The following is a 57671-nucleotide window of genomic DNA, read 5'->3' as shown; positions in this document are numbered from 1 at the left end:
GGCCGAGTAAACCTTCTCCCAAAAACGGGGAACACTGCACATAATAGTCGGCCGTATCTCTCGAATCGTATTCTGTATATCTTTCGGATCGACATTGATAGCGATACGCATGCCCACGGTCAAACAATAATAAGACCACGCCCGCTCGAACACATGAGTCAACGGAAGGAAACAAAGCGAAACGTCTTTATCCGAACATGTTACTAAACGTTGAAGATGTATACGCATAGCCTCGTCGTAATTGGAATGCGCCAACATAACTCCTTTGGGCTCTCCGGTCGTTCCAGAGGTATAAATCAACGTAGCCAAATCGTCGGGCGAACCGGCATTTCTACGCCGCTCCACTTCTTCGCAGACTTTCTCGTCGGCCGATTTTCCCATTGCTATCAGGTCTTCGAAATAGACAGACGAGCTATCGCTCTCTGCTCGTTTTATATCGGGATCGAAAAGTATCAGCTTTTCCAACGTCGGGCACTCCCGCAAGGCGATAATCGCATTGTCGTACTGCACTTGACCGCCAACGAATAGGAATCGTATCTCTGCCTCATCGATAATATACTTTATCTGATCCAAAGAACTGGTCGGATAAAGGGGCACTGTCACCGCACGGTTATCGAATGCAGCGAAATCCACGATAAGACCTTCCGGCTTATTCTGTGTATATGTAGAAATATTTTCTTCTTCGCGAATACCCAATATTACCATAGCTTTCGCCATGTCCGATACTTGCTCTGCGAAACGGTTCCAAGAAGTAGAAACCCATCGATTGGTTGAATAGTCCTTGTGGCTGAACACCTCACGGTTGCCATATTTTGCAGCCTGCCTGCGGACCAACGAGGTCAATTGATTTACCATAAATATAACTATAAATCTGCGACAAAGTTACAGATTATATCGGTACGATTCCCGTTTTAATAAGTTTTAAGTAGAATATATATTTCATTTTGTTAAGTCGACATTGCAAAATTCGGCTTTATATCATTTGTACATCAACCTTTCCCCACAAATAAGCATTCAAATCCGAATAGTTAATATCAGTTAATATTCAAACCCATATCGCCCCCAATAAATCCGGTCAGAAATTATCGAAACCGATAAAAATAAACTACTTTTGTGAAAATCGAAATCGGAAATGAACTCAAAAGACGAACTATATTATTCTGCCATAGATTTGCTACATCGGTTAATCAGGACACCTTCCATCAGTCGGGAGGAAGATGCGGCAGCGCAAATAATCTGTGAGACCTTGCAAAAAAACAGATTCACACCATATCGAGCCGGCAATAACGTATGGACTTTCGCCCGCGAATTCGATTCAGAAAAACCTACCGTTCTCCTCAACTCGCACATAGATACGGTAAAGCCCACAGACAGTTGGAGTCGCCCGCCCTTTGTTCCGATCGAAGAAGATAACCGGCTATATGGCTTAGGAAGCAACGATGCCGGAGCAAGTGTCGTCTCTTTGTTAAGCGCATTCATTCACCTTTCCGAAACCGAACAGCCCTACAACCTTGTCTTTTTGGCATCCGCCGAGGAAGAAGTCTCCGGGCAAAACGGTATTGTCAAGACTCTGGAACAACTACCGACTATCGATTTCGCTGTGGTAGGCGAACCCACGGGTATGCAGCCCGCCGTCTGCGAAAAAGGGTTGCTTGTACTCGATTGTTCCACACATGGAAAGTCGGGACACGCCGCCCGCAACGAAGGGATCAACGCCTTGTACAAAGCCACCGAAACGATCGAAGCCCTACGAACATTCGAGTTTCCGCTCGCTTCCGATTTATTGGGAAAAGTAAAACTGACTGTTACCCAAATTCAGGCAGGAACGCAACACAACGTTATCCCCGACCGTTGCGATTTTGTAGTCGATGTACGCACCAACGACCGCTACACCAATGCCGAAGCCGTCGAGATTCTCAAATCCCGTTTTCCCGAAGTGGAAATCACGCCTCGCTCCCTACGGCTCAATTCATCGGCAATTTCCATGCAGCACCCGTTTGTCCGCAGAGCACTCCTTGCCGGATATAAACCATTCGGTTCTCCCACCCTCTCCGATCAAGCCCTCATGCCATTCCCCTCGGTAAAAATGGGTCCGGGCGATTCGTCACGCTCGCACACCGCCGACGAATACATTATATTAGAAGAAATACGAGAAGCCATTGAAGTATACATTTGCTTACTCGATCGGCTTCAAATCGAGAAATCAGCGCAATAATCGGTTGGCAAGGATAGCCGATCCTCGACCTCCCCAAGAGACATATCGATAAACTATCGGTAAGAACCAGCGCATCGTCCTGTCTTTACCCGCTGTCTCCATCGTCGAGCGATAAATCTCAGTACCCAACGGACTTTTTTCCTTTCGACAAAGTCCGGCCACAACCATTTGTTTATAAAGCAACAATTTATGCAAACGGGCTTTCTGCGCAGAATCGCTTCGCTCCACATCTTCGTGAGCTTGCGCAATCGCTCTTAAAATATCGGGGACATTAGGAACATAACGATAACCAGTAATACTGTCGGCATGAAGATATACATTCACCAACGGAGGTGTTTGAACCCATACGATTCGGTCTGTAAGCAGTAACAATTTGATTCCTAAACCCCAATCCTCCCAACGCATATAGTCCTCAGGCCAGCCGCCCACTGCACGCACCACTGCCGTCCGCACCGCATAACGTACCGTACCCAAAGTACTATGGAACAAATGAGGTTCCACCCGGTTGGAGAAAACCGCCTTTGCCGAATAAGGTTTGCCCTGTTCCGGTATAAGCCGTATGGTACACCCCGCAATATCCGCCGATGAATTACTCTCGAAAGCCTGCATATACAGCGAAACTGCCTCGGGAATATACTCGTCGTCGCTATCGAGAAAAGCCACAAACTCCTCCGTCACACAAGTAAGACCTCGGTTCCGGGCTGCCGATGGCCCTCGTTTAGCCTCTTCGACAACCGTTATCCGAAAATCATCGGTCTCATACGCCCCCTTTAACTCCCGGCATAAAGCCAACGACCCATCGGTGGAACCGTTATCGACCAATACCACATGGATAGGGCGGTAAGTCTGTGCAACGACAGAATCGAATGTCCGCCGCAACTCCCGTTCCCGATTATACACGGGAATAACTATCCCTATTCCTGCTTGTTTCATCTATGCAAATATAAACAGATTCTGTATGAAAAACATACGCATGTATATTTTTCATACAGAATCCACCTATCTACAACAAAAATCTAAAACGAGGAACCTTTGAAAACAGTTGAATACTCTTTGGGAACAAGTCGTCCCCTCAAAGTAATCCGATTCGAATTATAATTGGGACTAATAACCACGGACGCATAGTTACTCCCTTTGAATAAAAAGATATTGACCGTAGCAGAAATACCGGTTCCCATAACGTTCATGGAAAGAGTCGTATTTCCTTTCTTATCCGTCTGTACCTTCACATTCGAAGCACTACCTTCCACAGTTATACCACCCACCCCGTTCGGGCCTCCACCGTTAAACGGAGCCACCTGTACGATCGCCCTATTATCCGACAAAGAAACAAAATTCGTATTGGACGATACGAAAGCAGTCCCGCCCCTTTTAAACAGCAACTGATCTGCTTCCAATACAAAATTCGATTTTTCCAAAGCACTCACCGCATTCTTATAATTAATCGAATCTTGGATAGCAGCCAACTGTTTTTTCAGTTCACGACTGTTTACATTCTCTTGTTTCTCTTTCGTATCTATACGTTTTTCCGACTGAGCATATACCGGTACACCCAGCACCAATATTGTCATAAAAAGAAATAATCTGTTCATATTCCAAATTTTAAATTAACGATAACATAATTGCAAAAAACATGCCACATATAAAATTGAATCGAAGTATATCTTCCGCAAAATCAAATCATTCACACCCTCCACCAATGCATTACTAATCATAGACCGGCAAACGTAGAGCTATCGAATACCGCATTCAGCCGAACCAATAACGGCGGTCGAGTAATCTGTAATTCCAGATAAATAATGTTACCTATTTATACAATGCTTCGAAGGTTCATATTGTTCGCTTCGGCATCTTTATTCTCAACCTCGAAAACACTCGAAACCAAGACAATTTTCCTCGGTTGAAGATAAATTTCTGTACAATACTCATTTCAATCTTTCCGTCGGGACATTTCTACAAAATTTTATTACTTTTGTCGATATACGAAACATCGTCCAAACATAGCCATGAACATACTTTTCGTCTACTTCGACAAAACCATTCAGAACGACAACTTGTACGTCAAGTCCCTATGCGAGGAGATACGACGACAAAATGGCTCCATAGAATGCAGTATCGATGCCTTTTGGAATTCCACCCGAAAATACGACATCGTCCACATTCAGTTTCCCGAAGTCATTTTCAAATGGCGGCAACCCTCCGATAACGGGTTAAAAGCTCTACGGCAACGAATCGATCGCCTGAAAAGCATGGGAACCAAAATCGTATATACCCGCCATGACGCTATCCCGCATTATTGCACGGACAAAAACAAATTGGAACTATATCGTATCGTCGAAACTCAAAGCAATGCGATTATTCATTTGGGAGAATATAGCCGACAAGAGTTCGCCCGCATATATCCCGAAACCACGGCTCGGCATTTCGTCATACCTCATCACATATACGATTCATGTGGATATGCATTCCCATCGAAATTGACCTCCCGCAATAAGCTGGGACTACCGACCGATAAATTCATCATTCTCACTTTTGGAAGTTACCGCAACGAAGAAGAACAGCGCCTTGTCGTCGATGCTTTCGAACATCTACCCATGTCGGATAAGTTCCTATTGGCTCCCGGTTTCTACAACAGTTGTTTTACCAACCGTAAAACACCCATACAAAATCTGCTGCGATACCGAACTCAAAAAAAGAAATTCCGGCTCGACACGAATAGAGCTTTACAACTACACGAGAAAATATCGAATACCGAGCTTCCTTACTACTTCTCGGCCGCAGATATCGTCCTGATTCAACGTAAAGAAATTCTCAACTCGGGCAATGTTCCTATGGCTCTTTTCTTTCATAAAGTCGTCGCAGGACCCAAATTCGGGAATATCGGCGAACTTCTCGATTTGACGGGAAATCCTACTTTCGACCTCACCGACAGTCATTCGGTTATCGAAGCTGTCGCTCATGCCCGACAATTAGCAAATACAGGATATGGAGAAAAGAATGCAGAATTTGCCCGACAAAATATGAATACGGAACTTATCGCACAAAAAACAATTCTATGTTACCAACAAATCTATAACTTAACTTTGCATGAAAATCCTACTGATCGGTGAAGCCAGCAACTTACACTGGACATTGGCCGAAGGGCTTCGAGCCAATGGTCACACGGTGACAGTCGTTTCTCACGGTAGCCACTGGCTCAACAACAAACGAGATGTCAGTATCGTTCGTCGAGGATATGATCTGTTTCATTCCATACAGTACATGGCGGATATTATACGACATCTCCCTCAAATGAGAGGGTATGATGTTGTCCAAGTAACTAATCCTGTCTTTTTCGATTTACGTCCAGAAAAGAATTGGGCTATTTTTAAATACCTGAAAAAGCACAACAAAAAGATATTCCTCGATGCTCTCGCCATAGACCACTATTATGTAAAAGCATGCTTGGACGGCAAAACCTTTCGTTACTCCGACTTCTTCATTGGAGACCGACCGCTCCCGCATCCCGAACGAGAAAAAATGCTTGCGGCATGGATAGGCGGTCCCAACGAGCGACCCAACATCGAAATGGCCCAAGAAGCCAATGGTATCATTGCCTGTCTATATGAATATTATGCAGCATACCAGCCCGAATATGCCGATAAGTTAGCCTATATCCCCATACCCATCGACCTGTCGATCAACCCTTTCCACCCGATAAAAAGCACACCGGAGGTCGTTAAGTTCTTCATCGGGATACAACAACACCGCACAGCGATAAAAGGAACCGACATATTACTCGACGTACTCCGAGAAATTCATGATAAATACCCCTGCGAAAGCCATATACAAAAAGTAGTTTCCGTACCGTTCGACGAATACAACAAACTACTGGTAGATTGTCATATCCTTCTGGACCAACTCTATTCCTATACACCCGCCACCAATGCGCTGGCAGCTATGGCACGAGGCATTATAGCCGTAAGCGGAGCCGAACCCGAATTTTATAATTTTATCGGCGAGCAAAAACTACGGCCTATTATCAACGTGTTACCCGACCGAAACGATATATTCAAACAACTGGAAAATCTGATTATACATCGGGATCAATTACCGAGACTATCGACCGAAAGTAGACAATTCGTAGAAAAATATCACGACCACGTAAAAGTAGCCCGGCAATATCTCGAATTTTGGGAGAAGCACTGATTATTTCGATTTACAGAATATCTTCTTTTTCAACTGAAATCCGGTAAAAAGACAAATAAATGCGGTCAGGCTGTAAGCCCCCGCCAAACAATCGTTCGACCACAACAGCCAAACGAAATAACATAAAGAACTATAAACAAAAAGAGAAACGAACATTCGCACCGGAATATGTAACCCAAATTTCAGATGACAAACCATGTAAATCCCTGTCATCGAAAACAGATAGGCCAACAAATAGGCCACCCCGACACCCTGTAACCCCCAATGGGTATACCCGACAAGATACATTACGAACATCAAGGAATCGGCTACGATTTCCGTTATTAAAAAAATACGACCTGCTCCCTTCGCCAACAGGACGAAACTCACGCTCCACGAAAATGCCCGGAAAAGCATGCCCAATACAGCCCACGAAATATACCCGCTGATGGCTAAAAACGCGGGTGTATATAATATATGTATAATCAAGTTCTGAAAAATCAGGAATAACGAAATGACAGGAGCCAATATCAACAACGACGTTTCCACTTGCCGGGTCACATGTTCCGACAACAATACTTTATCCTCGCAGACAGCCGATAAACGGGGATAATATTCCATAGACATAGCCGTAAAAACCAAACCCACATACTGCATGACCAACGTATAACCCGCTTGGAAAAAACCTACCTCTCCGGTTCCTCCTCTATCGTTGAGCCATGCGACGAACAGATAGGAATACAAGGTCGTGACAAATCCGCTTACCGTCATATAAATACCCAACGAAGCGATATTCTTTCCCTGCCGATAAGTCTCGGTCCAACTCATTTTTACCGGCTTTACCTTCATCTTCCTACCCAACGAAACAGTCACGACCCAAATGGAAAATGTATGTGCGATAATGGCGGGAACAATACCCGAAATACCGAAAAAATAAAACAAGGGTAAAGAGAGTAATAAAGCGAAAAAAGACCCTAAGACAGAACATCTCGCCAAAACCCGCAAACGTTCAGATGCCTGAATCACCGCCCGTTCCCCCTCGGTAAGAGTCGTAAACAACAACGTACACGACAAAAAAACGTACCCCCATATATGGGTATCGTCACCAAACGTATATCGGCTTAACAACGGAGCGAAAGTCAGCATAACCACCGCCCCCAACAACCCGGTGAACCAAATCCAACGACGCACGACAGACACCAATTCGGCAAACCGACTTTCGTCCCCCGATTTAAACGCTTTGGATAAATCCCTCACGGAACTCGTTCCGATTCCCAATCTTGTCAACGAGGAAATCATCTCGACGGTATTATTATACAGCCCGATGATACCCACACCCTCGGCTCCCAACCATATAGCGACCAATTTCGTTTTGATAATCGAGCAGAGAATGGTAAATACCTGTGTACCGCCGAAAAGTCCGGTAGCCTTCACGATCGTGCGATAGATATTTTTTTTCTCCTCCCCGCCGGTCATAGCGTTATCTCGTATATATCATAAGCAACCCCTCGCCCGCCGAATCCCTCTTTTTGAGCGATAAGCCCCTCGTTCAGATAGTGCCCCATATCTTCCGTCGACTGACCGAAATCGAACCATTTCCTATCGGCGAAAACCTCTCCTATAAGCCGGGCGTACAACAAATCGAGAGCACCCGATGCTTTCCCTTCTGCCGAAGCAGAAGTATATTGCGCATGCGCCACGATTCCCGTATCATAAATGACGCTCCCCGCCAATATCTCGTCCCCCCTCATCGTCACGAAATGACGAATCCGGTCGGGGAACCGACTATGCAACAACACGATTTCGTCCAACGAGTGAACAGGTTTCACATGAAACCGCTCTTGCAAATTAGCATCTAAAACTTTCCAAAAAGGAGAGAACTCGGTGGTCTCGACTACCCGCAACCCGGCTTGCTCGGCCTTCTTCATTCGGCTGCGCCGGTCGGCACGTAATCGGAGTGAATTATCCAACTGCACGGTCGAAGATATATTGCGCCCTATCAATCGAGCCTCTAATCGAAATAAAGCATACAAATCCGACTCAGAAGGATAACGATGATAGATATGTGGAATACATTTATACACCCATTTGACAAACCGTTCTTTTTTCAAAAAATCGGCAATCGACCGCATGATTTCGAGAACCTGCGCCGTCGTATTCCGAGTAGTCACGATCAACCCGCCGTAAGTCAGTCCGGCATGCGAGTACAACACATCGCCCGAACGGTTTGCCGGTAACAAGGCCAACAATTTATTACCGTCATAAACCAAGAGAGAATAATCCGTAAAGCGATCGGCATGATACTCCATATACTCCCGCAAAAACAAAAACGTACTGTTCGACGATTCGGATACGAAATCATTCCAATCCCTATGATAAGCCGTAGTGTACCGATGTATTTCTATCATACGAATCTTGTTTTATTTTACAAATTCAGCCATAGCTCCGGATTCAGTTTCGTACGTTCTTTCCACAATTGGAAAGTAAGAATCGTACGATTGCCGTCCTGAGAGTCGGAATAAATCTTTCCTAGATTCTGCCCGGTCGAAACCTTTTCGCCGGCTCGTACATATACCTCGCTTAAATTGGCATAGATAGTCAGATAATTACCGTGACGCACGATAATCGTACTGTTGTATCCCGGTGTCACGAAAATGCGGGAAACGACTCCGTTGAATACAGCACGAGCCTTTGTTCCCGGTGTAGTCTCGATATCGATACCGCTATTTTCGGTCTGCACATAGCGCAACTCCGGGTGCTTCTGCCGCCCGAAATGCGCGACTATTTTATAACTCCCCGACAAAGGGAACGGCAGCTTTCCTTTATTTTTCTCGAAACTGCCCGACAAGGCCAATTCTTCTTTGGTCATCTTATAACCTTTGGTCGACCGCTGCTGTGCAGTAGAATTTTTTCCCTCGGTCTTGTCGGCACGGGTAGACGACTTACGCTCTTCCTCGGCAATCAGTTGTTCCAACTTGCGATCCAACGCCTCAGCCTGTTTCCGCTTCCGGTCTATCTCCCTTTTCAGTTGTTTCTCTTGCTTCTTCAATCCGGCAATCAACGTTCGTTTACTGCCTTCTTGTTTTTTCAATACCTCGGCTTCGGCATTCCGTTCCTTCAATACCGCATTCTTTTCGGCTACACTTTTGGCAAGTTGTTTTTGCAACACTTCCAATTGCTGTTTCCGTTCCGCAATCTCGGCAGCCTGCCGCTTTCTCCACGCCGAGTACTCTTTCAGATAACGAGCGCGACGATAGGACTGGCTCAATGAAGATGCAGAAAATATAAACATAAGTTCATCATACTCCGACCGCTGATGTCCCATGCGTTTCACCGCGTTGGCATAACTCCTTTTTTTAGCCGTCAAGTCCTTTTGCAATAAATAAATAGTATCTTTCACAGCCCTTTGCCTGCGATTGATTACAGCGATTTCCCTATTGATTTTCGAGATAAGATTCCGTTGCTGCCTGATTTCTGCGGTAATACTGTTTAATTCGTTCAAAGAATTTTTGGCACTCTTCAACGTTTTATTCAGTTTTTTATTGGTCTCATTCAACTCTTTCAAAGTCCGCTCCCGGTTCTTCCGTAAATCCTCCATTTCGAGAGTTTGAGAAAAAACCGCAGCCGAAAAGCCGAACAACAAACACCATATAATCAACCACCTTTTCATATCGACAATTTCTTTAACATCTGCGCAGCCGAAACACGCGTATATTTTGATAAAGCAGGTTTCTCTACACCGACTTTTCCATTCCATGAAACCGAAGAGGAATCATATCTTAAATTCAACGAAACCGGGACACTCAACCCCGTCAAAGCGATTTTCATCTTCGTAGGAAAATTCTCGCTCTGTCCCTGTTTAATAAAATCGGTATAATGGCATACAATCTCTTTATGTCCACTCGTCGAACCCATTTGGGTAGAAAGCAGTTTTATTTCGTCCAAATCGAAACGGTAACCAAATCTCTCGTCCTGCCTTTTCGGAGAAAGCGACCAACGGGAGGAACCGGATTCCATCACCTCGAAATCATCTATACCATATGCATTGTTCGCGCTATTCAATAAAAATATGCGTCCCAACAAAGCATCTTGAACGGTCTGCAACGAAACAGGACTGGACAGCCTCTCCCCTATCTCCTGCAACGATGCCGTTACATACTGTTTCTGCATCTTATTCACCAGAAACAAACTGTCGGGTGTCATATATAACCGAGCGACTTCTATGCCCAAAATGATTCTCACTGAGATTTGCAACACTTCGCCCCGGACCATACGCAGTTGAGTAGATGCACTCAAAGAACCGCTCGCCCCGAAAGATAAATCGGCGGAACCTTTGGCAGAAAACGTATTCCAATCAGGATAGGAGGCCATTAACGACTCGAAATTATTCCGCACCTCTTGTGAAACAGGACGCTCTGAAATCAATTCCTTCCCACTCTTACACCCTGCCAAAATCAGCAGAACGATCGAGCAGACCGTGATTCGTATGTGATTCATTTCTCGATATATTTCTTGTTCTTGATTTTCTTTTGCAACAGCTCGGCCGATTCGCTACCTGCTTCGAGAGCTTTCTGCCAGTAGGTCACAGCCTCGTCGACTTCGCCCAGCATAAACAAAATATCGCCGTAATGCTCGAACAACTCCGCACTCGGCTCTTTCGTCTTATCTAACGCATTTTGTAAATAAATCCGTGCCAAAGAATAATTACCCTGCTTGAAAAATATCCAAGCATACGTATCTAGATAAGTAGCATTATCCGGCTCGGCCTTAACGGTCTGTGCACTCATTCGCTCGGCTTTATCCAAATCCCGTCCCTCCATAGCGAGAAAATAGCTGTAATTATTCAACACTGGAATATTCGATGCATTGTAAGACAAGGCTTTCTCATACATTTCATACGACTTCTCCTTATCTCCCGCCGAATGGTACACATCGCCCATCTGCCCGTAAAAAAACGACTTCGTACCCGCATCGTTCTCCTCTACATAATTCAAGCCTGTTTCCAACATCGAGAGGGCCTCGTCATAACTTTTAGTCTGTGCGCTGGCTACCGCCACATACATATATATATCCTTTTGGTCGGGAACATATTGTATAGCCCTCTTTCCCACTCGTATCACCTCGGCGTATTTCTCTTGATAAAGATACAGCCCTATCAGTTGCAACCAGTTTTCCGGATTAGTAGGAGCCAAATCGGCAGCAATCACATACTGTTCCTCGGCACGGGAAAAATCTTTACGACTTGACAGATACATACCGAACAGACGATGAACAGGTTCTTCCTGAGGGTACTGTTCCAACATCTCGGCAAATAAGGAATCGACCCGGTTCAACTCTTGTTTTTTCTTCATGAGGCCGACGATATACGTACTGAAAATACTTAGTTTGGTATCGACATCGATACGTCGGTTCATCAGAGCATTGCGTATTTCGTTATTATAAGCGATCGTATCGCCTCGTTTCTCATAGTATCCGGCTCTCGACAAATAGATATATCCGTTTTCGGGTTCAAGATCCAAAGCTTTATTATAGATCGACAGAGCCGCCGAATCGTTTCCGGCCTCCAAATAAATATCGCCCAACAGTCTCATATAATCGGTATTTCGGGGAAAAGTCCGTTGCAACTTCTCCGCCTCGGCCACCATAGCCTCCTTATCGCCCATATACTCATAAAGTTTCAACTTCTCTATCGTAATCGGCTTCATCATACCCATCGATGACTCCATTCGATCATAACAGGCGACAGCCTGCTTCATATCGCCTTTGGCCGTATAAGCTTCTGCCAAAGCCGAATTTATTTCGGGCTTATCGGGATTCTGTTCCAGCAACCGCGTCCATATCCGTATGGCCTCGTCGTGATGGTTGCTCTGCTGTGAGAAATTGGCATACACTACGTTATACCAATAATTATCGGGATATTTTTCAGCGGCATATCGCAAGTCTTTCCTCGCCTGCTCGTAAAACCCCATTCTCAGATAATATGGAGCCAAGAAAAAGCGCGCGGCGGCACTAGTCGTATCCAAATCGGCCGCCCGACTCATCAAATCGAATGCGGCATCGTTTTCTCCGATAGCTTTCAATCGCTCGGCCTCCAAATAGAAATAGTCAAATTTCCGGCGATCCTCCGAAGAAAGCTCTCCCGACTTATCCGCAATACCTTTGGTCGAGGCACAGCCGCACAAAATAAAAACAAATATTAAGCACGTCAATCCTCTTGTAAACCCATATTTCCGTATTCCCATCTCCATCATCATTTCTCGGAGGTTGCTATTTCACACCTGTATGACCGAATCCGCCGGCTCCCCGCTCGGTCTCGTCCAAGCTATCCACTTCATTCCACTCTACCCGACAATACTCTTTCACCACCATTTGGCAAATACGCTCGCCGTCTTCGATGGTAAACGGCTTGTCCGAAGCGTTCAACACGATGATACCTACCTCTCCCCGATAATCGGCATCGATCGTTCCCGGAGAATTCGGTATCGTGATACCATGCTTCAACGCTAACCCGCTACGCGGACGTATCTGAGCCTCGTATCCTTCGGGCAAAGCGATAAAAAGCCCGGTAGGAATCAACCGGCACTCCATAGGAGCTAACGTAACGGGCTCCGACAGATTGGCGCGAATATCCATTCCGGCCGAGAATAAAGTACTGTAAGAAGGTAACGCATGATGCGACTTATTGACTATCTTGATGGAAACTTTCATCTGAGCATGTTTTAATAGAGAACACTTATTTTTATTCTTTTAATTTGCGAAAATAACGAAATCCTATCAAAAAAGCAGCCTATTTTTTATATTTTAATTCAATATATCTGTAAATCGGGTGAGGTTTTCACTATATTTGCATAAAATGTGAAATAGCAGAGATTCGGTATGAAAAACAAATAATTTGTTTTATCCTACTTTCACTATTTTTGCAAAGATTGACGATAAAACCCTTATGAACGCACAAGCCCAAGAAAAAGCCACGCAAATGCATTGGGAGAAACTGATCACCTCCAAACGGTTCGGCATGGAGCAATACCATGACGACAGACATCATACTCGCACCGATTTTCAACGCGATTATGACCGATTGGTTTTCTCGGCCCCGTTTCGTCGATTACAGAACAAAACACAGGTATTTCCTCTGCCGGGTAGCATCTTCGTCCATAACCGACTGACCCACAGCCTCGAAGTTTCATGCGTAGGACGCTCATTGGGAAACAACGTGTCGGCCGTGCTCAGCGAAAAATACAAAAACGAACCGTGGTGTTACAAACTCAACCACTTGGGAGCCATCACCTCGGCGGCATGTCTTGCCCACGATTTGGGAAATCCGCCTTTCGGGCATTCGGGTGAAAGAGCTATCGCAACTTATTTTTCCGAGGGAAACGGACAAATAATAAAACAAGAACTGAAAAACGAATATCATTGGCAAGATCTTACGCACTTCGAAGGTAATGCAAATGCTTTCCGGTTGCTCACCCATCAATTTCAAGGTCGGAGACCCGGAGGATTCGCCCTCACCTATTCGACATTGGCCTCGATAGTCAAATATCCCTACTCCTCCATACAATCGACAAAAAAAGGAAAATCGGGATTTTTCACCTCCGAGAAACAAGACTTCCTGCGTATCGCCCGAGACTTGGGATTACTGCCGGACGGCGACAGCGGCGAACGATACCATCGCCACCCGTTAGTCTATTTGGTCGAAGCTGCCGACGACATCTGCTACCAAATTATGGACATCGAGGATGCCCATAAACTGAAAATCCTGACAACCGAAACCGTCAAGAAACTATTCCTCGACTTTTTCGATGACGACAGAAAGAAACACATCAACGAAGTTTTGGAAATAGTGAGCGACCTCAACGAGCAAATCGTTTATCTGCGGTCATGTGTCATCGGCACGCTCATAGACGAATGCTCCACGCTGTTTTGTCGGGAAGAACAAGCGCTGTTAGAGGGAAGATTCAAAGGAGCTTTGGTGGACCACATTTCCGAAAGGCCCCGGACGGCCTACCAAAATTGCGCCGACACCGCATGGACGAAAATTTACAAATCGTCCGATGTTCTGGATATCGAGTTAGCAGGTAATCGCATCATTTCCGTTCTGCTTGACAAATTCCTGGATGCCGTACGATTCCCCGACAAAGCCTATTCGAGACTATTGCTGAACAAAGTACCCGAACAATACGAAGTACATTCCACCACGCTGTACGGTAAAGTTCAGGCCGTCATCGATTATATATCGGGTATGACCGACGTCTATGCTCTCGACCTCTATCGAAAAATCAACGGCATGAGTTTGCCGTCTCTCTAAATATGAATTATGAAAAAAATCGCTATAATTTCTCTATTGTTACTCGTCTGCCCGCTCATACGGGCGATTGAATACACGGTCGATAAAGTTCCCAATGTGCACCTCGATGACGGGAGACGTTTCGTAAGCAATCCAGACGGTATTTTATCGGCCGAGACAGTAAACACCCTCGACCAAATGCTATTCTCCCTACAAGAAGCCAACACTTCCGAAGTTGCAGTCGTCGCCTTACAGTCCATTGGGGACGACGACATAGACGACTTCGCCACGGAACTTTTTACCCGATGGGGAATAGGAAAACAAAACGACAACGGACTGCTGGTTTTGTTGATACTCGACCAACGCAGAATTACATTCCGCACAGGGTATGGTATAGAAGGAATATTACCCGATGCTATTTGTAAACGCATACAAACGCAATACGTTATACCACAATTCAAACAAGGAGACTATGATAAAGGAATCCTCGACGGAATGAATGTCATTACCCGAATTTTAACAACTCCCGAGGCCGTAAAAGAACTTGCCGCCGCACCGGTAAAAAAAGGAATCGACTGGGAGAGAATCATCGGTATATACCTCACGGTTTCCCTCGTCGTATCTCACATTTTGTTATTTGCTATGCTTTGGAACATCGCTCATTATGCAAAAAAAGACGCCTACGAGCGATACAAACGGCTGGCCGGATTTCGCCCGTATCTCTTAGCCGGCAGCTTTTTGTTCCCATTCTTCGTACTTCTCCTTTACGGAGGGCTCGGACGACGGTTGAAGCGTCTTCGCAACAAGCCTCGCAATTGTGAATCTTGCGGAAACAAAATGAGAAAGCTCGACGAAGAAGAAGACAACCGATACCTCACACCGCAAGAAAACACGGAAGAACGGCTGAACTCGGTAGATTACGACGTATGGCTCTGCGACCATTGCGGGAATACATTGGTATATCCTTATGAAAACCAATTTACTCAATACCAGAAATGCCCGTACTGCCACAGCCGGGCTTACAGTTTCGAAGGCGACCACATTCTACGCAGAGCTACGACGGTCAGTACCGGATTGGGAGAAAAAAGATATCATTGCGCTCACTGTCACAAAACAGACTGTAAACAGTATATCATACCCATTATCGTAGCCGCCGCAGTTGTCGGAAGTGGTCGTAGAGGCGGAGGTTTCGGAGGCGGATTCGGTGGAGGCTTCGGGGGCGGAGCCACAGGCGGCGGAGGTTCGACTTCCGGTTGGTAAATACAAACGACTAATGATTATTCACACTAAATAACTCACCATGAAAATGAAACATTTGAAACATTTACTTATCGCATCGACTGTCACTGCACTTTGTGCTTGCAACAACACAAAGGAAAGTCCGGTCTCCCTGCAATGGGAAATGGTAAAAAACGGAGCAGCTCCCGGATTTTACGAAAGCTCGTTTACGATTACCAACACTTCAACTAAACCATTGGAATCAGATTGGGAAATATATTACACTCAGCTCTCTCCCAGACAAGTAAAAGTAAACGAAGATTCCCCCGTAATCATAGAGATGATAAATGCCGGTTATTACAAAATAGCGCCATCAGAATCATGGACTCCATTGGCTCCCGGCGACTCGATTAAAATAAGCTATTTGAATCAAGGTATTTTTACTCAAACTTTATTCACTCCCAAATCGCCATTTTTTGTCACGAACAATGGTACACAAATCTCTATCCCGCTCTCTATCGCACCGTTCGATCGCAAAGAACAATGGACGGTTCAGGGGAGAATAGCTCCATCTTATCCCGACGGGGAAAAAGTATACGCCGACAATCAAGCCCTCGAAACCACATATAAGATACAAACCTACGACATGCTGCCTTCCCTGAAAGAAGTAACTCCGAGAGAAGGCACAAGTATAATATCCAAAGATATATCTTTGAGTGTCGAAGATGGTTTTGCCGACGAAGCGAAACTACTGATTCAAAATCTAAAAGAAATGGGATACAACGTCACAGACAAAGGTCAGACCGTTATAGCCCTGTGCCATTTCCCCCAAAACATGCAAGCCAAAAACGACGAGCACTACCGTCTCGACGTAAAAGACAATTACATAACCATCAGTGGCGGAACCCCACACGCTATTTTCAACGGGACTCAAACCCTCGTCTCATTACTCAAAAAACAGACTATTCCCGCTAAATTCGAAAATATAGCGATCAATGATTATCCCGACTTGTTATATCGGGGTATGATGCTCGACATCGCACGAAATTTCACGAAAAAAGCCGACTTGCTTAAACTGATAAACCAACTCGCCGCTTATAAAATAAACGTGCTTCATTTCCATTTTAGCGACGACGAGGCTTGGAGATTAGAAATCCCCGGATTGGAAGAACTCACTGCAATAGGGTCTCGCCGAGGATTCACCGAAGACGAAAGCCAACGCCTGTATCCCGTATATTACGGAGGCTGGAATCCAAACGATACCACAGCCACGGCAAACGGATATTATACCCGAGAAGATTTCATCGAGGTACTGCAATACGCTGCAAAACGACACATCACCGTCATACCCGAAATAGAATCGCCGGGACATGCACGCGCGGCTATCAAAGCGATGGAAGCTCGATTCAACCGATTGAAAGGAGAAGACATGGAAAAAGCCCGGGAATATCTCCTTTCCGAATCGGCCGACACATCGAAATATGTATCGGCACAAGCCTATACCGACAATATTATGAATGTAGCCTTGCCCTCCGTCTATCGTTTCATGGATAAAGTCAGCGACGAAATCATTAAAATGTACAAAGATGCCGGTGTACCTTTGGCAACGATTCACATCGGAGGAGACGAAGTACCCAAAGGGTCTTGGACAGGTTCCCCGCTCTGCCACAAATTCATGGAGGAAAAAGGCATGAAAGATACCCACGAGCTATCGGAATACTTCTTGGAAAACATCACGGAAATGCTGTCGAAAAAAGGAGTGAAAACTTCGGGCTGGCAAGAAGTCGCTCTACACCACTCTCCCGAAATGAACGCCCGCATAGCTCCCCGCTTCGCCGGTGTATATTGTTGGAGCACGATCGGCAAACGCGATGTTGTTCCTTACACCGTAGCCAACGAAGGATACGACGTAATACTTTGCAATGTCAACAACCTTTACATCGATTTGGCCTATAATCCGCACAAAGACGAACCGGGACTCACATGGGGAGGTTACGTCAATGAGTTTACATCGTTCAACATATTACCCTACAACATTTACTGCTCGGCAAGAGAAAATACGGCAGGAGAAAAGAACAATCTCAAAACAGCCGGAAAAGGGAAGATACAGCTCACAGAACAATCGCGTCCACGCATCAAAGGCGTACAGGCGCAACTTTTCTCCGAGACCATCGGCAGTTTCGATATGGTACAATACTATGTATTCCCCAAAATTTTCGGTCTGGTAGAACGCGGCTGGAATGCCTATCCCGAGTGGTCCCCTGTCCCGAACGACGATAAACAGGCTCTATATGAAAAGGCTCGGGCCATTTACAACGCCAAGATAGCCGAAATCGAACTGCCCCGTCTGGCTGCCGACGGTTTTAATTTCCGCGTGGCACAGCCCGGAATTAAAATTGTCGAAGGAAAACTATATGCCAACTCTCCCATTCCGCAGGCTGAAATAAGATACACCACCGACGGAAGCGAACCGACCGCAACCTCCACGCTTTGGGAAGCTCCTGTCGATTGCAGTGCCACAGTTGTCAAAGCAAAACTTTTCTATCTTGGGAAAGAAAGCCACACCACAGACTACAAGAACGATTAATCGATAAAAAACAGAAATGAAGAAGGCTGTATAAATTATACAGCCTTCTTCATTATATACCAATCACAATAGTAAACGAAAGTAGAAATAAGTTTGCTCCGTTTTATACCGAAACACAAACCACGTTCACAAACAAAAAATAGTACGTACGAATAGAGCCCATAACCGAAAACTCACGGAAGTCTCTATTCTCTACTTTGTTACTTCGAATGCTCCAATAAATACTCGGCGATCTGAACGGCATTCAAGGCGGCGCCTTTCTTAATCTGATCGCTCACAGTCCAGAAAGACAAGCCATTCGGATTAGAAATATCAGACCGGACACGCCCCACATACACAGGATCGTTACCTGCCTTATTCAATGGCATGGGATACACCCTGTTCTCCGGATCATCTTCCAAGACTACACCTTTCGCATGAGCGAATGCTTCACGAGCTTCCGACACAGAAACAGGTCGTTCTGTTTCTATCCAGATAGCCTCCGAATGAGCCCTCATCACCGGCACTCGCACGCAAGTAGCGCTCACGGCTATATCGGAATGCATAATCTTACGGGTTTCGTGAAACATTTTCATTTCCTCCTTCGTGTATAAATTGTCGGTGAAAACATCGACCTGAGGAATCAGATTATAGGCCAACTGAAAGAAAAATTTCTCTACCGTAGGAGTTTCACCCGCAACGATCTGTTCATATTGTTTTCTCAACTCGGCCATCGCCGATGCACCGGCTCCGCTCGCCGCCTGATAAGTTGCGACATGCACTCTCTTGATATGAGAAAGTGACTCTATGGCATTCAGGGCAACCACCATTTGTATGGTAGTACAATTAGGATTTGCGATAATCCCACGAGGACGCACGAATGCATCGTCGCCGTTCACTTCTGGAACAACCAAAGGAACATCTTTGTCCATGCGGAATGCACTCGAATTATCGATCATGATAGCACCGTATCGGGTAATCGTTTCGGCAAATTCCTTAGAAATTCCTGCACCTGCCGATGTGAAAGCTATATCCACACCTTTGAAATCGTCATTGTGTTTCAATTCCTTGACCGTAATTTGTTTACCTCGGAAGGTGTACTCACGACCCGCACTGCGAGAGGACCCGAACAACAACAGCTCGTCAATCGGGAAATTCCGCTCGTCCAAAACTTTTAGGAACTCTTGTCCGACAGCGCCACTGGCGCCCACAATAGCGACTTTCATTTTCTTTCTTTTATAATTACTACTTAGGAATCCTTATTATTCCAGAATACTAAAAATTGGCGCAAATATACAATTATTTATGAAATTCTATAACAAAACGCTCATTATTATATCATTCTCGCTGTATTTTAGCCATCAGTAACACATTTTGAACAGAAGGTCGAAAATCCTTGCAAGAAATAACTTTTATCATTAATTTTGCCACAAAGCGAAAATAGATTCCACTTTGGCAGAAACAAATCAATTTGCTTTCGTACTCGGGTCACTCTATTTTTGTCACCATTTATAAGTTTCGCATTTAAATTACAGGGGTTATGAGCGGTATCGCGACTCTACCTATCGAAAATCCGGTGCTGATATTTTTCATCGTGCTGGTCATTATTTTGTTTGCCCCGATATTACTCAACCGCATACGTGTTCCCCACATCATCGGTCTGATCATATCAGGTGTAATCATCGGCCCCAACGGTCTGAATCTATTGGCTCGCGACAGTAGTTTTGAAATTTTCGGAAACGTAGGAATCCTTTACCTCATGTTTTTGGCAGGACTCGAAATCGACATGTATGATTTCAAGAAAAGCAAAAAAGACGGGATCATATTCGGGCTATACACGTTTCTCATACCCATGATTTTAGGAACCGCGATCAGTTACTACACCCTCCATCTCAACCTAATGACTTCCATACTGTTGGCAAGCATGTACGCCTCGCATACGCTGATAGCCTACCCCATTATCAGCAGATATGGAATATCCCGTAGCCGAGCCGTCCCTATCACTATCGCCGGAACCATTTTCACAGTCTTGGGAGCCTTGATTATTTTAGCTGTAATTTCTGGTATGGTACGAGGCGACTTGACCGAATTTTTCTGGCTCAGACTATCGGTGAACATAACGATTTACAGCATAGCCATACTATACATTTATCCCCGGCTCACCCGATGGTTTTTCAAGACCTACAATGATAATGTCACGCAATTCATATTTATCTTGGCCCTTGTTTTCCTGGCATCTTATATGGCGCAAGTTATCGGGCTGGAAGCCATCTTGGGAGCATTTTTCGCAGGCATTGTTCTGAACCGTTTTATCCCCAACGTTTCCCCCTTGATGAACCGCCTCGAATTTGTAGGCAACGCCCTGTTCATACCCTATTTTCTCATAGGTGTAGGCATGCTCATCGATTTGAGAGTAATTTTCAAAAGCACCGAAACGATCATCGTCGCCGTAAACATGTCGGTAGTGGCAACCATCTGCAAATGGTTGGCAGCATGGCTCACTCAAAAAACCTGCCACATGACGAAATCCGACCGGCAACTCATCTTCGGACTGAGCAACGCTCAGGCCGCCGCCACGCTCGCGGCCGTCATCATCGGTCACGACATAGGACTTTTCAACGAAGAAATACTCAACGGCACTATCGTCATGATTTTAGTGACCTGCATTATCAGTACATTGGTTACCGAAAAGGCCGCCCGGCGCATAGTTATCGAAATACAAAATAACGAACCCGCCAGTTACAAGTCACCCATACAGAACGAGCAGATATTAATTCCTGTGGCTAATCCCGACACAATCGAGAACCTGATCAATCTGGCCCTCTTGTTAAAATCTCCGCAAAAGAAATCTGCACTTTACGCTTTGCATGTAACCGACGACGATAAAAAAAGCAACTTCCTCTCACAAGCCGTTCTCGAATATGCGGGGAAAGTAGCATCTTCCGCCGATACGAAATTAATCCCGATTGCCCGATACGACATGAACATAACCAGCGGGATTATCCACACCATGAAAGAAAAAAATATAACGGAGGTCGTACTCGGATTACATCACAAAGCAAATATCGTTGACACGTTTTTCGGCGCAAAAATAGAATCGCTCTTGAAAAGCACGAATAAAATGATACTCATTTCGAAATGTGTCAATCCCATAAACACGGTTACCCGTATCGTCATAGCCGTTCCCCGCAAGGCCGAATACGAAACAGGATTCGCCCGATGGATAGACCGAGTGGCGAACATGGCGAAACAAATAGGTTGCCGTGCTATATTCTATGCTTACGCCGAAACCATTCCCTATTTGAAAGCCCGACTACGAGCCGGAAGATACAACATCAGAAACGAATTTGAAATTTTGGAAAGCTGGGACGATATTCTGCTTCTTGCTAATGTTGTACTCGACGACGACCTATTTATCGTTGTCAGTGCGCGCCCCACATCGGTTTCGTTCAATTCCGAAGCCGACAATATTCCTTCTTTCCTCTCCAAATATTTCGCCAACAACAATCTAATAGTTCTTTATCCCGAACAGTTCGGCACAGCAGAACCGACACCCGTCTCTTTCATGGAACCGCTGTCTCACGACATGCTCAACCATTCCGAGATATTAGGACTCGAAAAAATTTTCAGACAGCTTATCACTTATAAAAAACGGTGGACTCACCGTAACCGCAAAAAGAAAATAAACCTTTGATAATCAAGATTCAGTAAAAAATCCGTGGGATAGACATGGATTTTAGCGTGAAATCTTCGCAGACAACCTCATTCCAGTCTTTTCGGAGAAAGGTCGAAAAGATTACATAATCTTTGATTGTGGAGTTTAACCCCCTCACCCTGCGAGTACTTCCCCTCTATTTCCTTATGCCTTCACCACCCGATAAAAGCGGGATATTTGAGAGTAAAGTTTTTGTTTGTATTAACCCCTTCGTTCTCTGGACACTCCCCTATGTTTATTCGGAAACACCCCATAATGCTACGGGGCACGGCAAGGAGGAGAGAGAGAGATGCATCACTCTGTTCCCGTTATCGAAGGTATTCACACTTCTCCCCTGTGTTTTGCACAGCAAAATATAGGGGAGAAACAGAGGAGCGATAGCGACGATGAGAGGGGTTAAGAATAATATCTTAGAGATTTTTGATTAGTGTTAGAAAAAATGGAATATTTATATAACCTCTCCCCCTGCCGTGTCCCGTAGTATTGCGGGGTGTTTCTGTAAGGAAATAGAGGGGGAGTGCCCGCAGGACAAGGGGGTTGAAAAGATTATATAATTTTTGATGGAGGGAGTAGAGATATAAAAGGACAATACCCTCTGATTTCCTACGGAGCCGATATACCCATCAATTATCGACTGATCCATTCCCCCTACCTATCGACCGAGCTATAAACGACTGTCGAGGAATATAAATAAAAAAAGGAGAGACCTTCCCAGCCTTTCCTTTTCTATGCCATAATAAAATAAATGCTTATTTTACTTTGTCTGCCAATTCTGCACCGGCTTTGAATTTAACCACTTTCTTAGCAGCGATAGTGATTTTTTGTTTGGTTGCAGGGTTGATACCCGTACGAGCTGCTTTTTCAGTAACACCGAAAGTTCCGAAACCGATAAGGGCCACTTTGTCACCCTTAACAAGAGATTCAGAAACAGCTTCTACGAAAGCATCCAATGCTTTTTTAGCATCAACTTTGCTCAAACCGGCTTTTTCTGCCATGGCATTGATAAGTTCAGTTTTGTTCATAACGCGTATAATTTAAAGTTAAGTAAATAATTCTCCATGAAGAGCAGCACCGCAAATGTAAAGATTAAAATGAAATACTGCAAACAATAAAGTAAAAAAATATAATAAAAGCCTCGATTTTATAATATAAGCAAGCTATATTTGACTAAATACTCGAAAAATCATTACTTTTGTCCGCACAATCAGAGTATAATACATTTACTCTGCTTGGAATGAATGGTTTACACTTTGTAAGATAAATACATTTAATATATGCAAAACAGGTCATTTTTGGGATCTATACCACCGGTGACACTCAACTTGATTATCGTTAACTTCATCGTGTGGCTGGCAGCTTTAACTCTACCTAAAATTGCCGGAATAAATTTGAACTATTGGCTGGGGTTACACTATTTTGCAGCCGACGATTTCAATGTCGTGCAATTGATTACCTACATGTTTTTACACGACACCAGCGGAATAGAACATATTTTCTTCAATATGTTCTCCGTTTTCATGTTCGGTAGAACTCTCGAAGCCGTATGGGGAGGGAAACGTTTTCTATTCTACTACATTACCACAGGAATGGGAGCGGCATTGGTGCAAGAAGCGGCATGGTACTTCGAACTACGTTCAGCCATATCGGAAACCGTAGCATTGTACGGTTGGGAACAGACGTCCCAACTACTCAACAACTTTATAACCGTAGGAGCTTCTGGCGCAGCATTCGGTATTTTATTGGCTTTCGGCATGTTATTTCCGAATGCTCCATTGTTCATCATATTCATACCCATTCCCATCAAGGCAAAATACTTTGTCATCTTTTACGGGTTACTCGAATTATTCTTCGGTGTCAGCGGAAGCATGAGCAGCGTGGCTCACTTTGCACATTTAGGCGGCATGCTCTTCGGCTTCTTCTTGATTCGTTATTGGAAAAAGAAAGGAATAGGCGGTGGCGGATTCTATTATTGACAAACTGAAACAGCAATTCCGGCAAGGCTCCGTATTGCTGAAACTCATCTATATCAACGTAGCGATCTTTCTGCTACTGAGGCTCACATGGGTCGTTTTGATGCTGTTCAATATCGACGGATATGTCATATTACCCTTCATCGAAATGCCATCGATACCCTATGAGTTCATCACCCATCCGTGGACTCTGCTCACATACATGTTCGTCCATTACGATGTATGGCACATTCTGTTCAACATGCTTTGGCTATATTGGTTCGGGCAAATATTTCTCATGTCGTTCAGTGAAAAACAAATGGTAGGGCTATATCTTTTAGGAGGTATAGCCGGTGGTTTATTATATCTGCTTTCGTACAATTTGTTTCCCTATTTCGATGGCAAAGAAGGATTGATGTGCGGAGCCTCTGCCTCGATAATCGCCATTGTCGTAGCCACGGCATTCCGAATGCCCGACTACAAAGTCAATCTGCTTTTTCTCGGAGCTATATCTTTGAAATACATCGCACTGGTTACTATCGTCATTGACTTGTTGAGTGTCACATCGGCCAACGGAGGAGGGCACATCGCTCACCTCGGGGGAGCCCTTCTCGGTTACTGGTTTATTGTGCGATGGGAAAAAGGGAAAGATTTGACGGCGCCTGTCAACAAACTCATCGACAAAATCGTAACGGGATTCAAACCCCGCCCGAAAATCAAAGTGTCACGACCTTCGAATCGATCCTCTTCCCGGCCCGAGACCGATATGGAATACCGGGCCCGCAAAAAGAAAGAAAACGACGAAATCGATTCGATTCTCGACAAAATAAAAAAATCGGGGTATACCTCGCTCTCTGCCGAAGAAAAGAAAAGACTGTTCGAAGCCGGGAAAAAATAACGTGGTAATGAAACATGTCGTCAAAGTCATATTATTGCTGCTCAATCTGCTATGGGGGCTTTTGCTCGTCATCGGCTCCTACTCGGCATACTTTCCCTCCCGCATAGGTACACTGGTCGAACTCTTATTTCCGCTGAATCTGTTTGCCTGCATAGCGTTCTTTTTTATATGGCTCGCCTATAATCCCCGTTATATATGGGTTCCGCTCGCCGCACTGGTCATCTCTTGGGGAGGAATAGCCCGATACTGTCCGGTACATAAACCTCAGCCAATAGACAACAGCCAACCCGGTTTTTCCCTGATGACTTACAATGCCTACTTCTTCCTCGATTACGAAGGAACAGATACCCGACAAAACCGAACCCTTTCCTTTATCCTCTCGCAAAATGCCGACCTTGTTTGCTTGCAGGAAAGTCCGGGTCTGATCGCTCCGAATCCGGGATTGAAAATCACCGGGGAACAAATAGACAGTATACACACTCTGTATCCCTACCGCATTCCTACGACCCACGGTATGAACTTCCTGTCGAAATACCCAGCGACATTGTTGTTCGATACGGTATATTCCGAGTCGAGCGCCATCGCCATTTACCAAGTAAAGATAGAAGGCCATACAGTCACCGTTGTCAACCAACACATGGAGTCTATCGGATTGACTCAAACCGACAAAGAACTATATCATGAAATCACGGCACACCCGAATACCGACCGACTGGACGAAATAAAGAAACACTTGTTGTCCAAACTCATGAACGCAGCCGAGATTCGAAATCGCCAAGCCGACCTGACAGCCGAGAAAATACAAAACATTTCCGGTAATATCATCGTCTGCGGCGACTTCAACGACTCACCCTTATCCTATTCCGTCCGAAAGCTCCACAGTATGGGTTTTCGCGACGCTTACAACGAGTTGGGATTAGGACCGGGAATCACATATCACGCCAATCGCTTCTGGTTCCGCATCGACCATATCCTATACAAAGGCAATATGGAAGCTCGATGGCTTGTCCGCCAACGACATAAAAGTTCAGACCATTATCCCCTCGTCACACGGTTTGTATGGGAAAATTCCGAAAATCATTAACACAGTAATATTATACCTCATGAAAAAACTTTTAGTAACATCGTTAACTTGTCTTATGATGATCTCTTGCAATCAAAAAGAGAATCCGCTGCTTAGCGAGTTCAGCACTCCTTTCGGGGTTCCACCGTTCGAACAAATAAAGCCCAAGCACTACATGCCGGCTTTTGAAGAAGGTATCCGTCAGCACGATGCCGAAATTGCTGCAATCATTGCCAATCCCGAGGCTCCTACATTCAAAAACACCATCGAGCCGCTCGAATTCAGCGGTATGCTACTGACTCAGGTCAATCTGATATTCAGCAGTTTGACCGAAGCGGAAACGAACGACGAACTCCAAGCCATCGCCAAAGAGATTTCGCCCAAACTGACCGAGCATTACGACGACATCTCGCTCAACGGAGAACTTTTCGCCCGAATTAAAACGGTATACGAGAACCGGGATAAAGAGAACCTCGACACCGAACAGATGAAAGTTCTCGAAAACCACTACAAAGACTTTGTTCGTGCGGGTGCTCTTCTCTCCGAAGAAGATAAAGCCACGCTTCGCGAGATTAACAAAGAATTGGCTATGCTTTCCATACAATACGGAGACAATGCCTTAGCCGAATCAAACGCTTTTGAACTGGTTATCGACAATGAAACCGACCTCGCTGGTTTGCCCGAGGCAGTAGTCACGGCAGCTGCCGACGAAGCGGCTGCTCGCAACAAAGCCGGTAAATGGGTATTTACCCTCGATGCACCCAGCCGCATCCCATTCCTGCAATACGCCGATAACCGCAATCTGCGCGAAAAAGTTTATAAAGCTTATATCAACAAAGCCGACAACGACAACGAATTCGACAATAAAGAAATCGTATCGAAAATGGTCAACCTCCGTTTAAAGAAGGCCAATTTACTGGGATTCAATACCTACGCCGACTTTGCCCTCGACGATCGTATGGCAAAAACCGATGCGAACGTCAACGATCTCATCAATCGGGTATGGGCCTATGCGATACCTCGTGCAAAAGAAGAAGTAGCCGACATGCAAAAGATCATCGACGCAGAAGGCGGCGGTTTCAAACTCGCCCCGTGGGATTGGTGGTACTATGCCGAAAAAGTACGCAAAGCCAAATACGATTTGAACGAAGACGAACTGAAACCCTATTTCAGCCTCGACAACGTACGTGAAGGTGCGTTCATGGTTGCCAATAAATTATACGGAATCACTATCACCGAATTGAAAGATATGCCGGTCTATCACCCCGATGTCCGCGCATTCGAAGTGAAAGATGCCGACGGCAAACATTTGGCCGTATTCTATACCGATTACTTCCCCCGTGCCGGGAAACGTGCCGGAGCTTGGATGTACAACTTCCGTGAAGCCTATGTACAAGACGGTAAGGAAGTACGCCCCATCGTTTACAACGTGGCAAACTTCACCAAACCTACCGCCGATACTCCCTCTTTGCTTACCATCGACGAAGTGCAAACCCTTTTCCACGAATTCGGACATGCCCTGCACGGCATGCTCACCCGTTGCCACTACCCCTCGGTAAGCGGAACCAGTGTCGCACGCGATTTCGTAGAGCTACCGTCGCAAATCAACGAACACTGGGCAACGCACCCCGAAGTCTTGAAATTATATGCCAAACATTATCAAACTGGTGAAATCATTCCCGACTCGTTAATCGCCAAAATGGAGGCAGCCTCTAAATTCAATCAAGGATTCGCCACCACCGAATTCTTAGCTGCGGCTATCCTCGACATGCGTTGGCACGAAATAGACGAAGTTGAAGAATACGATGTACGCCAATTCGAAAAAGAAGTAGCGCAATCCGTCGGACTCATCGACGAAATCACCTATCGCTACCGTAGCACCTACTTCTCGCACATCTTCACCAATGATTACTGTGCAGGATATTACAGCTACATCTGGGCCGAAGTTCTCGATGCCGATGCTTTCGACGCATTCAGAGAACACGGTATCTTCGACCCGGCGACAGCCAAAGCATTCCGTGAAAACATTCTCGAAAAAGGCGGAAGCGAGGACCCCATGAAACTTTATCGCCAATTCCGTGGAGCAGAGCCTAATCCCGATGCCCTGCTTCGCAACCGGGGATTGAAATAACAATTTCCTCTATACAGGAAAGGGAGCTGTGCCGCGGCACAGCTCCCTTTCTTATAAAAAATATCGATACCCTTTCAATTTATCGATATTCCCATTATATTTGTACATAAACAACAGACACATAACCTCGGAAAAACGATCCGATTTCAAATTGCGATGGACATAATCATATCAAGTTGGTTCTTGTGGCTCATCATTGCAGCCATACTCATTATCATAGAACAACTTACTTCCATGATAGCGACATTCTGTTTGGCGGCAGGCTGCCTGATAGCGATGGTATGCGCCCTGCTGGGGGGCATCGAAGCGCAGCTGATCGTAGCCATAATCAGCACTGTAATCGCATTTATACTCGTCCAAACAAGGCGAGGGGAGGGTAATATCTCGGTTCAATCCTTCATATCGTTATAAACACCAACGCACATTGAATACAAACTGTGACAAATCGAGAAGCGTAAAATTGCCTACACAAAAACGAATCGACAGTATCGATCTGTTCAAAGGAATCGCCATTCTGGGAATCGTGTGGAAACACACCTTTCACCCGCAATGGTGCGATCTCATTCACATAAGCGCGCTTTTCTTCATCTTATCGGGAATCTTTTTCAAAGACGAGCCATTCATTCCCTTTCTAAAAAAGAAAATCCGAACCATACTTATTCCGTTCCTTTTCTTTTACATACTTTCCTATCTCGCCCGAATGGCCTTCTATTTCGGACACTTTCGCACCCTACACGGATTCGCATGGGATAGCCTGTTGGAAATCTTTTCTATTTCCAATACACCCGACTACCTCACGGTGAACATACCTCTGTGGTTTCTCGTCTGCCTGTTCGTCATGCAAATTATCTTTTGGTGTCTGAACAGAGTAATACCCCGTAATAAATACCGTATCTGCTGGTTCTTGGTAATCTTAGCTGCCCTATACGCTGGTTACGGCACAATCGAGTCTTGGCACACACCGTTTATGTTCAATATCGCCATCGAGTGTCTCCCCTATTTTATTGCTGGAAACCTTTTCGGACTACAAATAGCCCGATTTCTTTCCAAGTCCTCTCTGAAATATCTCCTCGCCCCGACATGTTTTGCCCTGTTCATCGGGTTCCAATACTTGCCGATCGATATCTCTATCCTTGCCTTTATCAAAGCATTGACCATATTCATAGCAATACTTTCCCTACTGTCTTGCTTCGAAAACAGCTGCTCGATGATATGGACGACAGTCCGATATTTCGGGAAATCATCACTCTTTATCATGGGTATTCATGTACTCCTATTAGCCCCTATACAATCGATGGCACGCGCCATCACCGGAAAACCGGACTTACTCACCGGATTAATCTGCCTTGCGCTTACTATGCTCCTCATATACTTTCTTATACCTTTCACCGAGAAATATATCCCGTGGGCAATCGGGAGACAACGACAAAAACAGGACACGAAATCATCTCAAACAACAGAATAGTATGGATAAACAAGTTTTAACAATTAGGGGGGGGTAAAACCAACCTATTCAAAACGAATCGATTACATCGATCTTATTAAAGGAATCGCCATCATCGGTGTCGTATGGAGTCACACTGTACACCCGCAATGGTACAATGTAACCTACATAAATGCACTTTTTTTCTTTCTCTCCGGATTCTTTTTCAAAGAAGAACCATTTCCCGCTTTCCTAAAAAAGAAAGTCAAAACGCTCATTATCCCATTCACTTTCTTCTACCTCCTATCCTACCCGTTCCGAATCATTTTTAACCTTTGGGATTACCGTACGCTCAACAACTTCGACTGGGGGTGTATCTTCGATATATTCGACATAACAAACAAAAGCGATTATCTATTTGTCAATGTTCCGCTTTGGTTCATATTTTGCTTGTTCGTCATGCAACTGATATACTGGTGCATGAACAAGATCACTCCGGAAAAATACCGGACAATCATATATCTCATATTGACCGCAGTAATCATGATCTGGAACGAGGAAATCAAATCTTACCCGACCATTTTCATGTTCAATAACGCAGTGCAATGGTTGCCCTATTTCATAATCGGCAACTTGTTCGGCCTGAAATTATCTCGCTTGATTCTCGACTACCAATCAAAATACATCATTGTACTGACAACCCTCGTCGCTTTCATCGGCTTACAAGCCATCGACTGTAATCTGCCTGCCTATTTTTTCCTAAAAGCCATCGTCCTGTTTCTTTGTTTCATGTCCGCCCTTTCCTATTTCAACGACAACAAGAACCATATATGTGCGATTGTTCGTACCTTAGGAACATCTACCCTCTTTATCCTCTGCATACATATTCTCATACAAACTCCTTTCCAACGAGCCATCATGAAAATATTCGGGCATCGGGAAGTATTCACCGGATACATCGACGTCGCACTCACCCTGCTCGTCATATATCTCCTCATTCCCTTCGTGAATAAATATCTTCCCTGGGCGATCGGGAAAAAAAGATAAGGATAAAAAAGAACCGGGGCTAGAATTATCCAGCCCCGGTATCTATATAGACAAACTACTTTATGACTTAGGTTGTAACAAACGATTATACTCCAAATCGTCATTTATAATTTCCATAGCCTTGACGAACGAAGGATTTCGAGGATTCATTACTCTGAAATAGGCGGCCGTGTCGAACATATCCCGGGCAATAAGAGCCTTTATTTGCAAAGCTATCAACCCTTTGGATTTCCGATACTGCTCCTCGTTATATTTCACCTTTTCGGCTTCTCCCATCTTCAACAATTCAGCGAGCATATCGTCCGTAACCGCAAATTCTTCGACAAACTGGTCCACCTTTTTATACTTATTCGTCAACTCTTTCCGATGGCTGTCGAGATAATTGACCGGATATTGATTCAATACCCCTTTCGCCAACAAATCCCGATGGAAATCGGTATAAATCGTCGTGTCTAACGGTATAAAAATATCGGGCATAATACCCCCGCCGCCATATACCGTACGTTTACTCTTCAAAGTTTGGAATTGCAACGAATCCGGGAAGTGAATGCTATCGGTATAAATAAGCTCTCCATGATTGAACCGGTCTAGCAATTCCCGCTCGTATGCCTCGTGGCCTTTGTCATAAGGCTTCTGTATACTCCTGCCAGAAGGCGTATAATATCGGGCGACAGTCAACCTTATCATCGATCCGTCGGGGAATGGTATGGGACGTTGAACCAAACCTTTCCCGAAGGTACGACGCCCTACGATTATACCCCGGTCCCAATCTTGAATCGCTCCCGAAAGGATTTCACTTGCCGAAGCCGAGCTCTCATCGACCAGCAAAACTAATTTCCCCTTTTGGAACTGCCCCCGTTTCGAAGCGAAAGCATCGTCCCGTGGAGAACGACGACCTTCGGTATAAACGATCGACTGCCCGTCGTCCAAAAACTCGTCGGCCATAGCGATAGCACTGGTCAAGAATCCACCGCCGTTGCCTTGCAAGTCGACAATAAGATTCTTCATGCCCTTCTTTTTCAACTCCTTAATGGCATCAGAAAATTCCTTGTCTGTCGTCACGGCAAAACGGCTCACCCGTATATAGCCCGTTTCTTTATCGGCCATATAAGATGCATCGATACTGTAAATAGGTATTTTATCGCGTACGATTCTGAATTCGATAGGTTCCTTCACCCCTTTGCGCAATACGGTCACTCGCACCACCGTACCCGATTCCCCGCGTAGCCGTTTCATGATGTCGGTATTTTTCATCTTCACTCCGGCTATGGTTGTATCGTTTACAGCGATGATACGGTCACCCGCCAATATTCCCACCTTTTCCGAAGGTCCACCAACGATAGTCTGTATCACATACAACGTATCTTTATTCATATTGAACTGGATACCCACTCCGCTGAAATTACCCTGTAAAGGCTCGTTCATCTCCCGGGTCTCCTCGGCTGTCGTGTAGGTCGAATGCGGATCGAGTTTATCGAGCATACCCCGAATGGCATCCTCCACCAACTTATTCTCGTCTACCTCATCGACATACAAATTCGTTATGGCGAAATCGGCTAAACTGAGTTTTCGCATTCCTTCGCTTTGGCCTTGCGACCACATGACTCCCACCGCTATCACGGGTAGGAATATGATAAAAAATAGTCTTTTCATCTTCAACTTAAAATTATACTAATTTCAACCCTTTGGGAACAAATTCATCGACACTGTGACCGAACCTTAAAAGCTCCCGCACAATGGTAGAACTGATATGAGTCAATTCCGGCTCGGTAAACAAAATTATCGTCTCTACCCCCGATAATTTCCGGTTCACGTCGGCGATAGTCTTCTCATACTCGAAGTCATTCACCGACCGGATACCCCGCAGAATAAACCGGGCATTCCATTGCTTCGCAAGGTCGATGGTGAGGCTGTCGTACGAAACGACTCGAATCCGAGGATTATCCCGAAACAAATCCCTCAACATTTCCAACCGCTGTTCCACAGTGAAATAAGTGCGTTTCGAATCATTGATACCTATGGCTATGACCACTTCATCGAGCAATTCGAGCCCCCTGCTCACAATCGACATATGACCGAGAGTAAAAGGGTCGAATGTTCCCGGGAACACAGCTATCCTTTTAGACGAGATTGGTGTCATCTTCTATAACCAGATTTTGTATAATAAAGTTTTGTCTTTCCATGGTGTTCTTGCCCATATAAAATTCGAGCAAATCTTTCACCAAATCCTCCTTACGCAGCGATACCCGGTCGAGACGCATATCCGGTCCGATAAACTGACGGAACTCGTCGGGCGAAATCTCACCCAATCCTTTGAATCGTGTCACTTCGGGATTCGCTCCGCACTTCTTGATAGCGGCGAGCCGTTCCTCGTCTGTATAGCAATAATGTGTTTCTTTTTTATTCCTCACGCGAAACAGCGGAGTCTGTAAAATATAAACATGCCCTTTCTTGATAAGGTCGGGGAAAAATTGCAAAAGAAAAGTAATCATCAGCAAACGGATATGCATACCGTCCACATCGGCATCGGTTGCGATAATCACCTTATTGTACCGAAGTCCCTCGATACCGTCCTCTATATTAAGGGCAGCTTGCAGCAAGTTGAACTCCTCGTTCTCATAAACGACCTTTTGGGTCAGTCCGTAAGTATTCAACGGCTTACCCCGCAAAGAGAAGACCGCTTGCGTCTCCACATTACGAATCTTGGTAATCGAACCGCTCGCCGAGTCCCCCTCGGTAATGAAAATACAGCTCTCGTCCTGCCGATCGCCTTTGGTATCGTTGTAGTGTATGCGGCAATCACGCAACTTGCGGTTATTCAAATTCGCTTTCTTCGCACGTTCCCGTGCCAACTTCGTAACCCCCGCTATCGCTTTGCGTTCCTTTTCCGATGCCAATATCTTTTTCAGCATCACATCGGCCACTTCGCCGTTTTTATGCAGATAATTATCCAATTCCTTTTTCAAGAAATCGCCGATGAACTTTGCGATAGTCGGTCCCTCGGGTCCCACGTCTTTCGAACCGAGCTTGGTCTTGGTTTGCGACTCGAATACAGGTTCTTCCACCTTGATACTGATTGCCGCTACCATACCGTTACGAATATCGGTATATTCGAAATTCTTGGCATAAAACTCCTTAATCGTACGGGTAGCCGCCTCTCTGAAAGCAGTCAAGTGTGTTCCTCCCTGCGTCGTATGTTGCCCGTTCACAAACGAATAATATTCCTCGCCATACTGGTTGCTGTGCGTGATAACCACCTCTATATCCGCTCCCGACAAATGAATGATGGGATATAAAGGTTCGGTCGTCATGTATTCGTTCAACAAATCGACCAATCCATTACGGGAATGGAATTTACGTCCGTTCAACAAAATGGTCAGTCCCGTATTTAAGAATACATAGTTTTTAAGCAACGGCTCTATCAATTCCTCCCGGTAAGCATAATTTTTAAAAATCGTTCCATCGGGAGAAAACTGAACCAATGTACCGTTCGGCTCGTCGGTAGGCGTCAAACCGCTCTCCGAGACCACTTCTCCGCAAGCATAACTCACCGAGTTACTCATTCCGTCGCGATAAGACTGTATGAAAAAACTCGACGACAAAGCATTGACCGCCTTGATACCGACACCGTTCAGACCGACTGACTTTTTAAATGCCTTCGAATCGTACTTACCGCCCGTATTCATCTTGGAAGAGACATCTTTCACTTTGTCGAGAGGTATACCCCGACCATAATCCCTCACCGAAACGACCTCGCTCGAAATCTCCACGACAATCTGTTTGCCAAAGCCCATCATGTGCTCGTCGAGAGCATTGTCGAGAACCTCCTTCAACAATACATAAATGCCGTCATCGGCATGAGAACCGTCCCCCAACTTCCCGATATACATACCAGGGCGGCGACGGATATGCTCCTTCCAATCGAGCGTCTTAATGACATCGGAGCCGTACTCGAACTCAGAATTTATATTCGTATTCTCTTCCATAAATATCTATCTCTCACCGCTGATTTTTCGTATAATGCAAAGATAAAGCAAGCCGGGAGTAGAAACAAGCGCACTTGGTTATACCGAGGCACAGCCCATTTTCGCATTATGCAAAGATAACGCTAAAAAAGAGTAAAAAAAAGAATAACTCCCTTTTTACAACCTTTTTAAGAAATAGATATGCCCCGGAAAAGCGTTTGCTTTTCCGGGGCATATCTATACGATCTCTTCTACCGGACAAACTACTCTACCAAAGCGAAATCGAGCTGTTTCCGCTCCAAGTTCGCACGAGCCACCTTGATACGGATAGGATCGCCCAAGCGGTATATCCGGTGCTTGCGACGCCCCATCAGACAATAATTCTTCTCGTCGAACTCGTAATAGTCGTCTTCGAGGTCACGTATCGGCACAAGTCCCTCGCATTTATTCTCGTTGATTTCGACATACAAACCCCATTCGGTAATACCCGAAATAACGCCGTCGTACTCCTCGCCCAAACGTTCGCCCATAAACTCTACCTGTTTATACTTGATAGAAGCCCGCTCTGCGTTGGCAGCAAGCTGCTCCATATCCGAAGCATGTTTACATTCGTCTTCGAGCGACTGAACATTCACGCTACGTCCGCCCGCCATATAACGCTCCAATAATCGATGCACCATCAAGTCGGGATAACGACGTATGGGAGAAGTAAAGTGGGTATAATAGTCGAAAGACAACCCGTAGTGACCGATATTTACAGTCGTATAGACCGCCTTCGCCATAGCTCGTATAGCTATCGTCTCCACCAAATTTTCTTCCGGCTTTCCTTGTACATTGGCCAACAAACTATTAATACCCTTCGAAAGGTCTGCTTTGCTACCCTCAGTCTTGATTTTATAACCGAAGCGGGTGATAAAAGCTGCGAACGAAGCCATCTTGTCGGGATCGGGCAAGTCGTGTACCCGATAGACAAACGCTTTGGGCTTTTTCCCGTCTTTGGGTTTACCGATAAATTCTGCTACCGTGCGATTCGCCAGAAGCATAAACTCTTCGATCAGCTTGTTCGCCTCCTTAGATACCTTGAAATAAACCCCTATCGGCTTGCCACTTTCATCTATGTCGAACTTAACCTCATGACGGTCGAAATTGATAGAACCATTGTCAAAACGACACTTCCGCAGCTTCTGTGCCAAATCGTTCAAAGCCAATATTTCCTCTTTATAATCTCCTTCTCCGGTCTCTATCACCTCTTGCGCCTCCTCATAAGCAAACCGGCGATTAGACCGAATCACCGTACGAGCTATATGCGACTTCTGAACCTCGGCATTACCGTTCAGCTCGAAAACACAAGAGAACGTAAGTTTATCCTCGTCGGGACGCAACGAACAGATTTCGTTGCACAATCGTTCGGGCAACATCGGCACGACACGATCCACCAGATAAACCGAGGTTCCCCGGCTTTCGGCCTCCTTGTCAATGATACTGCCGGGTTTTACATAATAACTCACGTCGGCTATATGCACGCCAACCTCCCAATTTCCGTTCGATAATCGGCGGATAGAAAGGGCATCGTCGAAATCTTTGGCATCCTTCGGGTCTATGGTAAATGTCGTTACCTGCCTGAAATCTTCCCGTGCGGCAATCTCCTCGTCGGTTATCGCGTCAGGAATCTTATTAGCCGCTTTTTCCACTGCTTCGGGGTAACGATACGGTAATCCGAATTCCGCCAATATGGCATGTATTTCGGTATTGTTTTCTCCGGCAGGTCCCAATATATCCACGACCTCTCCATACGGATTGCGGGCCCGATCGGGCCATTCGGTGATACGCACGACGGCCTTATCTCCGGTTTTTCCGCCTTTAAGTGCCGTTTTCGGAATAAATATATCATTTGCCAACACCTTGTTATCGGTCAGCAGGAATGCAAAATGTTTCTGCACCTCCAACGTTCCGACAAATATCTGGGGATTCTTTTCGACAATCTCGATCACCTCGCCTTCGGCATCGTGCCCTCTACGCTTGGCATAGACCAATACCCTCACCCGGTCGCCGTCCATCGCATGCATGGCATTACGCTCGGCGATGAATATCGACTCATCGTCATCGGTAATCACATGATTTTTCCCATTGACACGCCGTTCGAACCGACCTACAACCTCCGTTCCCCGACTGTTCGCCTTGTATTTGCCCGGAGAAACTTCTATCAGAAAATTCTGCTCCGCCATGCCTTCGAGCAACTGGAATACCATCTGTTTTTGAGGTGTAGTAGTAGCTCCAACCCCATGTGCGACCTGTTTGTAATTAAACGCCCGCTTCCTGTCTTGGTTGAAGAATTCGACCACCGAGGCCAACATATCTTCTTTCTTGATTCTCTTTGAACCTTTCCTTTTTCCTTGTTTCATGATATAGGGGTTTTAACATTGTTCTTAATGATACGGAAAACGGAGTAAACGGTAAAAACATCGAACTTCTCCCGACGAATACCAAGCGTACCCTACCCGCATTTTAGTATAACAAAGATAACGGAAATAAAGACAGAAACAAATTTTATTCATAAAGCTGTTTCAAATTTTTTCAACGATGTATTTGAAGCGGTTTATAAAAATTTTAATAATATAACAGATTAAAACGAACCCGTGACGACTCGTTTACACCATTAAAATTTTTTATAACTTTGTGCCCGCTTCGGGAATTACCGTTACACAAGTCGATACAAAAATTCCAAAGATTACGAAAATGAAAAAAATCCAATCTGTTTTTATCATTCTCTTAACCGTTTTCCACCTGTCCGCCCAAATGAATCAAGGGAAATACGTCCCTTTCCATTTCAGTTTCATACCACCACTAAGCTCCAATGGAATAAATGCATCGCAATACACCAACGGAGCCTCTTTCAGTATATTGGCAGGTATGTCTGCTAACGAAAGGAATTTTACATTTGCCTCGATCAGTAATGTCATAGCCAATGAAGCCCGGGGATTACAGTTTGCCGGCATATCCAATTATATAGGCAAACAGGGACAAGGTGTCGCCTTCGCCGGAATGACCAATATTACCAAAGGAACTTACAAAGGTGTACAACTCGCCGGAATCACCAATTATTCGGCGGGAGAATCGAGAGGCATCGCTCTTGCCGGATTGAACAACGCCATAAATGGAAATTTCAAAGGTGTACAATTTGCCGGATTACTCAATACCTCGAAAGATATAACCGGCCTGCAATTCGCAGGGCTCCTTAATATCGCCGGGAAAGTCCGAGGAGTACAATTCGCCGGACTTCTTAATATCGCCGAAGAAAGCGATTGCCCCATTGGGCTCGTCAATATAGTCAAGCGCGGAGAGATGGGCATAGCCCTCACTTATGACATATTGGGTAACGGTATCGTCTCGTTCCGCTCAGGAGGGAAATACACATACGGTATTATCGGTTTCGGATATAACCACAAATTACCCAGCGACAACAAGACCGTTGCGGAAGCTGGATACGGTGTACACATACCTTGTTACTCTTGGTTTCAGATAAACAATGAATTTAAAGTAACTTCCACGGCAACCTCCGATAAACCCTTTTTAAACGCAAGTTATTCCTTGCTACCTTCGTTCAAAATAAAAAAGCACTATAACATATTCGGCGGAGCGAGTCTCAATTATTCGACAACCACCGAGATGGACAACCAAACGCTATTTCCGCAGAACAACTTGTGGAAAAAGCACACCGACAATCGGCTGCAACAACTGTTTATCGGCTATCTGGTAGGCATTCAATACATCTTTTAGCAACCGGTCGCTACTCTTTCATCGATGTTCTCATGGAACGGAGACGGATTATCTCCTGAAAAAAATTTTTATCGTTACTTCGGTAAATTTAAATTCTGAAAACAATAAATTCACTATTTTTGTATAAAACGAAAATAGATACGCCTCGGTACAATCAACCGGATTTGCTTTTACTTTCGGCCTGTACTATCTTTGCAAAACAAATAAAGTGAAATCCATGACTGCCCTACTCGACCTTAGGGAACATCTACCGATAACCAACCCCACGTGGATATTCTTTCTCGTGCTCTGTATCATTTTATTCGCCCCCGTATTGTTGAATAAACTGAAAATACCTCATCTCATCGGTATGATTCTGGCCGGTATTCTCATCGGTGAGCATGGATTCGATATCTTGGCCCGCGACAGCAGTTTCGAATTGTTCGGACAGGTGGGACTCTACTACATCATGTTCTTAGCCGGCTTGGAAATGAACATGGAAGATTTTCCGGCTATACGGGGCAAAGCCATCGTATTTGGGATACTCGCCTTTATCATTCCTATCGTCTTGGGCTTTTTCAGCAACATACTCATCTTGAAATATGGGATTGTCTCTTCCATCTTGCTGGCGAGTATGTACGCCTCGCACACACTCATTTCCTATCCCATCGTTACCCGATACGGAGTCTCCCGGCACAGATGCGTCAGCATAGCCGTAGGGGCCACTGCCATTACCGACAGTCTCACCCTATTGGTTCTCGCCATCGTCGGAAGCATGTACAGAACCGACAGTGTAGGCAGTTGGTCTTGGTTGGAATTAATTCTTAAAGTCTCTCTGATGGGACTTTTCATCATCTACTCCTTTCCCCGCATCGGACGTTGGTTTTTACGGAAATACGAAGACGGTATCGTGCAATTCATCTTCATTCTGGCAATGGTTTTCCTCGCTGCCGGTTTAATGGAACTGGTCGGAATGGAAGGCATACTTGGAGCGTTCTTTGCGGGACTGGTATTGAACCGCCTCATTCCCCCGGTCTCTCCTTTAAGGAATTACCTCGAATTTGTCGGTAACGCCCTATTCATTCCCTATTTCCTCATCGGCGTAGGTATGCTAATCGATGTACGAGTATTTTTCGGCCATATAGAATCTATGAAAGTAGCCGCCGTAATGACCCTCATGGCCCTTAGTACCAAATGGATTGCAGCATGGACCACCCAGAAAATCTACGGCATGAAGAAAATCGAACGGCAACTGATGTTCGGACTAAGTAATGCTCAGGCAGCGGCAACTCTCGCAGCTGTTCTTGTAGGATACAACATCGTTTTACCGGACGGTAGCCGTCTGCTCAACGACGACGTCCTCAACGGTACAATCGTGCTTATTCTCATTACATGCATCATCAGTTCGATAACGACCGACATTGCTGCCCGAAAAATGGCCCTAAGCGAATTGCCGCCCGACGATACGCAATCGGGTACGGACAACGAAAAAATACTCATTTCATTCAGTAATCAGAAAAACGTTAAAAACCTTATCTACTTGGCCTTACTCGTCAGCAACCCTAAAAAGATACACGGGCTGGTCGGGTTACACGTAATGTATGATAATTGCAGTGAAGCAGACCGCGAACAAGGGAAAAAACTTTTACTGCAAGCACAAGAAGTCGCGGCAAAAGCAGACGTAACGCTACAAACTCAAAACCGGTTAGCGACTAACTTATCAAACGGAATACTTCATGCTTCGAAAGAAAACGATGCCTCCGAGATTATCGTCGGACTACACATACGAGCCACACAAGACGAATCGTTCTTCGGCCCCGTACTGCTCAATCTACTGAACAAAATGGATCGCCAAATCATGATTCTCCATGCCGTCACGCCGATAAACAGAGTGCACAACATTCATGTCGCTATCCCGGAAAATGCAGAATATGAAGCTGGATTTTACCGGTGGACAGAACGCATCGCCCGAATGGGAGAGAATACAGGCCGGCGGATTTTCTATCACGGCCACACCAAAACCCTGTCTCTAATACAAGCCTATCTGCAACGCTATCATACCAGCGTATTATACGAAATGCAGGAAACCGACGGAGGCAACGAATTAAAGCGTCTATCAACAGAATTACAACCCGACGACCTCATGGTAATCATCATGGCCCGACACGGCTCTGTTTCTTTTCGGCCTTCGCTCGAACACGTCCCGCATCAAATCAATGCCTATTACACAGATAAAAATTTCATATTACTCTTCCCCGACAGCTATGCTCCTGCTTCTCCCGAACTTACGTTCGTAGAGCTACACGGCACACGAGGAACTTATGAAAAGAAAAAAGGCTGGCTCGATTTCCTGTGGAAAAAAGAAGAACAAAATTAAGAAGCTGTTTTAAATTTATTCCGAGACAGATTGAGACCTATGTTGAAGCAGATTGGAGTCCGAGATATGCAGTCAATAGCGGGCTATTGACAAAAATCAAGGGGTTCAAGATGCGAGACAGGAGCTCAATATGGCCGGAACATACCTGCTTGAAATGATAATATTATTTCTCAATAAATTTATAAAACAGCTTCTAAGATTCAAGAAGAAAATCGAATTTCCCATGCCGCAACAGAAAGCGGTTTCGAAAATATTCACGAGAACAAAAAAGACACAACCGACCAGATCGCAATCACGAATTCAGAGAATCGTAAGCAATCCGAATCCCATACCCAAATAAAGAAACATAGTTATCAACGACCAAGCGAAACGAGCTTTGACAAATGGCTCCTGCCTCTCTTTACAACGGGAAGGATAGCGCAATACTCCCGCCATAGGCAAAATAAACAAAATAGCTGTAACCCATTGCAACCACACAATGTCGTAATACAGTCCCAACAAAAATGTACCGAAGACAAAAAATGCCGCCAGCTCCATATACCCTAAGCTATTCAACGCTTTCCGTTCCATAACGAATCCCTATCCATCGATAAACCGACAGGGAAAAACATTCCCCTATCGATACCATTTTCAAATCCTTCTATTTAAAACAGAGTCAGCCCGATACGAAATCGGGCTGACCTATATCGCATCGAATTAAGCGTCGATATTGGCATAAGTCGCATTAGATTCTATAAACTCGCGACGCGGACCTACATCTTCGCCCATCAACATCGAGAATACGCGATCGGCCTCGGCAGCATTGTCGATGGTCACCTGTTTGAGAATCCGGTTCTCGGGATCCATCGTCGTCTCCCACAACTGGTGCGGGTTCATCTCGCCCAAACCTTTGTATCGTTGAGTCTCCATCAACTGTTCGTTTCCCTCGCAATATTTCAAACAGAACTGATCCTTTTGTTGGTCGGTCCAGCAATATTCCTCGGCTTTACCCCGCTTACTCTTACATTTGTACAAAGGGGGCGTCGCCAAATAAACATATCCCTGTTCCAACAACGGACGCATACGACGGAAAAAGAATGTCAACAACAACGTGGCAATGTGCGCCCCGTCCACATCGGCATCGGTCATAATAATGATTTTATGATAGCGCAACTTCTCGATATTCGCCTCTTTCGAATCTTCTTCCGTCCCGATAGTCACACCCAAAGCCTTGAACATATTACTGATTTCCTGACTTTCGAAAACCTTGTGATCCATCGCTTTTTCCACATTCAATATCTTACCGCGCAACGGTAGAATAGCTTGGAACATACGGTCACGACCTTGTTTGGCAGAACCTCCTGCCGAATCCCCTTCGACAAGGAATATCTCGCAATCCTCAGGGTTACGCGAAGAGCAATCCGCCAATTTACCGGGCAATCCGCCACCCGAAAGAGGAGACTTGCGTTGAACCATCTCACGTGCCTTGCGAGCTGCATGACGCGCTGTGGCGGCGATAATCACCTTCTCGACAATTGTTTTCGCCTGAGCCGGATGTTCTTCCAAATAATTTGCCAAAGCCTCGCTCACAGCCGTGTCCACAGCCCCGATAACCTCGCTGTTGCCCAATTTGGTTTTGGTCTGTCCCTCGAATTGTGGCTCCATCACTTTCACCGAAATAACGGCTGTAAGCCCCTCTCGGAAGTCATCGCTGCTGATTTCCACTTTCACTTTTTCAAGCATCTTGGAATCCTCGGCATACTTCTTCAAAGTACGGGTTAATCCCCGACGGAAACCCGTCAAGTGAGTTCCCCCCTCGATGGTATTGATATTGTTCACATACGAATAGACATTCTCGTTATACGTCGTGTTGTACGTCATAGCGACCTCCACAGGCACTCCCTGACGCTCGGTAGCGATATGAATCACATCGTCGATAAGATGCTCCTTATTCGAGTCGATATAACGAACGAACTCCTTTAATCCTTCCTTTGAATAGAACACCTCTTTACGATACTCGCCGGCATCGTTAGTCGTCCGTTTATCCGTCAGCGAAAGGGTAATCCCCGCATTCAGATAAGCCAAATCGCGCAAACGATTCGCCAAAATATTATAGTCGTAAACCGTAACAGAAAAAATCGAATCGTCTGGACGGAAGATAATCGTCGTTCCCGTTTCTTCGGTCTCTCCTATAACTTCCACATCGTGCAAAGGTTTCCCACAAGAATACTCTTGCATATAAATCTTTCCGTTCCTGCGAATCTCGGCACGTAAATAAGTCGAGAGAGCATTTACGCACGATACACCCACACCGTGCAAACCACCGGAAACTTTATAAGACCCTTTATCGAATTTACCACCGGCATGCAATACCGTCAAAACCACTTCAAGAGCCGATTTATGCTCTTTCTCGTGCATATCGACAGGAATACCGCGACCGTTATCGACAACCCTGATAGAATTATCTTCGTTGATATATACCTCGATATGAGTGGCATATCCGGCAAGAGCTTCGTCGATAGAGTTATCGACAACCTCATACACCAAATGATGCAACCCTTTTACACCGATATCGCCGATATACATAGCAGGGCGTTTACGAACGGCCTCTAAACCTTCGAGCACCTGAATACTATCGGCTGAATAACTTTTGTTTTCTGTTTCTTCTGACATATTATCCGAATCTTTTTTGTTTTTATGAGCTATCCCTGCGCTATTCTTATTAACAGAAAATCAACAGGAAACACTTAAAATCCGGCTCAAACAGCCGGATTTCCACCAACAAACAAAAATACACAAAAAAGTTGGAATAGCGAAATAATCCGGGTGGAAATAATCACACCGACGTTTCTCTCAAATCATAGCCCCGACCAAACATTGTGAATCCAAACAGCAAATTCAAACATAAGGATAAAAACAAAAACCCATCTGACAGAAAGCACCTTATTCACAAAAAGATATAAATCATATACACTATGAACCTGAAAAATGACATCAATCAATAACAGGAAAGGAAATGAAAACAATAAATCCACTGGGGTGATTTTAAAAATTAACCCTCTCGCCCATCGCCCCCCCTATACCGTTATGCGACACAACAGGAGAATTAATATAAACAGACTGATGAGATGTCGTTTTCGCCCCCTCCTTCTCTACGTGCCACCTCCCCTATTGTATATTCCCATTAATCATTATAAATTTGAAAAAGAAAGACATCAGAGTATGACATAAGTCCGACTCCCATTTGGTCCACGAGACCGAGCCATATGTTCCGTCCCCATACTCTTTACATATGGCTGCGCCGTGCCCCGTAGCTTTACGGGGTGTTTTGCTATGCAAAATATAGGGGAGGTGTCACGTAGTGACGGAGGGATTGGAAAATACCGGCAGTAAAGGTGGCAGAAGTCAGGACTCCTCTCTCCCTCTGCTCATCACAGATGAGATAGGGGGAGTGTCCATAGGGCGAGGGGGTTGAAAAAATTATATAATCTTTGATTGGAAGGTTAGAAGTATAAAAGGACAATTCTCACTGATTTTTACTGTACCGAGGTAATTCCCATCAAAAAAAAGACACCCCATGACAAAGATACCACATATCTAAACAAAAAAATGCGACAGATTTTTCTGTCGCATTCGTAGCCCATAGGAGAATCGAACTCCTCTTTCAAGAATGAAAATCTTGCGTCCTAGCCGATAGACGAATGGGCCATACCTATCCCCGACAAGGAAAACCTTGCCGATTTTAATTTCAAGGAATTACAACTTATTAACGTGTAAAGCCAATTTCGATTTCAAGTTAGCAGCTTTGTTCTTATGAATCACATTCTTTTTAGCCAACTTATCCAACATCGAACTAACTTTTACATACAAAGCGGCAGCTTCTTCCTTCACAGTAGTAGCACGCAATTTACGAACGGCATTACGAGCAGTCTTTGCATAGTAACGGTTACGCAAATTTCTCACTTGTGTTTGTCTGATTCTTTTTTCCGACGATTTATGATTTGCCATCTCAATAGTCTCCTAATAATTATATTTTTATATTCGTAGCCCATAGGAGAATCGAACTCCTCTTTCAAGAATGAAAATCTTGCGTCCTAGCCGATAGACGAATGGGCCCTTGATAAAAATGCGCCTTAGATATATAAAGTAAGGCGCCCTTTCCAAATGCGAGTGCAAATATAGAGCTGTTTTTTGAATTGACAAAATTTTTACCTAAAAATCTTTCATTTACCTTTCTATCGCATACAATCTGCACGGACTTTCCCGCTCGAACAGGAACTACTGCCCCTAAAAACTACTACGATCTACATTAGTAATTTTTATTATAGGCTCTACCCCATATTAAAAAACTACTTGCCGCTATTACCCTGCATTATTATAATAGCCTCCGATCTCCCTTTTCGTTTTAGCGGCCAGTCCTATTCAATCCTGCGGGCATAGTCAATGCTGCCCCCGCTAACATCGCCGTTTTAAGAAATCCACGACGACCGATTTCCGTTTTATTTATCTCTTTCATATCGATTATTTTTTCAACTCTTTTATAATCCGAGCAGGATTACCTGCGACAACTGTCATAGGCGGCACATCTTTGGTCACCACACTATTCGCCCCCACGATAGCCCCGTATCCTATTCTCACTCCGGGGAGAATCGTAGCATTGATTCCGACCCAAACTCTATCTTCAAGAACAACAAGGCGACCATAAGTCGCATCCCGATTTTCCGGGTCGGGATCATGATTAATAGTAATAATATTTACTTTCGGTCCCAAACAGACATTTTCACCGAGAGTAATACCCCCTCGTCCGAAAAACGTACAACACTGTTGAATAAAGCAACCTTTCCCTATTTTTATGTGTTTCCCATAATCCACATAAAACGGAGGCAACAAAGTAATAGATTCGTCCACTTCACACCCGAGAATTACACTCAATATCCGACGAACCTCATCGGGTGTATGATAACCGGTATTCAATTCGGTCGCCATTTTCATAGTATCCCAAATGGCATTTATCAATTCATCGTATCCCGGATCCGACGGGGAAACCATCTCTCCGTTCAGATCTCTTTCAAAAATAGTATGAGCATTCATAATAATCTGTTTTATATCCGTTACAAAGTTAAAAAGAAAGCCCCGTGGCAACTTTGCCACAGGGCTCAAAACTCTTTGTCATAAAGCTCGATTCTTCGAGATAACGGCTTTCACCGACTTCCCTTTTTAGTATTTTCAACGACCTGCTTAGCCCATTCGGTAGCCACCGCAACGCCTCCGTTGAGTAACTTGCCGTCGTTCCAAGTCACGTTTGGATAAAGTTTCCTGAGCTGTCTTACACTATGGGCTATCGAACTTCCTCCGGAAGTAGCGAACGGGATAACGGTTTTACCGGAAAAATCGTATTTTTCAAGAAACGTATTGACCGGACGCGGACACAAGTCCCACCAAATAGGATAGCCGAGAAATACGATATCGTAATCTTTCATATCGAGAGGCTCCCCACCCAGTTCGGGGCGAGAATCCTCGTCGGCCATTTCGACCGAACTCCGGCTCGACTTGTCATTCCAATCGAGATCGGCCGAAGTATAGACCTCGGCAGGAGTAATCCGGTAAAGCCGGCCATCGACCGCACCGGCAATAGATTCTGCCACCCTCCCGGTAGTTCCGGTACAAGAAAAATAGACCACAAGAATTTTCTTACTCACCGGTTCGGTGGTATCTGTCGCCTGTCGTTGAGTTTGTGACGAACAACTAAAACTGAGAATACTCATAAGTATCAATACTATCTGTTTCATACTATATTCATTTTGAAATAAACTACAAGCCGAGAAAAAGACAAACTTGTTCGAGCTATTTCGAGGCTCAGCGTTAATGACGGACAACGCCCGAATATTCCTCTTCGCTCACAGGTTCGAGCCACTCATTGCTCTTGTTTTCGCCGGGAGCCTCTATGGCGAGATGCGAAAACCAACTGTCAGGCGCAGCTCCGTGCCAATGCTTCACACCGGCCGAGATATAAACCGCATCGCCGGGGAGAAGTTCCACCGGTTCTTTTCCCCATTCCTGATAATAACCTCTGCCACCCACGCACACAAGTATTTGACCGCCGCCTTTGGTAGCTTTGTGTATGTGCCAATTATTACGGCAACCGGGCTCGAAAGTAACGTTCGAAATGGGAATACCTTCTGTCACGACAGGTGCGAGATAGCTTTGACCGATGAAATATTTGGCGTACGCATCGTTAGGTTTGCCGACAGGAAAAATAATGGATTGAGCATACGCATCGAGCGAACAGGCAGCAGTACTATCCGCACAGTCTACCCACACCTCTTTGGCCATACGAAATGCCGCCCATGCTTTGGGCCAACCAGCATAGAACGCAGCATGAGTAAGAATTTCAGCGATTTCAGTTTTGGTCACCCCGTTCTTCTTGGCCGATTCAAGATGATACTTGAACGAAGAATCTGTCAACCCCTGTGACATGAGAGCAACGACAGTCACGATAGAGCGGTCACGAAGCGAAAGCAAATCGTTACGACTCCATACCTCCCCAAAAAGAATATCGTCATTCAAATGCGCAAACTCGGGAGCGAACTCACCAAGCGCATCATGTCCGGCTGTCTGTCGGACTTTCTCTTGTGATTTTGTCATAATCGGAAATATTAAAATTGACAATAAAACCCATAAAACTACTTTTGTTTTCATACCCTATGATTTTAATTGAACACCACAAAATACCAGTTTTCCAACTCATCATTTAGAAATCATGTAATTGGAAAATCGGAAACAGACAGACATCAGTCTCCATCGATCATCGTCTATTTCCGCACGATGTACAAAGGTACGAAACAGATCTCGCAACGATTTTGCTATAAAGCTCAAATCTATTTGCCATAAAGCTCACCCTGCCACGATGGTGCGACCCCATAGGTCTCTTTATACACTTTGGAAAAATGCGACAGATTCTTAAAGCCTACATCGAAGCAAGCCTCCGTAACTTTCTTTTTCCCCGACCGAATTAAATCATGCGCCGCTTCAAGACGTCGTCTGATAATCCATTTCTGAGGCGTCAAATCGCTCACTTTGGCAAAATCCCGTTTAAAAGTAGCCAAACTACGCCCTGTATAACTGGCGATTTCTTTCATCGAGAGATCGCACATATAATTCTCGTTCAAGTAATCGAGAATATCGATTTTCCACGGTTCCACGAAATCGAATAACGATGCATACAGATTACGGTCGGTATTGAGCAAGACATACACACCTTCGATCATCTTCAATTTCAAAATCTTTTCCGAGGGTTTCTCCCCAGCATCGAAATACGGAATAACCGACTCGAACAAAGAGCGGATATCCGGTCTATTTTTCGGCAAGAGGAGCAAGCTCGCTTTCTCTCGTTTGGAGTCGATTGGAATCTGCTGCCGATCGAGTGTTTGGTAAAACTCCCTCAAAAAAGCCTTCGAAAATTTCAACACAATGGAACGATAAGGCTCACCCTTCCCGACCCTCTTTTGCAACCACATTCGGTTATCACGCCGCATAAAGGCACAATCTCCCGGATACAAAACGGTTTTCTTTCCACGTTCCTCGATCTCCAATCTACCGGAACACTGATAAATGAGCGTATGTTCCCGATTTTCATGAGCACACTCCCGATCATCGGCAAAATAACTCGCTATAAGCACATTCGAGCAATCGAATACATCTAACTGTTCCATATCATCAGCCTTTTATATGGACAAATATAATGCATTGTATCTGTACAATATTTGCTGTGAAGCTCAATTTTCACACTCCCGATACAACCACTGCTCCCGAATAAATAAAATCAATGCGCCGAACCAGTACCGGCCTTTGGATAAAACAACTATTTTTGTAGAAAAATTTACCGGGAGAATGCTCGAAAAAACATTAGGAATAGTACTGCACATCATTCCCTATAACGACAAAATATCGGTAGCCCATTTGTACACCGAACAATATGGCCGATCTTCCTATCTTATTCCACAAGGGGGTGGGAAAAAAGCTCGCATGTTTCGGTCCCTCTTCATGCCGTTCTCTATTTTGGAACTTGATATAGACTACCGGAACAGCCGGGAATTGCAAAAAATCATCGAAGCGCGCACGGTTTTACCTCTTCAAAACATCTATTCCGATCCGGTAAAAAATGCAGAAGCGCTCTTTTTATCCGAAGTCCTCTGTCAAACCATAAAAGAACCCGAGCCCAATCTCCCGCTTTTCGCCTTCATCGCCCGTTCCATTCAAGTCCTCAATATAATGGAAGAAGGTAAAGCCAATTTTCATCTCTGTTTCCTGCTGCAATTATGCAGTTTTTTCGGGTTCAGCCCCAACATGGAGACCTACCGGACCGGATATTCTTTCGACATGTTGAACGGAATTTTCTCCCCCTCGCACCCCATTCACACCTACACACTCGATGCCCGCGAAGCCGAAGTTTTCGCCCGGCTCACCCGTATGGATTTCAATAATCTTCGCCACTTCAAATTCAATCGGGGAGAGAGAAACGCCATACTCGACCGAATCTTAACATACTACCGGCTACACCAACCCGACATTTCGGAACTCCGGTCTCCCGAAATATTACGAGCCATATTCGACTAATATGCTGCAAAGGTTGACTATTACAAAATTTTATACTACTTTTGTCGACCGAAATGCCCTTGTAGTTCAATGGATAGAACGGAAGTTTCCTAAACTTTAAATCCGAGTTCGATTCTCGGCGAGGGTACAAAAAAAGGAATCCGAATCCGGATTCCTTTTTTTGTATTTATACGCTTACCTTTATTTTGCAGCGGCTTCTTTGGCAGCCTTTTTAGCGATACTACGTCGTTGGATTTCGTAAGCAATCGGAGTAGCCACGAACAAGGTCGAAGCCGTACCGACAATCACACCGAACAACATAGCAAATGTAAAGCTACGAATAACATCGCCACCCAAAATAAAGATACACAACAATACGATAGCCGTACTTAATGAAGTATTAAGAGTACGAGTCAACGTACTATTCAAAGCATCGTTAATAACGAGTGCACGGTCTCGTTTCGGATATAAACCCTTCACTTCACGAATACGGTCGAATACTACCACCGTATCATTTACCGAGTAACCGATTACCGTCAATATAGCTGCAATAAACGACTGATCCATCTCCATAGAGAAAGGTAATATACCATACAGCAAAGAATACAGCCCAATGATAGAGAACGCAGTAAAGGCCACAGAAGCCAACGTACCCACACTAAACGAAATATCACGGAATCGCAACAAGATGTAAAGAGCCATCGCTATCAACGAAAGAATGACAGCCCAGAATGCCCCCACCTTAATATCATCGGCAATGCTCGGTCCTACTTTCTGACGACTTTGAATCATATTTTCGGTAAACTCTTCATAAGAAGCATCCCCTAAAACACTCTTCATTCCCTCATAAAGTTTCGTCTCGATCTCTTTATCTATATTTTCATCTTGATCAGCAATACGATAGTTGGTCGAAATACGCACCTGATCGTCGCTCGTGATAGTTATCACCGAAAGAGAACTACCCTCGAAAGCTGGTTTCAGCATCTCACTGATTTCAACCGGTTTCACCGGTTTATCAAAACGAACTACATAATTACGACCACCCGAAAAATCAATACCCTGATTCAAACCTCTGATTGCCAAAGAACCTACCATAACTACAATGATAGCAATAGCAACCGTAAATCCGATTTTGCGCATACCGAGGAAATTAATTCTCGTATTCGTAAGCAAATTCTTGGATATGCGGGTCGTAAATGTAAGATTATTGAATTTACCTCTATTCAAACCGGCCTCGAAGATAAGGCGGGTAATGAAAATAGCCGTAAAGAACGAAGTAAGAATACTAACGATCAATGTCGTAGCAAAACCTTTGATAGGACCTGTCCCGTATACCAATAGAATGAAACCGGTAATAATCGTAGTCAAGTTCGAGTCGAAAATCGCAGAGAAAGCATGCTTGTAACCATCGGCGATAGAAGATTTCAAACTCTTGCCCAAACGAAGCTCCTCTTTGGTACGCTCGAATATTAGCACGTTGGCATCGACAGCCATACCCATCGACAAAACGATACCGGCAACACCCGAAAGCGTGAGCACCGCTTGTAACGAGGCCAAAATACCCATCGTGAAAAACAAGTTACATATAACACCGAAACTGGCGATAAGACCCGGAGTAGCCCCATACATCATGATCATATAGATCATCAGCAAGATGATAGCGGCGACAAACGAAATCACACCGCTTTGGATAGCTTCCTGTCCCAACGAAGGACCGATAATATCCTCTTGAACAATAGTCACGGCAGCAGCCATCTTACCCGACTTCAACACGTTAGCCAAGTCCTTAGCCTCTTCGGGAGAGAAACCTCCGGTAATCTGCGAACTACCGCCCGAAATAGCCGAGTTGACATTGGGGAAAGAATATACCTGATTATCCAACACGATAGCAATCGCATTGCCGATATTGTCACGAGTAAGTTTTTCCCATACTTTGGCTCCCTCGGCATTCATGGTCATGCTCACCACAGAACCCTGTATCTTATCGAAGTCGTCACGAGCATCGGTTATTACATCGCCACCTAACGGAGCCTTGCCACCTTTACCGGCTTTCAATGCGATAAGCTGATACATGGTTTGCTTTTCATCGATGGCTTTTACCGTCCAACGTAAAATCAAGTCGCTCGGAAGAATATCGCGGGCGATTTTGCTTGCCAACATGGCATTCACCGCTGCCGTATCGTTCTTATTGACAATACCGATAACCGGAGATCCTCCGTAGCTTTGGGTATAATTCATCAACGAAAGCAACGGATTCTGTTTACGGATACGCTCCATAGTTTCGGCTTCCGATGCCTCCTGCTGTAATTTTTTCTTCAACGACAAAGCCGTGCTGTCAGCTGCAACGGCTGCGGTATCGGGCGTAGCCTCGGCAACGACCGGAGCTTCTTCCTCTGCCGGCTCTTGTGCCGCATTGGCCGCAGCGATAGCGTTATTTACGGCATCGAGTTTCGGAGCAAGTTGTTCCAGTTTATACGTCTCCCAAAATTCGAGGTTAGCACTACCCTGCAACAATTTCCTCACACGCTCGGGTTCTTTGATACCCGGCAGCTCGATAAGAATAAGACCGTCCTTTTCCAACTTTTGAATATTGGGAGCGACCACACCGAAACGGTCGATACGAGTACGCAATACGTTGTACGAGTTATCCACCGCGCTATTCAATTCTTCGCGAAGAATTGAGATTACCTCGTCGTTAGTCGATCTGGGGGTTATTTTATCTTTTAACTGGAAAGTGCTGAAAATAGCCGAAAGTCTCACATTCGGATCTATCTTTTTGTATTCGTTGTAGAACGAAACGATAAAGTCGTTGTTCCCGGCCTGAGCAGCCTGAGCGGCAGCGATAGCTGCGTTGAAGTTAGGATCCGGGTTATTATTCGACAAAGATTTGAGCACGTCTGCCACAGAAATTTGCAGCGTTACGTTCATACCTCCTTTCAGGTCAAGACCCAAACCTATTTCCATTTCACGGCATTGCTGATACGTGTAATACCACCAATACACCTTTTCCGTAGAGATAGAGTCGATATAATGTTTATACTTAGCCTCATCGCCCGCAGCATACTCTTTCGCCTTATTATTGTAAATAGCGGTTACAACCGAAAACGAAAGATAGAACAAACAGATAAGTGTAAGCAAAACCGCAACGACTCTAATAAATCCTTTGTTTTGCATGTGACTATTACTTTATTTTTTGTTTAATGAATTTCGTATTTTTATCAAGGTGCAAAGATATATTATTTTTTCACAGAAGCCCAAAATTATTCGATTTATTTATTATTAGCGTTTTTTACACCGATAAAGCACAATCCCCCAAAGAAACATGAAAAAGAAAACGGTTATATCTTTTTCAAGATTTAATATTATTTTTGTACTTTGGTTATAACCCGAGGCTCACGCCCCGACCGAAGCGCCACATTTCCGATATTTCGATGTGACGGTAAATCGATTATTAACCCTTATAAATTATGCCCAATTATACGAATAAAATAGAAAGAGAGCCACAAGAGCGTAGTTCAAATATCGAACTTCTGAGAATACTTTCGATGTTCTTGGTTCTGATGATTCATTATATTCCTTCCCGGACGCTGCCAACACACGACACATTGGCCCACGACACGCTCGGCACACTGTTCGATCTCGAATTGCGTAGTATCAGCTTCGTCTGTGTCAATTGTTTTATTCTCATCTCCGGGTACTTCGGTATCCGTTGGAAATTAAAATCTTTCTCCAACCTCCTTTTTCAAATATTGTTCTGGGCGATCGTATGCCCTGTTATCGTATCCGCCGCAACCGATTCCTTCAACATGACCGACCTATTCAAGACATTATATCACAATACATTCTCCCGCTGGTTTATCGAAGCGTACATCGGACTGTACATACTGGCCCCGATGATAAACCGCTTCATCGAAAAATCGACACATCGGGAGTTGGGTATATTCATTCTTGCTTTTTATCTGTTCAGCACCTTGTTCGGCTACTTGGGAAAAGCCTATGACTTCAACAAAGGCATGAGCATCATCAGCCTCGTGGGGCTATATTTGATAGGAGCCTATCTCCGCCGGAAACAAGACGGCATATTCGATCTCTCGAAATACGTCTATTTAGGTGTTTACCTCGTTACCGGATTCATTATGGTAGCCATCGCCGCCCTCATCTTGAAAGCAGGATTCACGATTACCCCTTATAGCTACCTCAACCCCCTTATCGTTCTCGAATCCATAGCCCTGTTCTTGTTCTTCAAAAAACTAAATATCGGTAGCATAAAATGGATCAACTATATCGCAGTTTCCTCGTTCGCCGTATATTTAATCCATAACGACCTCTCCATTAAACCCCTATACTGCGCAGCATGCGACTATATCGAAGCGCATTACACCCCATCATTCCCGTATGCCTTGCTGTTTATGGCGGGAGTATTCATCGTATCGGTAATGGCAGATAAAGTCCGGCTGTTCATATACAAACATACGCTATTGAAACTATTGAAATAAAAAGATTATACCCTCTCCTCGCCCGTCGGTTTGTGGGAGAGAGCAAGCAAAAAGGGAGAAAGTTAGATACCTCCTACTTGCTGCACAAAAATGCCAAACTATAAAATAAAAAGTACCACCCTCCTCCCTTGCCGTGTCCCGTAGCATTACGGGGTGTTTTGCAACGCAAAATATAGGGAAGGGGTCCGTAGGACGGAGGGGTTAGCTCTACAAAAAATCCTATATACTATCTTTTTTAGCCTCCTTTTTCTTAGGAACTCGATTTACCCCCTGTGATGAAAAAATTGAAAATAGGCTGCACATCGGTAAAAATAAGTAAACTTGCTTTTGGTCTCGGTTTGCACTATCTTTGTCGCAAATAGATCGATTCGGCAAAACAGGACATAACTTGTTTCTGTTCTTATTTGTACTATCTTTACATAAAATATTCGACGATGAATCCGAAACACCCCCTTTCCACGATAACAGTCTATCGGCTGGTCGCCTCGTTCATTCTGGCGATTTCCATATATTCCTGCGCCAACATGTCGAGACCCGGGGGTGGTCCCCGCGATGAAACACCGCCTGTATTCATCAAGAGTATGCCGGTTCCTAACGCATTGAACGTTTCGAAACAGAAAATCGAAATCGAATTCGACGAAATCATTCAAGTAGACAAACCGTCCGAAAAAGTAATCGTCTCCCCCCCCCAAAAAGATATGCCCGAAATTCGTACTTCGGGACGTAAAATAACCGTGATTCTTAAAGACTCGTTACTACCCAACACGACCTATACCATCGACTTTTCCGATGCCATCATCGACAACAACGAGCGTAATCCGCTCTATGGATTCGCCTACTCCTTTTCGACCGGCCCCAAGATAGACTCTCTGCAAGTTTCGGGAATACTACTCAATGCCCGGGATTTGGAGCCCATAACCGGCATGTTGGTAGGATTACACAGCGACCTCGAAGACTCGGCTTTCCAGAAACTCCCATTAGAGAGAATTGCCAGTTCCGACGAATTAGGTCATTTCACGATACGAAATGTAACACCCGGCAAATACCGTCTATTCGCGCTGAAAGACATGAACCGGGACTACCGCTTCGACAACCCGTCGGAAGATATCGCTTTTCTCGATTCTATCGTTATTCCTTCGGCCGATGTTAAATTACACGTCGACACCATTTGGAAAGACAGCGTCACCATCGACACCATTATCGAATACAACCACACCCATTTCTATCCGAACGATATTCTGCTCACGGCATTCAACGAAGGATTCCAATCTCAATATCTCGATAAAAGCGAAAGAAAAGACCGTCGTAAAATCGACCTTTATTTCAAAGCCCCCGCTGATTCGTTGCCCAAGTTGAAACCGCTGAATTTCGAGCAAGAAGACTGGGCCATTCTCGAACGCTCGTTCCACAACGACACACTGCAATACTGGATAAAAGACTCGCTCATTTACAACATGGATACACTTTTATTCACGGCCGAATATTTCCGTACCGACACGTTAAGACAATTGTCTCTCTACAACGATACGCTCAAATTCATCATGAAAAAAGTCAAAGCGCCCAAGAAAAAAGAAAAAAAGAAAGACAAGGACAACGACTCCATCGAAGTTCCCGAAATCCAATTCATGCAAATGAACGCCAAGATAAGCTCTTCTCTCGATGTTTATAAACCGCTTCGTTTTTCCTTTGCCGAACCATTGCAAACATACGATGCAGGGAAAATACATCTGGAACAAAAAAGAGACACCTTGTGGATACCTGTTGCCGACTCCCTGTACACATTCCTCCAAGACTCCATTGCTATCCGGGACTACACACTCACCTACAAATGGACTCCGGGAGAATCCTATCGCATCGTTATGGACTCCACGGCATTCACCAATATTTACGGACTATTCACGAACACCTATAAACAAGAATTCAAAGTCAAAGCCCTCGAAGATTACGCCAACCTGTATCTCTCTATTTCGGGCGTATCCGATTCCGCTTTTGTCGAAATTCTCGATTCAGGAGACAAACCCGTAAGAACGGCCCCGGTCATCAACGGAGGAGCCGAGTTCATGTATATGAATCCGGGTACTTACTACGCCCGCTTATTCATCGACCGTAACGGAAACGGGAAATACGACACCGGAAACTACTCCGAGAAACGACAGCCCGAAGAAGTTTCGTATTACCCACAGGAACTCGAACTGAAAGCCAATTGGGATATAGAACAGGATTGGGACATCTATGCGACACCGGTCGATAAACAAAAACCCGACAAAATAAAGAAAAACAAACCCAAAGAGAAAAAACGCAATTACTGACAATCTTAATAACAAACCGCATGCTACGCCATCGTCATATGAAAAACACCGGGTCGTTACGCCGTATTGCTTTCGGGATTCTTTTTTGGAGTATGGCCAACGGAATTTATGCGCAAACGACTCCGGGTATGCAACCCGAATGGCTATCCTACGATGTCATATACCAACTGGGATTTCTCTGGAAGAGGGCAGCGACAGCTACGCTCCAACTCACCGAATACCCCGACAAATATACATCTGTTTTAAAAGCTCGTACACTCCCCTTTGCCGACAACATATTCAAGGTACGCGACACACTGGTATCCGATATGCAGCGAAACAAAGAACTGCTACCCATTTATTACGCCAAACTCGCTGACGAAAACGGGACTTACCGGAAAGACGAAGTAAATTATACCTACGATGGAAACTCGACCACGGGAAATATCCGCCTATATCGTCCCAAGCGTAACGCCATAGAGGACTATACACTCACCGAACCCGGTATAGTCTACGACATGCTGAGTATCTTTTACGTGATTCGCACCTTCGACTTCCGAGCAATGGAAATGTATCAAATCTATAACACCAAAATTTTCTCCGGTAAAAACCTCGAATACCTCGAAATAGAATATTTGGGACAGGAAATCCTCAAACAAAACAAAAAGGAATACAGCACCTACAAACTTCGCTTCCGATTCTATGACAGAACCGGCAAAAAGACCAGCGACAAAATCTCGGCATGGATCTCTACCGACAATAAACGCATACCCTTGAAAGTAGAAGGGAAACTCCCCTTAGGCTCTATGAAAGCCGTGTATACGGGAGAATAGAAACTATCTGTCATTTGGGCAAGAGCTAAAAACTGACCTCCTGCACATGCAGCGTGATAGGGAAGGTATCCGAAAGATGGAAAGGTTAGTTCTACAAAAATCCTATCTTTTTTAACCCCTCTCATCGTCGCTACCGCTCCTCTGTGTCTCCCCTATTGCTCCGCAACTCCCCGTAATACTACGGGACACGGCAGGGGAGAAGAACAAACACAATACACAGGAAAGTATTAACCTCCTCCTCTGTGTTTTGCATAGCAAAATATAGGGGAGGTGTCCGCAGGACGGAGGGGTTAAAAAATATCCATAGCAGAGGAAGCATATAAAAACATCACTCTCTCCCTATGTTTCTGTAAAGGAATAGAAAGTACTCACAAAGTAAAAAGAAAGCAAAAAAGGCCGATCGAAGTGTCGCTTTTAATCCTCTCCCTCTGCTCATCGTAGATGAGATAGGGGGAGTGCACGTAAGGTAAGGGGGTTAAAAATAAAGAAAAGAACAAGATTCTCCCCTCCTTTATCGGGCAATAAAGCTACAAAAAGCGGCTGCATTTCCGGGTTCTTTCTTTTCGGCGATGAAAGGAAAAAAATAAATACCTTCTACTTCCTGTGTTCATGGCAAGATAACCCCGCCGTTCCGTAACACGCCAAACTTCGGGACAACCGTTCAGCCACCGCATCGCGTAAAGTCTGCGGAGACAAAACCTCA

General features: G+C 44.8%; 45 protein-coding genes and 3 tRNA genes (2 of these 48 cut by a window edge). 21 read left to right on the top strand and 27 right to left on the bottom strand.

What is annotated here, in order from left to right; all coding sequences use genetic code 11:
• Positions 1–855, bottom strand: partial view of an AMP-dependent synthetase/ligase gene (locus tag NBH06_RS10215; protein WP_008862872.1) — the 5' portion only. It extends 954 nt beyond the left edge of the window; 855 of the gene's 1809 nt are visible here — the first part of the coding sequence; it begins with the start codon at positions 853–855; the stop codon falls past the left edge of the window.
• A 277-nt stretch (positions 856–1132) separates the two neighbouring features.
• Between NBH06_RS10215 and NBH06_RS10210 the strand changes: the two genes are divergently transcribed.
• Positions 1133–2215, top strand: coding sequence for a M20 family metallo-hydrolase (locus NBH06_RS10210; protein ID WP_250794201.1), 1083 nt, complete (start codon positions 1133–1135; stop codon positions 2213–2215).
• Here the strand turns inward: NBH06_RS10210 and NBH06_RS10205 are convergent.
• Positions 2204–3148 carry a glycosyltransferase family A protein gene (locus tag NBH06_RS10205; RefSeq protein WP_250794199.1) on the bottom strand — a complete coding sequence of 315 codons (945 nt, stop codon included), beginning with the start codon at positions 3146–3148 and terminating at the stop codon, positions 2204–2206. The genes NBH06_RS10210 and NBH06_RS10205 overlap by 12 nt on opposite strands.
• 83 nt (positions 3149–3231) lie before the next feature.
• Positions 3232–3807, bottom strand: coding sequence for a DUF4251 domain-containing protein (locus NBH06_RS10200; RefSeq protein ID WP_008862875.1), 576 nt, complete (start codon positions 3805–3807; stop codon positions 3232–3234).
• A 414-nt stretch (positions 3808–4221) separates the two neighbouring features.
• Between NBH06_RS10200 and NBH06_RS10195 the strand changes: the two genes are divergently transcribed.
• Both NBH06_RS10195 and NBH06_RS10190 read left to right on the top strand, forming a co-directional pair.
• Entirely contained in the window at positions 4222–5325 is a 1104-nt protein-coding gene (locus NBH06_RS10195) for a glycosyltransferase family protein (protein ID WP_250794197.1), read from the top strand.
• Positions 5303–6403, top strand: coding sequence for a glycosyltransferase family protein (locus NBH06_RS10190; RefSeq protein WP_250794195.1), 1101 nt, complete (start codon positions 5303–5305; stop codon positions 6401–6403). Before NBH06_RS10195 ends, NBH06_RS10190 begins: the two co-directional genes overlap by 23 nt.
• Here NBH06_RS10190 and NBH06_RS10185 read toward each other — a convergent pair whose 3' ends face one another.
• Genes NBH06_RS10185 through dut form a run of 6 tightly spaced genes read right to left on the bottom strand, consistent with a single transcriptional unit; the run spans position 6404 to position 13090 of the window.
• A complete protein-coding gene (locus NBH06_RS10185; protein ID WP_250794193.1) occupies positions 6404–7858 on the bottom strand; it encodes an oligosaccharide flippase family protein in 1455 nt (484 codons plus the stop codon).
• Positions 7855–8790, bottom strand: coding sequence for a GNAT family N-acetyltransferase (locus NBH06_RS10180; protein ID WP_250794191.1), 936 nt, complete (start codon positions 8788–8790; stop codon positions 7855–7857). The genes NBH06_RS10185 and NBH06_RS10180 overlap by 4 nt, the downstream gene beginning before the upstream one ends.
• A 17-nt stretch (positions 8791–8807) precedes the next feature.
• Positions 8808–10052, bottom strand: a complete 1245-nt coding sequence (locus NBH06_RS10175; RefSeq protein WP_250794189.1) for a murein hydrolase activator EnvC family protein — start codon at positions 10050–10052, stop codon at positions 8808–8810.
• Positions 10049–10879, bottom strand: coding sequence for a lipoprotein insertase outer membrane protein LolB1 (lolB1, locus tag NBH06_RS10170; RefSeq protein WP_250794187.1), 831 nt, complete (start codon positions 10877–10879; stop codon positions 10049–10051). Before lolB1 ends, NBH06_RS10175 begins: the two co-directional genes overlap by 4 nt.
• Positions 10876–12624: a tetratricopeptide repeat protein gene (locus tag NBH06_RS10165; RefSeq protein WP_250794185.1), complete on the bottom strand. Its 1749-nt coding sequence runs from the start codon at positions 12622–12624 to the stop codon at positions 10876–10878. Before NBH06_RS10165 ends, lolB1 begins: the two co-directional genes overlap by 4 nt.
• A gap of 25 nt (positions 12625–12649) precedes the next feature.
• Positions 12650–13090 (bottom strand): dUTP diphosphatase, encoded by a 441-nt coding sequence (dut, locus tag NBH06_RS10160; RefSeq protein WP_250794183.1) that lies wholly within the window; start codon positions 13088–13090, stop codon positions 12650–12652.
• A gap of 268 nt (positions 13091–13358) precedes the next feature.
• Here dut and NBH06_RS10155 point away from each other — a divergent pair, with 268 nt between their 5' ends.
• From NBH06_RS10155 to NBH06_RS10145, 3 genes are read left to right on the top strand one after another with little or no spacing between them, the layout of a single operon-like run.
• A complete protein-coding gene (locus tag NBH06_RS10155; protein ID WP_040296300.1) occupies positions 13359–14690 on the top strand; it encodes a deoxyguanosinetriphosphate triphosphohydrolase in 1332 nt (443 codons plus the stop codon).
• 9 nt (positions 14691–14699) lie between these two features.
• The gene (locus NBH06_RS10150; protein WP_250794181.1) at positions 14700–15929 is read left to right on the top strand and encodes a TPM domain-containing protein; all 1230 of its coding nucleotides are present in this window, start codon (positions 14700–14702) and stop codon (positions 15927–15929) included.
• 46 nt (positions 15930–15975) lie between these two features.
• Complete coding sequence (locus NBH06_RS10145) at positions 15976–18474, top strand: family 20 glycosylhydrolase (RefSeq protein WP_008862886.1); 2499 nt, start codon at positions 15976–15978, stop codon at positions 18472–18474.
• Between the two features lie 200 nt (positions 18475–18674).
• Here the strand turns inward: NBH06_RS10145 and NBH06_RS10140 are convergent, their stop codons facing one another.
• A complete protein-coding gene (locus NBH06_RS10140) occupies positions 18675–19679 on the bottom strand; it encodes an aspartate-semialdehyde dehydrogenase (protein ID WP_008862887.1) in 1005 nt (334 codons plus the stop codon).
• A 314-nt stretch (positions 19680–19993) separates the two neighbouring features.
• On the opposite strand from NBH06_RS10140, the gene NBH06_RS10135 reads away from it, so the two are divergent.
• Complete coding sequence (locus NBH06_RS10135; RefSeq protein WP_250794179.1) at positions 19994–22147, top strand: cation:proton antiporter; 2154 nt, start codon at positions 19994–19996, stop codon at positions 22145–22147.
• Positions 22148–22917: 770 nt separating this feature from the next.
• Here NBH06_RS10135 and NBH06_RS10130 read toward each other — a convergent pair.
• On the bottom strand, positions 22918–23190 hold the full coding sequence (locus tag NBH06_RS10130) for an HU family DNA-binding protein (RefSeq protein ID WP_008862889.1): 273 nt from the start codon (positions 23188–23190) through the stop codon (positions 22918–22920).
• A 252-nt stretch (positions 23191–23442) separates the two neighbouring features.
• Between NBH06_RS10130 and NBH06_RS10125 the strand changes: the two genes are divergently transcribed.
• The 7 genes from NBH06_RS10125 to NBH06_RS10095 all read left to right on the top strand — a co-directional run bounded on the left by NBH06_RS10125 (position 23443) and on the right by NBH06_RS10095 (position 30679).
• Positions 23443–24141, top strand: a complete 699-nt coding sequence (locus NBH06_RS10125; RefSeq protein WP_008862890.1) for a rhomboid family intramembrane serine protease — start codon at positions 23443–23445, stop codon at positions 24139–24141.
• Positions 24122–25015, top strand: a complete 894-nt coding sequence (locus NBH06_RS10120) for a rhomboid family intramembrane serine protease (RefSeq protein WP_008862891.1) — start codon at positions 24122–24124, stop codon at positions 25013–25015. The genes NBH06_RS10125 and NBH06_RS10120 overlap by 20 nt, the downstream gene beginning before the upstream one ends.
• 7 nt (positions 25016–25022) lie before the next feature.
• Positions 25023–26099, top strand: coding sequence for an endonuclease/exonuclease/phosphatase family protein (locus tag NBH06_RS10115; RefSeq protein WP_250794177.1), 1077 nt, complete (start codon positions 25023–25025; stop codon positions 26097–26099).
• A 19-nt stretch (positions 26100–26118) separates the two neighbouring features.
• Positions 26119–28209, top strand: coding sequence for a M3 family metallopeptidase (locus NBH06_RS10110; protein ID WP_250794175.1), 2091 nt, complete (start codon positions 26119–26121; stop codon positions 28207–28209).
• Between the two features lie 156 nt (positions 28210–28365).
• Positions 28366–28620, top strand: a complete 255-nt coding sequence (locus NBH06_RS10105; protein WP_250794173.1) for an NfeD family protein — start codon at positions 28366–28368, stop codon at positions 28618–28620.
• 13 nt (positions 28621–28633) lie between these two features.
• Entirely contained in the window at positions 28634–29674 is a 1041-nt protein-coding gene (locus NBH06_RS10100; RefSeq protein WP_250794171.1) for an acyltransferase family protein, read from the top strand.
• A gap of 57 nt (positions 29675–29731) precedes the next feature.
• The gene (locus NBH06_RS10095) at positions 29732–30679 is read left to right on the top strand and encodes an acyltransferase family protein (protein ID WP_337761538.1); all 948 of its coding nucleotides are present in this window, start codon (positions 29732–29734) and stop codon (positions 30677–30679) included.
• 60 nt (positions 30680–30739) lie between these two features.
• Here NBH06_RS10095 and NBH06_RS10090 read toward each other — a convergent pair whose 3' ends face one another.
• From NBH06_RS10090 to rnr, 4 genes are all read right to left on the bottom strand, one after another.
• Positions 30740–32332 (bottom strand): S41 family peptidase, encoded by a 1593-nt coding sequence (locus tag NBH06_RS10090; RefSeq protein ID WP_250794169.1) that lies wholly within the window; start codon positions 32330–32332, stop codon positions 30740–30742.
• Positions 32333–32345: 13 nt separating this feature from the next.
• On the bottom strand, positions 32346–32819 hold the full coding sequence (gene coaD, locus NBH06_RS10085) for a pantetheine-phosphate adenylyltransferase (RefSeq protein ID WP_008862898.1): 474 nt from the start codon (positions 32817–32819) through the stop codon (positions 32346–32348).
• The gene (locus NBH06_RS10080) at positions 32800–34665 is read right to left on the bottom strand and encodes a DNA topoisomerase IV subunit B (protein ID WP_250794167.1); all 1866 of its coding nucleotides are present in this window, start codon (positions 34663–34665) and stop codon (positions 32800–32802) included. The genes coaD and NBH06_RS10080 overlap by 20 nt, the downstream gene beginning before the upstream one ends.
• Positions 34666–34907: 242 nt before the next feature.
• Positions 34908–37049 (bottom strand): ribonuclease R, encoded by a 2142-nt coding sequence (gene rnr / locus NBH06_RS10075; RefSeq protein WP_407934803.1) that lies wholly within the window; start codon positions 37047–37049, stop codon positions 34908–34910.
• Between the two features lie 331 nt (positions 37050–37380).
• On the opposite strand from rnr, the gene NBH06_RS10070 reads away from it, so the two are divergent.
• Complete coding sequence (locus NBH06_RS10070) at positions 37381–38421, top strand: hypothetical protein (protein WP_195492646.1); 1041 nt, start codon at positions 37381–37383, stop codon at positions 38419–38421.
• A 217-nt stretch (positions 38422–38638) separates the two neighbouring features.
• Complete coding sequence (locus NBH06_RS10065) at positions 38639–40777, top strand: cation:proton antiporter (protein WP_250794235.1); 2139 nt, start codon at positions 38639–38641, stop codon at positions 40775–40777.
• 300 nt (positions 40778–41077) lie between these two features.
• On the opposite strand, the gene NBH06_RS10060 is transcribed toward NBH06_RS10065, so the two are convergent.
• From NBH06_RS10060 to NBH06_RS10015, 10 genes are all read right to left on the bottom strand, one after another.
• The gene (locus NBH06_RS10060; RefSeq protein WP_008862905.1) at positions 41078–41347 is read right to left on the bottom strand and encodes a hypothetical protein; all 270 of its coding nucleotides are present in this window, start codon (positions 41345–41347) and stop codon (positions 41078–41080) included.
• A 126-nt stretch (positions 41348–41473) separates the two neighbouring features.
• Positions 41474–43429 (bottom strand): DNA topoisomerase (ATP-hydrolyzing) subunit B, encoded by a 1956-nt coding sequence (gyrB, locus tag NBH06_RS10055; RefSeq protein ID WP_250794163.1) that lies wholly within the window; start codon positions 43427–43429, stop codon positions 41474–41476.
• Between the two features lie 963 nt (positions 43430–44392).
• Positions 44393–44464, bottom strand: a tRNA-Glu gene (locus NBH06_RS10050).
• A 48-nt stretch (positions 44465–44512) separates the two neighbouring features.
• On the bottom strand, positions 44513–44764 hold the full coding sequence (rpsT, locus tag NBH06_RS10045) for a 30S ribosomal protein S20 (RefSeq protein ID WP_008862907.1): 252 nt from the start codon (positions 44762–44764) through the stop codon (positions 44513–44515).
• Positions 44765–44800: 36 nt separating this feature from the next.
• Positions 44801–44872, bottom strand: a tRNA-Glu gene (locus NBH06_RS10040).
• A gap of 289 nt (positions 44873–45161) precedes the next feature.
• The gene (locus NBH06_RS10035) at positions 45162–45272 is read right to left on the bottom strand and encodes a twin-arginine translocation signal domain-containing protein (RefSeq protein ID WP_250794161.1); all 111 of its coding nucleotides are present in this window, start codon (positions 45270–45272) and stop codon (positions 45162–45164) included.
• A 5-nt stretch (positions 45273–45277) separates the two neighbouring features.
• Positions 45278–45847 (bottom strand): DapH/DapD/GlmU-related protein, encoded by a 570-nt coding sequence (locus NBH06_RS10030; RefSeq protein WP_250794159.1) that lies wholly within the window; start codon positions 45845–45847, stop codon positions 45278–45280.
• 110 nt (positions 45848–45957) lie between these two features.
• Positions 45958–46545, bottom strand: coding sequence for a flavodoxin (locus NBH06_RS10025; protein WP_008862910.1), 588 nt, complete (start codon positions 46543–46545; stop codon positions 45958–45960).
• A gap of 73 nt (positions 46546–46618) precedes the next feature.
• Entirely contained in the window at positions 46619–47455 is an 837-nt protein-coding gene (locus NBH06_RS10020) for a carboxymuconolactone decarboxylase family protein (protein ID WP_250794157.1), read from the bottom strand.
• A gap of 179 nt (positions 47456–47634) precedes the next feature.
• A complete protein-coding gene (locus tag NBH06_RS10015) occupies positions 47635–48468 on the bottom strand; it encodes a helix-turn-helix transcriptional regulator (RefSeq protein ID WP_008862912.1) in 834 nt (277 codons plus the stop codon).
• A 16-nt stretch (positions 48469–48484) separates the two neighbouring features.
• Between NBH06_RS10015 and recO the strand changes: the two genes are divergently transcribed.
• Complete coding sequence (gene recO, locus NBH06_RS10010; protein ID WP_250794156.1) at positions 48485–49372, top strand: DNA repair protein RecO; 888 nt, start codon at positions 48485–48487, stop codon at positions 49370–49372.
• 55 nt (positions 49373–49427) lie between these two features.
• A tRNA-Arg gene (locus tag NBH06_RS10005) sits at positions 49428–49499 on the top strand.
• 53 nt (positions 49500–49552) lie between these two features.
• On the opposite strand, the gene secDF is transcribed toward NBH06_RS10005, so the two are convergent.
• A complete protein-coding gene (secDF, locus tag NBH06_RS10000; protein WP_250794155.1) occupies positions 49553–52525 on the bottom strand; it encodes a protein translocase subunit SecDF in 2973 nt (990 codons plus the stop codon).
• Between the two features lie 293 nt (positions 52526–52818).
• Between secDF and NBH06_RS09995 the strand changes: the two genes are divergently transcribed.
• The 3 genes from NBH06_RS09995 (at position 52819) to NBH06_RS09985 (ending at position 56968) form a co-directional block, all read left to right on the top strand.
• Positions 52819–53847, top strand: a complete 1029-nt coding sequence (locus NBH06_RS09995; protein ID WP_250794154.1) for an acyltransferase — start codon at positions 52819–52821, stop codon at positions 53845–53847.
• A gap of 434 nt (positions 53848–54281) precedes the next feature.
• Positions 54282–56156, top strand: a complete 1875-nt coding sequence (locus NBH06_RS09990) for an Ig-like domain-containing domain (protein ID WP_046412502.1) — start codon at positions 54282–54284, stop codon at positions 56154–56156.
• Positions 56157–56176: 20 nt separating this feature from the next.
• Positions 56177–56968, top strand: a complete 792-nt coding sequence (locus NBH06_RS09985) for a DUF3108 domain-containing protein (RefSeq protein WP_046412499.1) — start codon at positions 56177–56179, stop codon at positions 56966–56968.
• A gap of 594 nt (positions 56969–57562) precedes the next feature.
• Here the strand turns inward: NBH06_RS09985 and NBH06_RS09980 are convergent.
• On the bottom strand, positions 57563–57671 hold the final stretch of the coding sequence (locus tag NBH06_RS09980) for a helix-turn-helix transcriptional regulator (protein ID WP_046412497.1). It continues 824 nt past the right edge of the window; only the last 109 of its 933 coding nucleotides appear in the window; its start codon lies off the right edge, out of view; the stop codon is at positions 57563–57565.

Source organism: Barnesiella sp. B2-R-119, assembly GCF_023656675.1.
In the GTDB taxonomy this organism is placed as follows: Bacteria; Bacteroidota; Bacteroidia; order Bacteroidales; family Barnesiellaceae; genus Barnesiella; species Barnesiella intestinihominis.
Note: the sequence above shows the minus strand (reverse complement) of the source record. Positions and strands in the feature narration are given on the sequence as shown.

Excerpts from the sequence above, each read along its gene's own strand:
- NBH06_RS10210 (WP_250794201.1), top strand. The coding sequence starts at position 1,133 with ATGAACTCAAAAGACGAACTATATTATTCTGCCATAGATTTGCTACAT.
- NBH06_RS10205 (WP_250794199.1), bottom strand. The coding sequence starts at position 3,148 with ATGAAACAAGCAGGAATAGGGATAGTTATTCCCGTGTATAATCGGGAA.
- NBH06_RS10200 (WP_008862875.1), bottom strand. The coding sequence starts at position 3,807 with ATGAACAGATTATTTCTTTTTATGACAATATTGGTGCTGGGTGTACCG.
- NBH06_RS10195 (WP_250794197.1), top strand. The coding sequence starts at position 4,222 with ATGAACATACTTTTCGTCTACTTCGACAAAACCATTCAGAACGACAAC.
- NBH06_RS10190 (WP_250794195.1), top strand. The coding sequence starts at position 5,303 with ATGAAAATCCTACTGATCGGTGAAGCCAGCAACTTACACTGGACATTG.
- NBH06_RS10185 (WP_250794193.1), bottom strand. The coding sequence starts at position 7,858 with ATGACCGGCGGGGAGGAGAAAAAAAATATCTATCGCACGATCGTGAAG.
- NBH06_RS10180 (WP_250794191.1), bottom strand. The coding sequence starts at position 8,790 with ATGATAGAAATACATCGGTACACTACGGCTTATCATAGGGATTGGAAT.
- NBH06_RS10175 (WP_250794189.1), bottom strand. The coding sequence starts at position 10,052 with ATGAAAAGGTGGTTGATTATATGGTGTTTGTTGTTCGGCTTTTCGGCT.
- lolB1 (WP_250794187.1), bottom strand. The coding sequence starts at position 10,879 with ATGAATCACATACGAATCACGGTCTGCTCGATCGTTCTGCTGATTTTG.
- NBH06_RS10165 (WP_250794185.1), bottom strand. The coding sequence starts at position 12,624 with ATGGGAATACGGAAATATGGGTTTACAAGAGGATTGACGTGCTTAATA.
- dut (WP_250794183.1), bottom strand. The coding sequence starts at position 13,090 with ATGAAAGTTTCCATCAAGATAGTCAATAAGTCGCATCATGCGTTACCT.
- NBH06_RS10155 (WP_040296300.1), top strand. The coding sequence starts at position 13,359 with ATGCATTGGGAGAAACTGATCACCTCCAAACGGTTCGGCATGGAGCAA.
- NBH06_RS10150 (WP_250794181.1), top strand. The coding sequence starts at position 14,700 with ATGAAAAAAATCGCTATAATTTCTCTATTGTTACTCGTCTGCCCGCTC.
- NBH06_RS10145 (WP_008862886.1), top strand. The coding sequence starts at position 15,976 with ATGAAACATTTGAAACATTTACTTATCGCATCGACTGTCACTGCACTT.
- NBH06_RS10140 (WP_008862887.1), bottom strand. The coding sequence starts at position 19,679 with ATGAAAGTCGCTATTGTGGGCGCCAGTGGCGCTGTCGGACAAGAGTTC.
- NBH06_RS10135 (WP_250794179.1), top strand. The coding sequence starts at position 19,994 with ATGAGCGGTATCGCGACTCTACCTATCGAAAATCCGGTGCTGATATTT.
- NBH06_RS10130 (WP_008862889.1), bottom strand. The coding sequence starts at position 23,190 with ATGAACAAAACTGAACTTATCAATGCCATGGCAGAAAAAGCCGGTTTG.
- NBH06_RS10125 (WP_008862890.1), top strand. The coding sequence starts at position 23,443 with ATGCAAAACAGGTCATTTTTGGGATCTATACCACCGGTGACACTCAAC.
- NBH06_RS10115 (WP_250794177.1), top strand. The coding sequence starts at position 25,023 with ATGAAACATGTCGTCAAAGTCATATTATTGCTGCTCAATCTGCTATGG.
- NBH06_RS10110 (WP_250794175.1), top strand. The coding sequence starts at position 26,119 with ATGAAAAAACTTTTAGTAACATCGTTAACTTGTCTTATGATGATCTCT.
- NBH06_RS10105 (WP_250794173.1), top strand. The coding sequence starts at position 28,366 with ATGGACATAATCATATCAAGTTGGTTCTTGTGGCTCATCATTGCAGCC.
- NBH06_RS10090 (WP_250794169.1), bottom strand. The coding sequence starts at position 32,332 with ATGAAAAGACTATTTTTTATCATATTCCTACCCGTGATAGCGGTGGGA.
- coaD (WP_008862898.1), bottom strand. The coding sequence starts at position 32,819 with ATGACACCAATCTCGTCTAAAAGGATAGCTGTGTTCCCGGGAACATTC.
- NBH06_RS10080 (WP_250794167.1), bottom strand. The coding sequence starts at position 34,665 with ATGGAAGAGAATACGAATATAAATTCTGAGTTCGAGTACGGCTCCGAT.
- NBH06_RS10070 (WP_195492646.1), top strand. The coding sequence starts at position 37,381 with ATGAAAAAAATCCAATCTGTTTTTATCATTCTCTTAACCGTTTTCCAC.
- NBH06_RS10065 (WP_250794235.1), top strand. The coding sequence starts at position 38,639 with ATGACTGCCCTACTCGACCTTAGGGAACATCTACCGATAACCAACCCC.
- NBH06_RS10060 (WP_008862905.1), bottom strand. The coding sequence starts at position 41,347 with ATGGAACGGAAAGCGTTGAATAGCTTAGGGTATATGGAGCTGGCGGCA.
- gyrB (WP_250794163.1), bottom strand. The coding sequence starts at position 43,429 with ATGTCAGAAGAAACAGAAAACAAAAGTTATTCAGCCGATAGTATTCAG.
- rpsT (WP_008862907.1), bottom strand. The coding sequence starts at position 44,764 with ATGGCAAATCATAAATCGTCGGAAAAAAGAATCAGACAAACACAAGTG.
- NBH06_RS10035 (WP_250794161.1), bottom strand. The coding sequence starts at position 45,272 with ATGAAAGAGATAAATAAAACGGAAATCGGTCGTCGTGGATTTCTTAAA.
- NBH06_RS10030 (WP_250794159.1), bottom strand. The coding sequence starts at position 45,847 with ATGAATGCTCATACTATTTTTGAAAGAGATCTGAACGGAGAGATGGTT.
- NBH06_RS10025 (WP_008862910.1), bottom strand. The coding sequence starts at position 46,545 with ATGAAACAGATAGTATTGATACTTATGAGTATTCTCAGTTTTAGTTGT.
- NBH06_RS10020 (WP_250794157.1), bottom strand. The coding sequence starts at position 47,455 with ATGAAAACAAAAGTAGTTTTATGGGTTTTATTGTCAATTTTAATATTT.
- NBH06_RS10015 (WP_008862912.1), bottom strand. The coding sequence starts at position 48,468 with ATGGAACAGTTAGATGTATTCGATTGCTCGAATGTGCTTATAGCGAGT.
- recO (WP_250794156.1), top strand. The coding sequence starts at position 48,485 with ATGGACAAATATAATGCATTGTATCTGTACAATATTTGCTGTGAAGCT.
- secDF (WP_250794155.1), bottom strand. The coding sequence starts at position 52,525 with ATGCAAAACAAAGGATTTATTAGAGTCGTTGCGGTTTTGCTTACACTT.
- NBH06_RS09995 (WP_250794154.1), top strand. The coding sequence starts at position 52,819 with ATGCCCAATTATACGAATAAAATAGAAAGAGAGCCACAAGAGCGTAGT.
- NBH06_RS09990 (WP_046412502.1), top strand. The coding sequence starts at position 54,282 with ATGAATCCGAAACACCCCCTTTCCACGATAACAGTCTATCGGCTGGTC.
- NBH06_RS09985 (WP_046412499.1), top strand. The coding sequence starts at position 56,177 with ATGCTACGCCATCGTCATATGAAAAACACCGGGTCGTTACGCCGTATT.